We start from the raw sequence: 56602 nt of genomic DNA, 5'->3' as shown, positions 1-56602 counted from the left end.
CGGCCTCGTCGAGGTTGGAGGCGCGCATGTCGATCAGGTAGTCGAGGTTGCCCTTGTTGTCGGTCGGGTCGAAGCCCTCCATCACGAAACCCTCGACGTCGGACTCGATCTTCTCGTAGAACGGGCGCGCGTCGGCGTAGGCCTGCTGGGCCGCGGCGACGTCGCCGGAGTCGACGGCCTTGCGGAGGTTCTCGACACCGGTGACCATCGCGTCGAGCTGGGTGTTGACGTAGCCGGTGTAGTCCTTCGCGCCCGCGGCGAGCAGCTCGGCGGTGCCGCCGGTCGGGGCCGCGGCGGCCTCGCCCGTCACCGTGAAGGGGATCCGCTCCTCGGCGGCACCCGGGCAGTAGACCTCGTAGTCGCCGCCACCGAGAGTCAGGGTGAAGGTCACCTCGGGCAGACCCGGGGCGAGGTTCTCCTTCTCGCCGAGGATCTTCTGGCCGTCCATCAGCTCGACCTCGGTGACGCCGGCGGCCGACTCGTTGGCGACCGTGAAGGTCACCGGACCCGCGGCGGCGGTGTCGGTGTCGAGCTCGCAGACGTCGCCGTCGGAGCCGCTGACCAGCTTCACCGCGACCTGGCTGGCGCCCTTCTTCTTCGGGGCCGCCGAGTCGTCGCTCTCGCTGCCGCAGGCAGCCAGACCAGTGAGACACAGAGCGGTGAGTGCTGCAACGGAGATCGCCTTACGCGACATGGGTTGAACCTTTCACTGAAGACTCCGGGCGCCCTGCGCGGCCGGTGTCGTTGACGGCGCGCGGCGCGGTGTCGCGGCCGGGCCTGCGCCGGGACTGCCACAGCAGCACCCCGGCGAGGACGAGGAGGGCGACCGGCAGCCAGTGCTTCCACAGGAGCCGGTCGTGGGCGGCCCGGTCCGCCTCGGCGATCGTCGCGATCAGGTCCGTCGCGTAGGTCTCCTCGACCTGCAGCACGGCCCCGTCGACGGTGAAGGTGCGCGGTGAGGTCAGTCCGCCGGACTCGATGGTCAGCACGAGCTTGCCGGAGGTGCGTACGTCGACCAGACCGTCGTCGCGGGTGAGCACCGTGTGGCGGGTGGTGTCGGCCCAGCGGGCCTCATAGGGGCCCGGGGCGGTGTTGAGATTGAGCCCGACCGGGATCCGGTCGCCGGTGTAGGTCAGCAGATCCTGGGCGGTGAGCGTGGCCGGCAGCTCCCCGGAGCCCTCCGCGTGCCAGGCGGTGTCGGCGGCGCCGGTGTGGTCACCGGGATCGCCGAGCTCGATCTTCTCGCTGTCCGCGGTCAGGGTCGCCCGGTCGCCGTTGACGGCCAGCACGGCCGTACGTCCGTCCGCCAGCGGGGCCTCGCGAGGCACCTCGACACTCGGCAGCGGCACGAGGAGGAAGAGGGCGGCCGCAGCGACGATGGCGGCGACCGCACCGCCGATCCGCAGCCGTCGGGCGAGCGCCGTGCCTGGCCGCAGGTGTGCGGGCAGGAGAAGCATCGCGAGCATCGGCACCAGGTAGGCGAACCAGCCGAGCACCTCGATCACCCGCGGGTCGGCGGGGATGCCGAGGATTCCGGTGATCAGCGCCGAGCGCACCGAGCCGTTGGGGATCAGCCAGGACAGGTCGACGGTGGAGCCCTGGCCGACGGTGACCCAGCCGGCCTCGTGTCCGGTGCGCAGCGCGAACATCACCAGACCTGCCGCCACGAAGACCAGGAACACGCCGGTGACCTGGAAGAACACCTTCAGGTTGAGCCGCAGGCCGCCGGCGTAGATGCCCCAGCCGAGCCCGATGGCGATGGCCAGCCCGAGCAGGGCGCCGATGATGGCGGCCGGTGCGCTGGTCGCGTTCTGGATCGTCGCGAGCAAGAAGACCGAGGTCTCGAAGCCCTCGCGCAGCACGGCCAGGAAGCCCATCAGCGCCATCGCGGTCAGCGTGCCCGCGCCCAGCGCCGCCGCGGCCGCCTGCTCGAGGTCACCCTTCAGCGTGCGGGCGTGGGTGTGCATCCAGCGGATCATCCCGGTCACGAAGACGATGGCGATCACGCCGATCACGCACTCGAGCATCTCCTGCTGCCGCTGCGGCAACGCCTGCTCGAGGAGCCTCAGCGCGACGCCGACGGCGATGCTCAACCCGATGCCGGCGCCGACACCGATCCACAGACCACGCAGAGGGGCACCGTTACGGCGGAGGAAGGTGGCGATGATCGATACGATCAACGCCGCCTCGAGGCCCTCGCGCAGCCCGATGACGAACGTTGGCAGCATTCCCGCAGCGTAACCTTAGGCAAGCCTCACCTTGTAGACCGGGAGCGAGAACTTTGCCCTGGGTCAGATCGCGCAGCCGTCGGGGCCGCAGGCGTCGCCGTCACCGACGATCGTGAGGGCCGGCTTCGTCTCGGCGTGGACCTTCTCCAGGAGCTGGCCGAACAGGTCGGTCGGCTGAGCGCCGGAGACGCCGTACTTCCCCTCGACGACGTAGAACGGCACCCCGGTCGCGCCGTAGGCGCGGGCCTGGTCGATGTCGGCCTGTACGTCACCGGCGAACTTCTCGCCCGCGAGCACCTCGTCCACGCGGGCGGCGTCGAGACCGACGTTCACCGCGGCCGCCTTCAGGACGGCGTGGTCGCCCATCGACTCACCGCGGGTGAAGTACGCGGCGAGCAGCTCCTCCTTGAGCACCGCCTGCTTGCCCTCGGCCTTGGCGAGGTGGAGCAGCCGGTGGGCGTCGATGGTGCGCGCGTGCGGGGTGTCCTCGTGACGGAACTCGAGGCCGGCCGCGGCGGCCGGCACGTTGGCCTGCTTCATCAGCTCGCGGGCCTGGTCGACCGAGGCCCCGAACTTCTTCGCCAAAGCCTCGACCGTGGTCTCCACCGGCACCTGCGGTGCGCTGGGGTCGAGCTCGAAGGAGTGGTAGACGATCTCGACGTCGTCGCTGTGCTCGAAACCCTCCAAGGCTTCCTCGAGGTGGCGCTTGCCGATGTAGCACCACGGGCAGACAACGTCGGACCAGACATCAATACGCATACCTCGACAACGTTTAGTTCGGTAGGAAACATTCCGGAACGGACCGATCTACCCCGAGACGGTCTCAGGGGAGATCAGGGGAACCGCCAGGAACCCACCAGGGATCTGCCAGGGGTCTGCCGGACGCGCGCGGGGGCCGTGTCAGGCGAGGCTCGGAGCATGATCCAGATCGATGCCCTCTCCAAGAGGTACGGCAGGTTCACGGCCGTCGACAACGTGACCTTCACCGCCGAGCCCGGCCGGGTGACCGGCTTCCTCGGCCCCAACGGCGCCGGTAAGTCCACGACCATGCGCATCCTGGTCGGACTCACCGATCCGTCCTCCGGCAGTGCACACCTGCTCGGCCGGCACTTCTCCCAGCTGCCCAACCCCGGTCGCGAGGTCGGCGTCCTGCTGGACGCCTCGGCCCAGCACGGCGGGCGCACCGGCCGCGAGATCCTCACCCTGGCCGCCCGCACCATGGGGCTGGCGAAGTCCAGCGTCGCCGAGACCCTCGACCGGGTCAGCCTGACCGAGGAGGAGGCCGGGCGTCGCGTACGCAACTACTCCCTCGGGATGCGGCAGCGGCTCGGGATCGCGACGGCCCTGATCGGCGACCCCGAGGTGCTGATCCTCGACGAGCCGGCCAACGGCCTCGATCCGGCCGGCATCCGCTGGATGCGCGACCTGCTGCGTGGCTTCGCCGACGACGGCGGCACCGTGCTGCTCTCCTCGCACCTGCTGCACGAGATCGAGGTGATCGCCGACGACATCGTGGTCATCGGCAACGGCCGGATCGTGGCGCAGGGCACCAAGCAGGAGCTGCTCAGCAGCGGCGAGACGTACGCCCGTTCCAGTGATCCCACCTCACTCGGCCGGGCGCTCCAGCGGGCCGGCCACACCGCCGAGCTCACCACCGAGGGGGCCGTCCTCAGCGACGCCGACCTCACCACCGTCGGCCAGGTCGCCTTCGACACCGGCCTCGTGCTGAGCGAGCTCCGCGCCGCCGACGGCGCCGGCCTGGAGGAGATGTTCCTCCAGCTGACCGCCGAGACCCAGCGCGACCACCTCGAGACCCCGGAAAGGAACGCAGCATGAGCACCACGACCCTCGCCCCTGAGCCGGCCACCCCGGCCGGACGCAACCCCGAGGCGGTACGCCGCCGCGAGCGTGCCGTGCCCGCTCCGATCCCCTTCGGCCGGATCGCCGGCATCGAGCTGCGCAAGATGTTCGACACCCGTTCGGGGTTCTGGCTGATGGCCAGCCTGGTCGTGCTCTCGCTGGCCGCGACCGCGGTGACGATCATCTTCGTCGACGCCGACAACCTCGACTACGAGGGCTTCGCCAGCGCCTGGGGCATGCCGATGTCGGTGGTCCTGCCGATGATCGCGGTGCTGGCGGTCACCAGCGAATGGAGCGCACGCAGCGCCCTGACCACCTTCACCCTGGTGCCTGGCCGCGGACGTGTCATCGCCGCGAAGGCGCTCGTCACCGCCGTGGTCGGCGTCGTCGCCATCGCGGTCGCGGCGGCCGTCGGGGCGCTCGGCTACCTCGGCGTGGCAGCCATCATGGACCTCGACCCGGTGTGGAACATCTCCTTCACCGAGCTCGCCCAGGTGACCCTGGCCAGCGAGATCGGCATGTTCATGGGCTTCATGCTCGGCACGCTCTTCCGCAGCTCACCGGCCGCGATCGTGGCGTACTTCGTCTACGCCCTCGTCCTGCCCGGCGTCTCCTCGGCTCTGGCCTCGACCAACACCTGGTGGGCCGAGCACGCCACCTGGTTCGACCTCAACTGGGCGACGATGAACCTGTACTCCGAGATGACCGACAAGATGTGGGCCCAGCTCGGTGTCGCCAGCGTGATCTGGCTGGTGGTCCCGATGCTCGTCGGCCTCCGCCTCGTGCTCCGCTCCGAGGTCAAGTAACCCGCCGAGTCGGCGCAAACTGACCATAAATCATGCCGAGTCGGCGCGTTGGAACGCGCCGACTCGGCATGATTTCTCCGGGGGTCAGCGGGCGGCTGAACCCTCGGTGTAGTCGTCGTCGGACTGGCTCCACGAGAAGTGCGAGCGCAGGGTCTTGCCGGTGGCCTCGATCGGGTGACCGGCCTCCTCCTCGCGCAGCTTCTTGAACTCGGCGGCGCCGTTGTCCTGGTCGGCGATGAAGCGGGCGGCGAAGGAGCCGTCCTGGATCTCGGCGAGGATCTGCTGCATCGTCTCCTTGACGGCGGGGGCGATGACGCGCGGGCCGGAGACGTAGTCGCCGTACTCAGCGGTGTCGGAGATCGACCAGCGCTGCTTGGCGATGCCGCCCTCCCACATCAGGTCCACGATGAGCTTGAGCTCGTGAAGCACCTCGAAGTAGGCGATCTCGGGCTGGTAGCCGGCCTCGGTCAGCGTCTCGAACCCGGCCTGGACCAGGTGGGACACGCCGCCGCAGAGCACGGCCTGCTCGCCGAAGAGGTCGGTCTCGGTCTCCTCGGTGAAGGTCGTCTTGATGACACCGGCGCGGGTGCCACCGATGCCCTTGGCGTACGACTTCGCGAGGTCCCACGCGGAGCCGGAGGCGTCCTGCTCGACGGCGATGATGTCCGGGATGCCCCGGCCGGCGACGTACTCACGACGGACGGTGTGGCCCGGGGCCTTCGGGGCGACCAGGATCACGTCGACGCCCTCGGGCGCCTTGATGTAGCCGAAGCGCACGTTGAAGCCGTGGCCGAACACGAGGGTCTTGCCGGCGGTCACGTGAGGCGCGAGCTCGTCGTTGTAGAGACCACGCTGGTGCTGGTCGGGGGCGAGGATGACGATCACGTCGGCCTCGGCGGCGGCTTCGGCCGGGGTGAGGACCTTGAGGCCCTCCTCCTCCGCCTTGGCGGTCGACTTCGAGCCGGGCTGCAGGCCGATGCGCACGTCCACACCGGAGTCACGCAGGTTGAGCGCGTGGGCGTGGCCCTGGCTGCCGTAGCCGATGACGGCGACCTTCTTCGCCTGGATCAGCGCGAGGTCGGCGTCGTCGTCGTAGAAAATCTCAGCCACGAGGGCTTCTCCTTCAGTTGTTTGTTGATGGGGTTCAGACCGCGGAAGGCGGAGCGGGCACAGCCACGGATCGCAGGCTGCGCTCGGAGATCGACCGGGAGCCGCGGCCCATGCCGACCATGCCGGACTGGGAGAGCTCACGGATACCGAAGGGCTCGATGACCCGGAGGAAGTCGTTGAGCTTTCCGGTGTTGCCGGCCAGCTGGACGATGACGGTGTCGGTGGACACGTCGACGACCTTGGCCCGGAAGAGCTGGATGGTGTCGAGCACCTGGCTGCGGGTCTCCGTGGTGGCGGTGATCTTGACCAGCATGAGGGCGCGCTGGACGCGCGACTCAGGCTCGAGCTCGACGATCTTGATCACCTCGACCAGCTTGTTGAGCTGCTTGGTGACCTGCTCGAGGGGGGTGTTCTCGAGATTGACCACGACCGTCATGCGGGAGACCTCGTCGTGCTCGGTCGGTCCCACCGCGAGAGATTCGATGTTGAAGCCGCGGCGCGAGAAGAGCGCGGCCACGCGGGCCAGGACGCCGGGCTTGTTCTCGACCAGGACGCTCAGCGTGTGCTTGCCGCCGGTCTTCACGGGCTGGATGCTCATCACAGGTCGTCCTCGTCGAACTCGGGCGCGAGGTCGCGCGCGTACTGGATCTCGTCGTTGGAGGAGCCGGCGGCGACCATCGGCCACACCATGGCGTCCTTGTTGACCCGGAAGTCGACGACGACAGGCATGTCGTTGATCTCCATGGCCTTCTCGATGGTGGCGTCGACGTCCTCGGCGGAGTCGCAGGCCAGGCCGACGCAGCCCATGGCCTCGGCCAGCTTGGGGAAGTCGGGGATGCGCTTGGGCTGGCCGTGGGACTGCAGGTTGGTGTTGGAGTAGCGCTCGCCGTAGAAGAGCGTCTGCCACTGGCGCACCATGCCGAGGTTGTCGTTGTTGATGATCGCGACCTTGATCGGGATGCCCTCGATCGCGCAGGTGGCCAGCTCCTGGTTGGTCATCTGGAAGCAGCCGTCACCGTCGATCGACCACACCGTGGAGTCCGGGCAGCCGACCTTCGCGCCCATCGCGGCGGGGACGGAGTAGCCCATCGTGCCGAGGCCACCGGAGTTGATCCAGGTGTTGGGGTGCTCGTAGCCGATGAACTGCGCGGCCCACATCTGGTGCTGGCCGACGCCGGCGGTGAAGATCGTCTCCTCGCCGGAGATCTTGCCGAGCCGCTCGATGACGTACTGCGGCGAGAGACCGTCCGCGGGGAGGTCGTAGCCGAGCGGGTACGCCTTCTTGATCCCGGCCACGAACGCGATCCAACCCTCGTAGTCGCCCTCCTTGCCGGCTTCCTTCTCGGCGGTGAGCACCGCGATCAGGTCGGTGAGGACCTCACGCACGTCGCCCACGATCGGGACGTCGGCATAGCGGTTCTTGCCGATCTCGGCCGGGTCGATGTCGGCGTGGATGACCTTGGCGTTGGGGGCGAAGGAGTCCAGGTTGCCGGTGACGCGGTCGTCGAAGCGGGCGCCGAGGCTGATGATCAGGTCCGACTTCTGCAGGCCGGCGACGGCGGGGACGGTGCCGTGCATGCCCGGCATGCCGAGGTGCTGCGGGTGGGAGTCGGGGAAGGCGCCGCGCGCCATCAGCGTGGTCACCACCGGGATCCCGGTGAGCGTGGCCAGCGCCAAGAGCTCGCGGTGGGCGCCGGAGCGGATCGTGCCGCCACCGACGTACAGGACCGGTTTCTTGGCCTCCAGCATCAGGCGCGCCGCCTCGCGGATCTGCTTGGCGTGCGGCCTGGTCACCGGGCGGTAGCCCGGCAGGTGGAGCTCGGTCGGCCACCGGTAGGTGGTGGTGGCCTGCAACGCCGACTTGGTGACGTCGACGAGGACCGGACCCGGCCTCCCGGTGGAGGCGAGGTGGAAGGCCTCAGCGACCCGCAGCGGGATCTCCGCCGGGTCGGTGATGAGGAAGCTGTGCTTGGTGACCGGCATCGTGATGCCCTTGATGTCCGCCTCCTGGAAGGCGTCGGTGCCGATCATCGCCGCGCCGACCTGGCCGGTGATGGCCACCATCGGCACGGAGTCCATGTTGGCGTCGGCGAGCGGGGTGACCAGGTTGGTCGCGCCCGGGCCGCTGGTGGCCATGCAGACCCCGACCTTGCCGGTCGCGGCGGCGTAGCCCTGGGCCGCGTGGCCGGCGCCCTGCTCGTGACGTACGAGAATGTGGCGGATCTTCGAGTCCATCAGCGGGTCGTACGCCGGAAGGATCGCTCCTCCCGGAATGCCGAAGATGTTCTCGGCACCCGCTGCTTCCAGCGACTTGATCAGGCTCTGTGCGCCTGTCATCTGCTCGCTCATGTCCGCCGTCCTACTCATCGGAGCTTCTACTCATGGGCTGTATCGGTTGTCTGGCTTGGGCTGCTCGTGCAACAAAAAACCCTCCGGCCCGGCGGGCAACGGAGGGAGACGCGTCGTCTGGGGCCAGTGGCTCCTAGGCGACGCGCCTGATAAGTACGAGAATGCTGTTCAGCATGCCCACACGTTAACCCCATGTGTCGCGCCGTGTCACCTCACCCTATCGCGCGTCCCATGATCTGAGATCACCGTCCCAGTATCTGTCAGTCGCTCGGTTGGATCTCAGGGTTCTCACCGAGGCGGCCGGCCCGTGGGGATCGCTAGCCTGGACGTACCAAGTGGTTCTCGGGTCCGTCCTGTGGAGGCGACGATGTCGACCGACGAGAAGCACAGATCCGCGTGGCTGCCGCCCCGCTGGTTCATCCGCGCCGCGTGGTGGGTCCACCGCCGGCTGTACGCCGCGGGCGGAGCGCGATTCCTGCGCCGCCCACGCGCCGGCCGGGCCGGCATGCTCCGGCTGACCACCACCGGGCGCCGCACCGGGCAGGAGCGCTCGGTGATCGTGTCCTACATCCCCGACGGCTCGAGCTACGTCACGCTGGCGATGAACGGCTGGGCCGACCCGCCGCCCGCCTGGTGGCTCAACCTGCTGGCGAATCCCGACGCCGTAGCCGAGACGGTCGAGAAGGGCACGCAGCGGGTGCGCGCCCGCGAGGCGACCGGCCCTGACCGGGAGCGGCTGTGGGAGCTGCTCGCGGCCAGCGACGACGGGTGGGGCGAGCTGGACGACTACGCCGTCCGGCGCTCGCACCCCACTCCGGTCGTGGTCCTCGAGCTCTCAGACCAGGCCGAGCCGCTCGCGCAGGAAGGTCCAGGCGAAGGCGGAGAGATGGGCTGACTGGGCGTTGTTGGCGGCACCGCCGTGGCCGCCCTCGATGTTCTCGTAGTAGGTGACGTCCTTGCCGGTGGCCGCCAGGAGCGCGGCCATCTTGCGGGCGTGGCCTGGGTGGACGCGGTCGTCCTTGGTCGAGGTGGTGAGCAGGACGGGCGGGTAGGTCCGCGCAGCGTCGAGCAGGTGGTAGGGCGAGAACGTCCGGATGTACTCCCACTCCTCCGGCACGTCCGGGTCGCCGTACTCGGCCATCCAGCTCGCCCCGGCGAGGAGGTGCGAGTAGCGCTTCATGTCCAGCAGCGGCACCTGGATCACGACCGCGCCGAACAGCTCGGGGTAGAGGGTGAGCATGTTGCCGGTGAGCAGCCCGCCGTTGGAACCGCCCTGGATCCCGAGGTGCTGCGCGTCGGTCACGCCGGTCTCGACGAGGTCGCGGGCGACCGCGGCGAAGTCTTCGTAGGCCTTGTGCCGGTTCTCCTTCAGCGCCGCCTGGTGCCAGGCCGGGCCGTACTCCCCTCCCCCGCGGATGTTGGCCACCACATAGACGCCGCCCTCGCTGAGCCAGGACCGGCCCACACCGGCGGAGTAGCCCGGGGTCATCGGGATCTCGAAGCCGCCGTAGCCGTAGAGCAGCGTCGGGGCCGGGCCACCGCTCGCGTCGAGGGCGGCCTCGGCGCCGACGATGAAGTAGGGGATCCGGGTGCCGTCGGCCGAGGTGGCGAAGCGCTGCTCGGCGCGGAGCCCTTCGGTGTCGAACCAGGACGGCGCCGACTTCAGCGGCTCGATCGTCTCCGCGCCGATGGTCGTCAGACCGTACGTCGCCGGGGTCAGGTAGCCGCTGGTGACGACCCAGACCTCGTCGGACTCGACCGCGTCGACGGCACGGGTGCCGACCGCGGCCACGGGGTCGGTCGCGGGGAAGTCGGAGCGCGTCCACTCGCCGGACTCGGTCGGGGTCAGCACGCTCAGCTTGTTCTTGACGTCCTCGAACACGTTGAGGACGAGGTGGTTGCGGGTCCAGGTCGCGCCGGCGAGCGAGGTCTTCGCGGTGGGCTCGAAGAGCACGGTGAGGTCGCGCTCACCGGCCAGGAACCGCTCCGCGTCGCTCGCGAGCAGCGAGCCGGCGGCGTACGTCGTGCCCGCGACGGTCCACTCCTCGCGAAGCTCGATGACCAGCCACTCGCGGTGGAAGCCGGCCTCGGCGGAGTCGGGGATGTCGAGCTTGGTGAGGGTCTGCTCGGGGGTGCCGGGGTCCGTGGCGACATAGGTCTCGGACCTGTAGAACGCGATCGAGCGGCTGACCAGGTCGCGCTCGAAGCCGGGCGTGTGGATGCGGCGGGCGGAGATGTACATGTCCTCGTCGGTGCCCTCGTAGACCACCGCCGCGTCCTCGAACGGGGTGCCGCGGCGCCACAGCTTCACGATCCGCGGGTAGCCGCTCGGGGTCAGCGAGCCCTCGCCGAAGTCGGTGAAGACGTAGACCGCCTCGGGCCCGCACCAGGAGAGCGCGCCCTTGGCGCCGCCCTGCTCGACGGCACGGGTGAAGCCGCCCTCGGCCGGACTCACGAAGGCCTTCTCGACCAGGTCGAACTCCCGGGTCACGTCGGCGTCCGAGCCACCCTGGGAGAGGTCGACGAGCACCTTGCGCCACGGCTCGCCGGGCTCGGGCCGGAGCACCGAGGCGCCGTGCCAGACCCAGCTCTCGCCCTCCTCGGCGGCGAGCGCGTCGAGGTCGAGCAGGAGCTCCCACTCGGGGTCGTCGGTGCGGTAGGAGTCCGGCGTGGTGCGGCGCCAGATGCCGCGCTCGTGGTCGGCGTCGCGCCAGAAGTTGTAGAGATGCTCGCCGAGGCGCGAGACCTCGGGCACCCGGTCGTCGGAGTCGAGCACCTCGAGGATCTGCGCCTCGATCTTGGCGAAGACCGGATCGGCACCGACGCTCGCGTGAGCCTCCTCGTTGCGGGCCCGCACCCACGCCAGCGCCTCGACCCCCTCGACCTCCTCCAACCAACCGAACGGGTCCTCCCCGGCCGGGTCGAGCGGGGTCACGATCGTCAGCTCAGCGGTCATGCCACCGCCTCCGTAGGGCAGGACAAAGAGTACGGATGCGGTGGCCTGACGCTTGTCGTCGTTCGCTGGCGCTCACTCATGCCGGAAGGCTACTTCGCGGTGCGCAAGTTGCGGCCGACAGGCACAATTGCGACATGAGTGAGGCGGAGGGGTCGTCGAAGGGTCTGCCCCGGCGAGCGGCGACACGGACGGCGAAGCTGGCCGCGCTGCCGATGGGGTACGCCGGGCGCAAGGCGCTGGGGCTCGGGAAGCGGATCGGGGGCAAGCCCGCCGAGGCGGTGCTGGCCGATGTGCACCAGCGTACGGCCGACCAGCTCTTCCGCACCCTGGGTGAGCTCAAGGGCGGCGCGATGAAGTTCGGGCAGATGCTCTCGGTGATGGAGGCGGCGCTGCCGGAGTCGCAGGCGGCCCACTACCGCGCCCAGCTCACCCGGCTCCAGGACTCCGCTCCCCCGATGCCGACCGGGATCGTACGCGGCCTGCTGGCCCGGGACCTCGGACCGGACTGGGCATCGCAGCTGGTCGAGCTCTCCGAGAAGCCGGCCGCCTCCGCCTCGATCGGACAGGTCCACCGGGGCCGATGGGCCGACGGCCGCGAGGTCGCGGTGAAGGTGCAGTACCCGGGTGCCGACGAGGCGCTGCGCGCCGACCTGCGCCAGATCGGCCGGGTCGCGGCGATCGGCAACGCGGTGGTTCCCGGGATGGACGTCAAGGCACTGGTCGCCGAGCTGCAGGAGCGGGTGGTCGAGGAGCTCGACTACCCGAAGGAGGCCGAGGCCCAGCACGTCTTCGCATCGGCGTACGCCGACCATCCCCTCATCGACGTCCCCGATGTCGTCGCCGTAGGACCGTCGGTGCTCGTCACCGAGTGGGTGGAGTCGGAGGGCTCGATCGCGAAGGTGATCGCCGAGGGCACCCCCGAGGAGCGCGACCACTACGGCGAGCTGCTCGCCCGGTTCTGGTTCTCCGCACCCGGGCTGACCGGGATGCTCCACGCCGACCCGCACCCGGGCAACTTCCGGGTCCTTCCCGACGGCCGCATGGCGGTGCTCGACTTCGGGCTCGCCGCGCGGCTCCCGGAGCGGGGCTTCCCCGAGCCGATGGGGCGGCTGATCCGGATCGCCGCGACCGGCGACGCGGACGCACTGGTCGCGGGCCTGCGTGACGTGGGCTTCATCCGCGAGGGCATCAAGGTCGAGCCGCAGCACGTGCTCGACTATCTGGCCCCGTTCGTGACGCCGGCGCTGGAGGAGCGCTTCCGGTTCACCCGGGAGTGGATGCGGGAGGAGTTCAAGCGGATCAACGATCCCAAGGATCCCGCCTACACGGTCGGCCTCAAGCTCAACCTGCCGCCGTCCTACCTGCTCATCCACCGGGTCTGGCTCGGTGGTCTCGGGGTGCTGGCGCAGCTCAACGCGGAGGCGCCGTTCCGGGAGATCCTCGAGGAGTATCTGCCGGGGTTCGCCGACTAGGGAAGTACGACCTGCCCGACCGGACCGGGGTTGTAGGCGATCTCCCAGCGCACGCCGTCGGGGTCCGCGAAGTAGCCGGTGTAGCCGCCCCAGACCCGCTCCTCGGCGGCCGGGGCCGCACACCCGAGCGACCGGGCGAGCTCCAGGACGCCGTCGACCTCCTCGCGGGTGGCGACGTTGTGGGCCAGGGTGAACGGCGCCACGCCGTCGGCGACGGCGATCGTGCCGACCTCCTCCTCGAACTCGCGCCGGTCCCACAGCGAGAGGATGACGTGCTCACCGACGCGGATCATGAGCACGCCGTCGGCCTCCATCTCGGGGGTCCAGCCGAGGCCGTCGACATAGAACGACCGGCTCGCCGCCACGTCGGCGACGGCGAGGGTGACGAAGCTGATGCGCTGGTCCATGACCGTCACACTGCCACGGACCAGCGCGGGTGTCAGGCCTCCACTGTCAGGCTTCCTTGGGCCGGCCCGGCTTCTCCCGGAGGACGTCTCGGCGAGCGCGGTACTCGTTCTCGTCGATCTCGCCCGCGGCGTACCTCTCGGCCAACCTGGCCTCGCCCGCGCGCCGCGGCCCCTCGGCCGTACGTTTGCGGTTGTAGAGGACGACCGCGGTGATGATCGCGGCGATCACCAGGAACCACAGGATCGGGAAGATCGGCCAGAACGCCGGCGGCCCGCCCCCGTCCTGCCACGGTCCGTTCTCGCGCCACGGACCCCAGTGGTCGTCGGCCACCACGGTGGCCACCGTCTCGTTGATGCTCATTGCTCGTGTCCAATCTGTCGGGCTTGCCTATGCCCTCAGACTGCTGCCCACGAGCCGCCGGCACATCGGCTCAGGAGCGGGGGCGGCGTACGCAATCATGCGTACGCCGCCCCTAGGTGTACCTAGCCGATCCGGAGCCGGCTGAGCTGGCGCCCGTGCTCGTCGAAGTTCGCGGGGTCGAGCCAACGCTCGTGGCTATCGCGCACCTTCGGCCACTCCTCGGCGGTGATCGAGAACCAGTCGGTGTCCCGGTTGCGGCCCTTGACGACCATGTGGTTGCGGAAGCGGCCCTCATAGCTGAACCCGAGCCGCTCCGCGGCCCGCCGGGACGGTTCGTTGAGCGCGTCCAGCTTCCACTCGAAGCGCCGGTAGCCCAAGGTGTCGAACGCGTGCCGCAGGAGCAGGTGGATCGCCTCGGTCGCCGCCCTGGTGCGGGCCAGGGCGGACCCGAAGAGCACACCGCCGACCTCGATGCTCCCGTTGGCCGGGTTGATCGCGTGGTAGCCCGCGACCCCGCTCGCCCTGCCCTCCCGCTCGCCCTCCAACGGGGTGAACGTGAACGGCACGACGTCGGCCGCGTCGACGAGACCCGCCAGGTGCATCCACAGGTCCTGCAGCGAGGTCGGCATCGTGATCGGCCGGTAGGTCCACAGGTCGGCGTCCTCGGGGCCGCAGACAGCGGCGTAGAGGTCCGAGTACTGTGCCGACGAGAGCGGCGCGACCCGGACGTAGCTCCCCTCGAGGGTCACCGGCTCGGGCCACGGCCGCGCCTGCCAGTCTTCGACGACAGCACCCACGGGATAGGAGAAATCGGTCACGGCGGTCATTGTCTCCGACCGCCGTGACCGAGTCTCAGGAGGCTGTTCTCAGGAGGCTGCCGCGTCCACCGTGGCGAGCGAGCGCCGGGCACTGCCGAGGGCGAGCATCCCGACCAGGCAGCCCAGGAGCAGCACCCCGGCGAGGACCATCACCGACTCCACCGCGAACCGGTCCGCGAGCGGCCCGAAGACGATCATCGAGACGGGCATCGAGACCGACATCACGATCCCGTAGAACCCGAACACCCGCCCGCGCATCGCGTCCTCGACCTGCTCCTGCAGGACGGTCGCCGCGGGCACCAGCAGCGTCTGGAAGAGGATGCAGATCACCAGCCCGGCGACCGAGAACACCCAGAAGTCCGTCGAGACACCCAGCCCGACGACGAGCACCCCGACCCCGACCGAGGCGGCCACCATCAGCCGCACCCGACGCTTCACCCGGGGCCCGAAGACGGCCATCAGCGCGCCACCGAGGACCATCCCGACGCTCCAGAACAGCTCGTTGACGCTCAGCATCCAGACCTCGTCGCCGAAGCTGCGCGTGATCATCAGCGGCGTGAGGTGCGCCGGCGCGCCGGCCATGAACATCACGACTGCCACGAGCCCCATCACCCAGCGCACCGAGGGGTTCCCCTTGACGTACCGCAGCCCGGCGAGGAGGTCACCGAAGTAGCTCACCGGCCCTGACGAGCCCGCCGCGCGAACCGTCCGCGCCACCGGGACCAGAAGCAGCAGGAGTACGCCGGCCACGGCCGTCACCACGTCGATGAAGAAGACCGCGACGATGCCGGTGCTCGCATAGACCGCGGCCGCCACGGCGGGCGCGAACAGCATCATCCCCGACTGGATCGTCTGTTGAGCCCCGTTGACCCGCATCAGATGCTCGGCCGGGACGATCTGCGGGAGCATGGCGTTGACCGCGGGCCCCTGGATCCCGGCCAGCGCCGAGCGGACCGCCATCGCCACGAAGATCATCCACAGATCACCGACCCCGCTCAGCATCAGCAGCGCGAGAATCAAGGTCGCCACCGCGATGGCCGAGTCGGCGCCGATGATCAACAGCTTGCGCGAGTGCCGGTCGGCCCACACACCGCCGAAGACCGACACCACCGCCTGCGGCAGCATCCCGGCCGCCACGCTCAGGGTCAGCACCGCGGCCGACCCGGTCTCGACGGTGAGATGCCACATCACCGCGTACCCGACGACCATCGACCCCAACGACGACACCGTCTGGCCGCCGAGGAAGACCAGCAGATTCCGCTTCCATCGATCCGACATCGCAACCACTCCCGCACCCGGTGGGCCGCTCCGTCGGGCCCCTCACCCATGCCACGAACGGGGTCAAGCGAATCCGACAGGTTGTGAAGCTGAGAGTGACCCATAGGCCACTCTCAGCTTCACAACCCGCATCGGCTACTCCGGCGCCGGGTCGAAGTCGAACGCCGGGAGCCCGTCGAGACTGGTGAGGTTCTTGCGGCGCCGATACTCGGCCGAGCCGTCGACCCCCTTGCGCTCGAAGTACGCCGGAAGCAGGTCGCGCTCGCCGACGTACGACATCAGCGGGACGGCGAAGCCACAGGAGTCGGAGACGCGTTCGATGTCCACGACGACGACCGCGCGGGCACCGGGAAGGTCGGTGAAGCGGCCGGCCAGGTCGGCGTACTCCTCGTCGTAGCGAGTCACGACCCGACCGCGTCCGTGGAAGCGGACGATGTCCGGCGCCCCGTCGAAGGCACAGAACATCACCGTGATCCGGCCGTTCTCACGCAGGTGCGCGATCGTCTCGCTGCCGCTCCCGGTGCCGTCGAGCCACGCGAAGGTGAGCTCGTCGAGCATCCCGAAGGTGCCCGGGATGCCGCGCGGCGACAGGTTGACGTGACCCTCTCCGGAGAGCGGGGCGGTGGCGACGAAGAACACGACCTGGCGATCGACGAACTCCCTCAGCCGACCTTCGACGCGCGCATGAACCTTTCCCATGCGGCAGATCGTGCCAGCACGTACGTCACCATCGGCCGCAATATCCAGCGAACGGACCTGCTGCCTGCTCCGGGCTACTCCGACAGCAGGCGGGCCGAGTCACAACTAAGCGTATGCGGGAGATCGTGTCCCCTCCATGAGGAGCGGTCGCCGCTCGATCCAGTGCTCGTCGTCGCTCGGGGTATCGTCCCGACTCGACGACTGCCGAACTCACTCTCTATCGACAGTCGTGCCCATTCATCACTGGGGATGGATGGCCAGCGCGAACCGATTTGCGGGCGACGGCCCACGCACGGCGCCATTCGTCGGTGGACACCACCGTCCAGCGAACCCGCCACGTGTCAGCCCAGACTTCTCCAGCCGTGTTGGGAGCAAGCTCCGTCGGATGATCGTTGGCATCAGCGATATACACCTTGTCCCTTACGGGAACCACGGCTCCCGCCCATCCCTGGTCGGTGTCCTCCCAGGCTGCGCCGGTCGTCGGCAGCTGTGCGGAACTACCGTCATCACGGAGGATCTGGTCGGCGTGGTCGACCCAGGTGAAGGTTGCCAAGCACCACTCGTCCTCTGCATGGGCATGGACGTGCCATCCAAGAACGCCAGAGTCGATGAAGACAATCGTCACTCGCTCGGCTGGGCGCGCGTGGGCATACGGCAGAGAGACGACGGGCCATCCGAACTCGAAGGCATCGAGCACGTTACTCGGGCACGAGGCGGTAGGCGCCGTCGGAGGCCGAGGTGGCCATCGAGGCGTACGCCCGCAGCGCCGCGGAGACCTTACGGTCGCGGTTGGCCGGGGTGTAGGGCTTGTCCCGCTTCTCCTGGAGGGCTCGGCGCTCGTCGAGGACGAGGTCGTCGACGTCGAGCGAGATCGAGCGGCTCGGGATGTCGATCGAGATCTGGTCGCCGTCCTCGATCAGGGCGATCAGACCGCCGCCGGCCGCCTCCGGGGAGACGTGACCGATCGAGAGGCCCGAGGTGCCGCCGGAGAAGCGGCCGTCGGTGATCAGCGCGCACTTCTGGCCCAGACCACGGCCCTTGAGGAACGAGGTCGGGTAGAGCATCTCCTGCATGCCCGGCCCACCCTTCGGGCCCTCGTAGCGGATCACCACGACGTGGCCGGCCTCGACCTTCTTGGCGAGGATCCCGTCGACCGCGGCGTCCTGGGACTCGAAGACGATCGCGGTGCCGGTGAAGGTCAAGCAGTCGTCGGGAACTCCGGCGGTCTTGACCACACAGCCGTCGGGGGCGATGTTGCCCGACAGGATCGCCAGCCCGCCGTCGGCGGAGTAGGCGTGCTCGAAGTCGCGGATGCAGCCCTCGGCGGCGTCGGTGTCCAGGCTCGCCCAGAGGTTCTCGGTGGAGAACGCCTCGGTCGTACGCACCCCGCCCGGTGCGGCGAGGAAGAGGTCGAGCGCCTCCTGGCTGGGGTTCTCGGCGCGGATGTCCCAGGCGCCCAGCCACTCCTCGATGGTGTCGGAGTGGATGGTGTGGACGTCCTCGTTGAGCGCGCCACCACGGCGCAGCTCGCCGAGCAGGGCGGGGATGCCGCCGGCGCGGTGGACGTCCTCCATGTGGTACTTCGGGCTGTTGGGGGCGACCTTGCTCAGGCACGGCACCCGACGCGAGATCGCGTCGATGTCGTGCACGTTGAAGTCGAGCTCGGCCTCACGCGCGGCCGCGAGCAGGTGCAGCACGGTGTTGGTCGAGCCGCCCATGGCGACGTCGAGGGCGACCGCGTTCTCGAAGGCGCTGCGGCTGGCGATGTTCCGCGGCAGGACGGACTCGTCACCCTCCTCGTAGTAGCGGCGGCACAGCTCCACGATGGTGCGGCCGGCCTCCTCGAAGAGCGCGCGGCGCTTGGCGTGGGTGGCCAGGGTCGACCCGTTGCCCGGCAGGCTGAGGCCGATGGCCTCGGTGAGGCAGTTCATCGAGTTGGCGGTGAACATGCCGCTGCAGGAGCCACAGGTCGGACACGCGGAGCGCTCGACGGTGTCGAGCAGCTCGTCGCTGACCGCCTCGTTGACCGAGAGCACCATCGCGTCGACCAGGTCGAGCTTGTCGTGGACCAGACCCTCGACGGCGACGGTCTTGCCGGCCTCCATCGGGCCACCGGAGACGAAGACGACGGGGATGTTGAGCCGCAGGCTGGCCAGCAGCATGCCGGGGGTGATCTTGTCGCAGTTGGAGATGCACACGATCGCGTCGGCGCGGTGCGCCTCGACCATGTATTCGACCGCGTCCGCGATCAGCTCGCGGCTCGGCAGCGAGTAGAGCATCCCGGCGTGGCCCATCGCGATGCCGTCGTCGACGGCGATCGTGTTGAACTCCTTGGCTACTCCCCCGGCCTCCTGGATCTTCTCGGCGACGATCTTGCCGAGGTCACGGAGGTGGACATGGCCGGGCACGAACTCGGTGAACGAGTTGGCGATCGCGATGATCGGCTTGCCGAAGTCGTCATCGGTCATGCCGGTCGCGCGCCAGAGCGCGCGGGCACCCGCCATGTTGCGGCCCGAGGTCGAGGTTGCGGAGCGAAGAGTGGGCATGCCAGAAGGCTAGACCGGTTCGGGTGGATCGTTCGACCCAGCGCCGAACGGCGGACGTCAGGCGAGCCAGGCAAGCATGATCCGGCCGGTGCGCACGAGCTGGGCCGGGTCGACGACGTCGGGTGTGTCGGCGGGTGAGTGGTAGGCGGCGTATGGAGTCGAACCGAGGCGCACGCCGGGCAGGCCCGCCCGTACGAAGGACCAGTGGTCGCTGGAACGGTTGGGGGTCCGGGAGCAGCCGGTGGTCGGCACCTTCGCGCGCCTTGCCGCCGCTCGGAGGCTCGCCAGGGTGCGGTCGAGTCCTGGGCGTGCGCCGCACGCCGGGACGGCCTCCCCTACGCCGACCCGGTCCAGCGAGACCATGCCGGCCAGCGACCTGCGCTCGAGGGGCGTGAGGGACGCAACATACGCGCGAGAGCCGTAGTGGTGGTCGTCGTCGGTCTCACCTCGCGGCTCCTCGGAGCCGAAGACGACCAACCGCACCGGCACCCTCGTCGACCGTCCTGCGGCCGTCTCGGCGATCGCCAGCAGCACAGCCACGCCGGACGCGTTGTCCTCCGCACCCGGTGCCTGCGGGACGGTGTCGAGGTGGGCACCGACCAGGAGCCACGGCTGCCCGGGGCGTACGTCTCCTCTGTCGGCGACCAGGTTGACCGACTCCCCCGCGCTGACCGGGATGCCCCACGAGACTCCGGCAGGCGTCTGGAACCGCTGTCGGTGCACCTGCCAGCCGAACCCTGTCAACTGTCCCTCGACCCAGGCTGCGGCTCGACGGTAAGCGGGCGACGTCCCAGGTCTCGGGCCGATCTCACCCGCCAGATGGCGTACGGCGTCGGTCGCTGTCTCGACGCGGAACTGCTCGGGTGTCAATGGCGGGGCGGCCTGGGTCCCGCTCGGGGTGGGCGAGGGCCTGGACGCGGTGGCCGGCGCTGTCGCGGTGGTTGTCGGAGAGGTCTCGGGGGTCGGTGACGCCTCACCGCACCCGGTGAGGACGAGGAGGGACCCGGCCGCGAACGCGATACGACGGATCATGGCCTCGCCTGCCCAAGGATCCGGGCCGCCTCACGACCGCCCACCACGCGTGGAGCAAACGTCTCGGGATCCATCCGGTAGGGCACGAGGTTCAGATCCTCCAGCGTGGCGCCGCGGAAGGTCGCCTCGAGAACGACGCCCTCCATCGTCTGGGACATGAAGTCCATGTCGAAGACGAAGTTTCCGAGCGAGTGGATGACCGGTACGCCGCCGACCCGCTCGAGCGGCTGGACCCAGTGCGGGTGGCCGCCGGCGACAAGATCCGCCCCGGCAGCGACGAGACGACGGGCGACACGGCGCTGGATTGCCTCGGGGCGATGGGTGTACTGCGTACCCCAGTGCGGCAGCACCACCACGACGTCGGCAACCTTCTCGGCGGCTCGGATCTCCCGCTCGACCCGGCGCAGGTCGGCATCGACGAGAGGACCCGTACGTGGCGGCATCCGCACCGAGAAGGCGCCCGGGTCGCTCCTCGTCGCCCGAGGCGTCTCGCCGATCGCGTTGAACCCCAGGAACGCGAAGGTGATCCCGGCTCTCTCCACCACGGCCGGCCGGGCAGCCGCGTCGAGATCCCGCCCTGCCCCGAACGGCACGATCCCCGCCCCCGGTAACGCCTCGACCGTCTCCGTCAGCGCCCGGACGCCGAAGTCACCTGTGTGGTTGTTCGCCAACGAGATCGCATCGAACCCAGCGTCCCGCAGAGGCCGCAGCAGCTCCGGCCCGGCACCGAAGGAATCCCCACCCTGTGTCGGGCTCCCTGCTCTCGACAACGTCGACTCGAGATTGCCTACGGTGATGTCAGCGCCCGCCAAGCGCGCCTGCATCGGAGCCAGCGCCGCCGCCGCATCGGGCACCCCGCGGGTCAGCATCAGATCCCCGACGACGGTCAGCCGCACTCGCGGCTCCGCAGCAAGAGTGGGCCCCGGAACCGACGAGGACGAGGGAGGGGCCTGCGTCGTCGAGGACCCGACTGGTGTGCTGGCGCCACAGGCGGACAGCGCGCATACGAGCACGGCGGTGAGCCAGTGGCATCCCATACATCCAGCATGCCCCCGGACCAAGGGGCCTGTGCAGCCTCGACCGACCGCTCGAGGACGGCAACACGCTACGGATCCGTGCGCCTCAGATCTTCGCGGCCCTGACGACCATCACGTCGGGGATGTCGCGGAGGATCTCGCGCCAGGTCTCGCCGGCGTCGGCGGAGGCCCAGACGGAGCCGTTGCGGGCGCCGAAGTAGACACCGGCCACCTCGTGGTCGTCGGCGCACATCGCATCGCGCATGACCCCGACGTAGAAGTGGTCGGGCAGGCCCTTGTCGAGCGCCTCCCAGTGGTCACCGGCGTCACGCGAGCGCCACACGATCGGCTTGGCCTCGGGCGGGTAGCGGGACTCGCCGGCGCCGATCGGGAAGGTGAAGATCGTGTCGGGCTCCTTCGGGTGGACGACCATCGCGAAGCCGAAGTCGGTGGGCAGCCCGTCGGCGATGGACTTCCAGGACACACCCTCGTCGTCGGAGCGGTAGACGCCGCCGTGGTTCTGCAGGTAGAGCCGCTCTGGGCGGGAGGCGTGCCGGGCGACCTTGTGGACGCACTGGCCGAACTCGGGATACTGCTGCCCCTCGGGCAGGAAGACGGCGATGATGCCGTTGTTGCGCGCCTCCCAGGTCTCACCACCGTCGGCGGTCTGGTAGACGCCGCCGGTCGAGATCGCCGCGGTCACCGAGTCGGGGTCGGTCGGGTGCGGCAGGATCGTGTGGAACGCCTGCCCGCCGAAGCCCTCGTTCCACTCGGTGCGGTGCGGGTGGTCCCACAGCCCGCGCTCCAGCTCGAAGCTCGCCCCGCCGTCACGGGACCGGAAGATCGCGCCGGGCTCGACACCTGCCCAGATCGTGCCCTCCGGGAGGCCGGGCTGGAGCTGCCAGACCCGGGCCAGGCTCGCGTCGACGTCCTCGGGGAACGACATCGAGGTCTCGGTCCAGGTCTCGCCACCGTCGGCGGAGGCGCGCACCAGCGCACCCAGCCACAGCGAGGAGCATCCGGCAAGGACTCGCCCGGTCCCGGGCTCGATCATGGCGGAGTAGATCTCCTCCATGTCATGGTGCGGACCGGTGAAGTCCCAGTCCTGCCGGGCGTCGTCAGAGCGCCCTATCCACAGACCCTTCCGGGTCCCGACCAGCAGCTGCGTACCCATGCACTCCAGCATCCACCCGGTCGTGGTCTGTGGCCAGGAGATTTCGACGAAAGGACGTCGAGGGAAAACATCGTGCGTCGGCGACATCGGGCGGACCCGGGTTCTTCGGCCTGAGCGGCCCAGCCCCTAGCCTGAAGTCATGACCAGACCTGTTGCCTGGGAGACGTTCACCGCGATCCTCTTCGACCTGGACGGCGTGATCACGCCGACCGCGGTCGTGCACATGCGTGCCTGGGAGGAGATGTTCAACGCCTACCTGCAGGAGAAGACCCCGGGGGCGCCGGCCTACACCGACCAGGACTACTTCGCGTACGTCGACGGCAAGCCGCGCTACGACGGCGTCCGTGACTTCCTCGCCTCCCGCGACATCACCCTTCCCGAGGGCACCCCGGACGACGCGCCCGAGCTCGAGACCGTCTGTGGACTCGGCAACCGGAAGAACAACGCCTTCAACCTGGTGCTCGAGCGCGACGGCGTGGAGGCCTACCCCGGCTCGGTGCGGTTCCTGGACCATCTCGCCACCCTCGACGTCCGGCTCGGCGTGGTGTCCTCGTCGGTCAACGCGCCGACCGTGCTGAAGGCGGCGGGGCTGCTGGACCGGTTCGAGACGGTCGTGTCAGGAGCCGTCGCAGATGAGCTGGGACTGCCCGGCAAGCCTGCACCGGACACGTTTGTCTACGCCGGTAAGGTCCTCGGAGCCACCCCGAGCGAAGCCGTCGTCCTCGAGGACGCCGTCTCCGGGGTGCGCGCCGGCAAGGCAGGAGATTTCGCGCTCGTCGTCGGGGTGGACCGTGGCGCCGGCCACGACACCCTCACGGCCGCAGGCGCCGACCTTGTCGTATCCGACCTCGACGAACTCGTCCCTGATGAAACACAGTCCTGACCACCACAGCCCTGCTCAAGGAGCACAGCAGTGAGAACCAACGTCGGCCCGAACCCCCTGGACCGGGCCCGTTACCCCATCGACCCGTGGCGGCTGGTGGAGACCAGCTACTCCCCCGACGACCTCGGTCTGACCGAGACGATCTTCAGCGTCGCCAACGGCTATCTCGGCATGCGCGGCACCCCTGAGGAGGGTCGCCCGACCTACGCGCACGGCACCTTCATCAACGGGTTCCACGAGACCTGGCCGATCCGCCATGCCGAGAACGCCTACGGCTTCGCCAAGACCGGCCAGACCATCGTCAACGCCCCCGACGCCAAGATCATGAAGATCTACGTCGACGACGAGCCGCTCACCTTCGGCACCTCGGACCTGGAGGAGTACGAGCGGGTGCTCGACTTCCGCGAGGGTGTGCTGCGCCGGCATCTGGTGTGGCGTACGCCCTCGGGCAAGCGGGTCGCGATCAAATCGACCCGGATGGTGTCGATGACGCAGCGGCACCTCTCGATCCAGACCCTGGAGATCACGATGCTCAGCGGCGCCGCGCCGATCGTGATCTCCTCCCAGCTGCTCAACCGGCAAGACGGCAAGGACGAGTACCACGTGCCGTCGGCGGCGCTGGGCGAGGGCATGGACCCGCGCAAGGCCTCCGCCTTCGACACCCGCGTCCTGCTCCCGCAGATGTCGGTCGCCGACGAGGAGCAGATGACCCTCGGCTACCGGTGCGCGAACTCGGGGATGACGATCGCGGTCAGCGCCGCCCACCAGATCGACACGCCGGACCCGGTCGAGACCGTCGTCCGTGCCGAGGACGACCTGGCCAAGACCGTCTTCAGGGTCGACGCGACCGAGGGCAGCACGCTGCGGATGCAGAAGACGGTGACGTACCACACCTCCCGCGGGGTGCCGGTGCGCGAGCTGGCCGACCGCTGCGGACGTACGCTCGACCGGGCGATCCGGCTGGGCGTCGGCCACTTCGAGCGCGACCAGCGCAACTGGTACGACGAGTTCTGGTCGTCCGCCGACGTCGAGATCTCCGCCGCCGCGGACGACGACGCCGAGGACATCGCCGCAGCCCAGCAGGCGATCCGGTTCAACCTGTTCTCGCTGGCCCAGGCGACCGCGCGCACCGACGGGCTCGGCGTCCCCGCGAAGGGGGTCACGGGCTCCGGCTACGAGGGACACTACTTCTGGGACACGGAGTGCTACGTCATCCCGTTCCTCTGCTACACCCAGCCCGAGGTCGCCCGCAACGTGATGCACGCCCGCTCGGTGATGCTGCCCGCGGCCCGGCAGCGAGCCTCGGAGATGGCCGCGAAGGGTGCGCTGTTCGCCTGGCGCACCATCAACGGGCAGGAGGCCTCGGCCTACTACGCGGCCGGCACCGCGCAGGTGCACATCGATGCCGACATCGCCTTCGCGCTGATGAAGTACGTCTACGCGACCGGTGACGTCGGCTATCTCATCCGCGAGGGCGTCGACATCCTGGTCGAGACCTCGCGGATGTGGGCCGACCTCGGCTTCTGGCGCCACAACGGCGAGCCGTCCTTCCACATCCACGGGGTGACCGGGCCGGACGAGTACACCACGGTGGTCAACAACAACCTGTTCACCAACGTGATGGCCCGCTACAACCTCGAGAAGGCCGTCGAGACCATCGAGATGCTCCGGGCGGACCATCCGCGCGAGTACGCGCAGGTCATGGGCCGGCTCGACATCTCCCCCGACGAGGTCGAGGAGTGGGGTCGCTGCGCCGCCGCGATGCACATCCCCTACGAGGAGGGGCTCGGCATCCACCCGCAGGACGACAACTTCCTCGACCGCGAGGTGTGGGACCTGCCCAACACCCCCGACGACGTACGTCCCCTGCTGCTGCACTACCACCCGCTGGTGATCTACCGGTTCCAGGTGCTCAAGCAGACCGACGTGGTGCTCGCCCTCTTCCAGCAGGGCAACCGGTTCACCCCCGAGGAGAAACGGGCCGACTTCGAGTACTACGACCCGATCACCACCGGCGACTCGACGCTGTCGGCGGTCGTGCAGTCGATCGTGGCGGCCGAGGTGGGCTACCAGGACGACGCGCTGCGCTACTTCTACGACGCGCTCTACGTCGACCTCCACAACATGCACGGCAACACCGTCGACGGCATGCACATCGCCTCCACCGGCGGCGTGTGGGGCGGGCTCGCGTTCGGCTTCGGCGGGATGCGCGACTACGACGGCAAGCTCTCCTTCGACCCGCGCCTACCGGTGGAGTGGGGTTCGCTGGTCTTCCGGGTGCAGTGGCACTCGACCCGGATGCAGGTCGCCGTCACCCGGGACCAGATCGTGTTCACGGTCGTGGACACCCCGGGCGAGGAGTTCGACATCCCGATCAGCGTCCGCGGGGAGGAGTTCGTGGTCTCGAAGGGATCGCCGGTCATCGTGCCGCTCGCCGACCAGGGGCCGCGGATCGGCGCCCACGTGGACGAGGAACCGGACCGTGGCATCCGTCCCGACGGATCGCGGATCACCGCCACCGTGCCCCCGCCGATCCCGCCGGAGATCTACGAGCAGGACCACACCGAGCACGCCACGATCCCGAACGACTCCGTGCGCGGGTCCGAGCGGCTCGCGGAGGAGGCCAACATGGCCACCAACCTGTCCAACGTCTCGCAGACGGACTCGGCGCAGTAGCGGGTCTTTACGTGGACCTAGACTGACCGGGTGGTCGCCCGCTTCTCAACCGGTAGAGCCTCCTCTGTCCGGACGAGGCTGGCCCACCCGGTCGTTCTGGTTCTGATCGGGATCGCGTCGGTGCAGGTCGGCGCGACCTTCGCGAAGTCGCTCTTCGACGAGGTCACCCCGACGGCCATGGTGTGGCTGCGGCTGACGCTGTCCGCGCTGATCCTGCTGGCGATCACCCGGCCCAGGGTCCGCGGTCTCTCGCGCCGCGACTGGCTGGTCGTGGTCGCCTTCGGAGCCTCGCTCGGGCTGATGAACTGGGCCATCTACCAGTCCTTCGCCCGACTCCCGATCGGGATCGCGGTCACCATCGAGTTCATCGGTCCGCTCACGATCGCGCTGGTCACATCGCGTCGGGCCCGCGACCTGGTCTGGGTCGCGCTGGCGGCAGCGGGGGTCGTGCTGCTCGGTCTCGAGCCCGGCCGGATCTCGGTCGTGGGCGTGCTCTTCGCGCTGCTCGCGGGGGTCTGCTGGGCTGCCTACATCGTGCTGTCGAAGGCGACCGGCGCCCGCTGGGAGGGGCTCGACGGCCTCGCCCTGGCCTCCACCGTCGCGGCGGTGGCGCTGACACCTGCGGCGATGGCGTACGCGGACGGGCTCGGCTCGCCGCACGTGTGGCTGGTCGGGCTGATCGTGGGCCTGATGTCGTCGGTGATCCCCTACTCCCTCGATCTCGTCGCGCTGCGTTCGATCAAGTCCGGGCTCTACGCGATCCTGATGTCGCTGGAGCCGGCCGCCGGGGCTCTGGCCGCGATCCTGATCCTCCACGAGGGGCTCTCGGTCCTGCAGTGGCTGGCGATCGCCTGCGTCGTGGTCGCCTCCGCGGGGGCGACCCGCACCGGGAAGCCCGAGCATCACGTGCCGGCGGAGTCGACCCCGGTGTAGTGGGGCGTTTCACACAAGCGACATCGGAACGTCACTGACTCCGAACGTCAGGGTCACTACAGTTTGGTGACAACTCCCCCTCCGCCGCCCGGTCCCCCGCCTGTCCTTGGAGTTGCTCCGTTGTCGACCGTCACCGCCCCCGTACACACCGCTGCCGTCGCCCAGGTGGCCGCCCTCCTCGCCGCACGCACCGCGGGGCGAATGGTCGGCCCGTTCCTACGACCGATCCAGCTGCTGCTCGCCTGGCCGGTGACCTCCCAGCTCGTCGCCCGCCACAACGCCAAGGCCGCCGAGGAGGCCATCCTGCTGCGGCGTGCCGAGCGTGAGGACGTACAGAACTATCTCCAGCTGCTCGCTTCGGAGAGAATGTCTGCATGAGTGTGCCGCGGGCTGTTGCCGAGTCCACCGTCGCCTTCCGGGACGTGCTCTCCGACGACGGCACCCTGATCCGCGCCTGGACCAACGACCCCGAGGGTGTGATCGAGGGGCCGACGGTGCTGCTGTGCAACGGCCTCGGCACCAGCCCGTGGAACTGGCCGGCGCTGCTGCACACCTCGTGCGGCGTACGCGTCGTCTCCTGGCAACACCGTGGCACGTCCGGCTCGGCGCGGCCGAAGGACCCGGAGCAGACCACCTCGAGGCACTTCGCCGAGGACGCACTGTCGGTGATGGACGCCTTCGCGCTCTCCCGGCCGGTCGTGATGGGCTGGTCGATCGGGGTCAACACCGCCTTCGAGCTGGCCGCGGACCACCCCGAGCGGGTCTCCGGCGTCTTCGGTGTCGCCGGCGTGCCCGGTGACACGTTCAAGTCGATGCTGGGGCCGCTGCGGATGCCCGCCCCGGCGGCCGCGATCGTGACCCGCACGGCCTCGAGGGTGCTGCGTCGCACCGGCTCCCTGATCACTCCCGTGGCGACGCGCCTGGACCTCGGTCCGCGGGCGATCGAGGTGTTCTCCAGGGCCGGCCTGATCGGCAAGGTCCCGGATCCCGAGCTCGCCGCGGCCGCGCTGGCCGAGTTCCTGACCACTCCGGTCGAGTGGTACTTCCACCTCGCGCTGCGCACCTCGCAGCGTCGTTCGGTCTCGCTGCGCCGGATCAAGGTGCCGGTCGTGCTGGTCGCGGGCACCCGCGACCTCATCGCCGGTTCGCGCCACATGTCGCGGGTCGCCGCCGGGGTCAAGAACGGCACCTTCGTCGAGCTCGAGGGCACCCACTTCGTGCAGATGGAGCAGCCCGACCGGGTCCACCAGCTGCTGCTCGCCTTTCTCACCCGGGTCGCCGAGCACCAGCACGTCTGACCTGGTCGGTGGTGGAGCTCGTCGCAACCACCATTCCGGTGACCGTGGCCCGCCTGGCGACGCGGCGCAGGGTGGCGAGCACGGCGGGCCCGAGCAGGGCGATGGCGACGGCGGTGGTGATCGCGCGCACGGTGTCCCAGCTGCTGGTCGAGGTGATCAGGGTGTAGCGCAGGAACGTCGCCAGGTTCTCGCCGACCGGGGCACCGGGATCGTAGGAGAGGTTGCCGCTCGCGCCGGGCACCGTGACACCGGTGAGCAGCGGCCAGCCCTGCAGGTTGAGGAGGAGCCCGTAGGCGTAGGAGGCGAAGACCCCGTACGCCGCCAGCATCCCGATCTCCCGGCGGCCGCTCGCGCGCGGCAGGAACCCGGCCCCCATCGCCACCCAGGCGGCGCCGAGCATCTGGTAGGGCAGCCACGGTCCGACGCCGGCGGTCACGAGCGCGGCGACGAACAGGCCGGTGCAGCCGAGGACGAACCCGAAAGCCGGGCCGAAGACCCGGCCGCCGAGGATGAGCATGAAGAAGACCAGCTCCACCCCGCCGGTGCCGGCCGAGACGGCCCGCAGGACGGCCTCGATCGCGCTGAGCACGCCCAGGACCGCGATCATCCGGGTGTCGATGCCGCCCGTGGAGAGCTCACTCAACAGCACCACCAGCATCAGCGGCAGCAGAGCCAGGAAGATGAACGGCGGCTGCACCCGGTCGTAGCCGTGGAGCAGCAGCGGCCAGCAGAACATCATCAGCCCGGCCACGGAGATGATCGCGAGCAGGACCGCCGTGCGGGGCGAGAACCTGATCATCCCTCGCCCACCGCCTCGACGATCTCGCGTACGGTCAGCCGGCCCGGGCCGAAGACCTTGCTCACCTGGGGCGCGAACGCGGGCGACTCGGCCGTGACGGTGCGTACGTCACCGGCGGAGACCACCTCGCCGTCGGCGAGCACCACCACGTCGTCCGCCGCCTCGGCGACGAACTCGACGTCGTGGGTCGCCACCAGGACCGCCTTACCGGCTCCGGTGAGGTCGCGCAGGATCTCCGAGAGCGCGTGCTTGGCGGCGTAGTCGAGGCCGCGGGTCGGCTCGTCGAGGAGCACGACCGGCGGGTCGGCGCTCAGGATCAGCGACAGTGCCAGAGCCAGGCGCTGGCCTTCGGAGAGGTCGCGTGGGTGCTGGTCGTCGGGGATGCCCGGAACGAGGCTGTCCAGGATCTCCCTGGTCCGCGGCCCGCCGGCGTCGCACTCCTCGGCCACCGTCTCCAGGTAGAGCAGATCGGCCGCGGTCTGCGGCAGCAGTCCGACGAGCTCTCGGCGGGCGGCAGGGTCGAGGGCCGCCGGATCCCTGCCGTCCACGGCGACCGACCCGGCCAGCCGTTTCTGGGTCCCCTGCAGCGTCCACAGCAGCGTCGACTTGCCCGAGCCGTTGCGTCCCATCAGCGCCGTCACCCGCCCCGCGGGCAGCTTTATCGAGACGTCGTGCAGGACCGGCGTACGTCCTCGGGTGACCGTGACCGCGTCGGCGCTCAACGCGACTGTGTTGGTCTCGACACGCCTCCGCCTAGCGGCTCCGGCGGCTCGACCGGCAGCCCCGTCGGTCGAGCCGCGAGCGCTAGCGAGCGTGTCGAGACCAACACGGTCAGCAAGCAACACGCCGCGCGCCTTCCGTTTCGCATCCCGCACCGTCAGCGGCAGCGGGGACCAGCCGAGCTCGCGGCCGAGCTCGACGAGCGGCGGCGCGATGGGCGAGGTCTCCAGGACCTCGGCAGGGTCGCCGACGGCGACGGAGCCGTCGCCGACGAGGAGCGCGATGCGATCGGCGAACGGCACGACCCGCTCCAGGCGGTGCTCGGCGAGCACGACGGAGGTGCCGAGGTCGTGCACCAGCCGGGTGATGGTGGCGAGCACGTCCTCGGCGGCGGTGGGGTCGAGGGCGGAGGTCGGCTCGTCGAGCACGACGACGCGGGGGTGGGTGGTGAGCACCGAGCCGATCGCGACGCGCTGCTGCTGCCCTCCCGAGAGCGTACGCAGCGACCGCTGTCGGAGCTCGGCGATGCCGAGCAGGTCGAGGGTCTCCTCCACCCGGCGCCGCATGGTCGCCGGCGGGAGGCCGAGCTGCTCCATCCCGTAGGCGAGCTCCTCCTCGACCGTGTCGGTGACGAACCCGGCCACCGGGTCCTGCCCGACGTAGCCGATGATCCCGGCGCGCTCGCGCGGCGGGCTGTGGACGATCGAGGTCCCGTCCAGCAGCACGTCACCGTCGAGCACGCCGCCGGAGAAGCGCGGCACCAGGCCGGCGAGCACACCGAGCAGCGTCGACTTCCCCGAGCCGGTCGGGCCGGAGACGAGCAGCAGCTCGCCCTCCTCGATGGTGAGGTCGACGTCCTTGAGCACGTGTTCGGAGGAGTCCGGCGGGGTGAACGTGATGCCTCGCAGGTCGATCATGCGACTGCCTCCTCGTGGACGAGCGATGAAGCCGGTGGCGGGGCGGCGACGGCCGGGACCAGCCCGACGAGCACACCCAGCATGGCGCTCAGCGTGACGGGCGGGACGGTGCTCACTCCTGGAAAGGCGACCGGGACCTGGTCGCGGGCTACCCACCAGCCCACGGCGACGACCACGATCCCGCTCGTTGCCACCACGGCCTCGGGCCAGCGCCATCGGTCGGGCCGGTAGACGGTCCGCGTCACGCGGCGGCCGGCGAGCGCCAGCCCTCCGGCCGCGGTGCCGACGCCCAGGCTCAGCATGGTGACGGCCAGCCAGCCAGGCGTGGTGCCGTCCAGCACCGCGTAGACACCGGCGCAGAGCCCGACGAGCGAGACCAGCATGAGCACCGAGGTGATCCGCCGGGTGGCGACCGGGACGCCGGCCGTACGCCCGTAGCCGCGCGTGTCCATCCCCGCGGCCAGCGCCATCGACCGCTCCAGGGCGTCCTCGAGCACCGGCACCAGGAAGCGGCGCAGCCGCTTGACCTTCCCGGTCGCACCGGCGCGCAGCCGTTGCGCGGCACGTACCCGCTGCACCGACTCGGCCAGCTGCGGCAGCACCGTCACGGCGACCACGACAGCTGTGCCGATCTCGTAGAGCGCCGGCGGAAGCGAGCGCAGCAGCCGCTTCGGGTTCGCCAGTGCGTTGGCCGCGCCGACGCAGGTCACGATGACACCCAGCCGCAGCCCGTCGTAGAGGCCGGCCAGCAGCGCCTCCCGGGTGAGCGGCCCGAGCAGCCGGATCCCCAGCACCCACTCCGGGAGCGGGACCTCGGGCAGGTCGAGGAGCACGTGACCCGGCACGGCACCCAGGAGCACCCGGAAGAGCACCCGGGTCACGACGATGAACACCGCGAGGCCGACGTAGAGCCGGAACGCCTTCGCCCACGGCTGCTCACCGCGGCGCGCGGCGACCACGACCGACACCACCCCCACCACGAGCAGGAGCAGCAACGGGTTGGTGGTGAAGGAGGCGTACGCAGCCATGCCGATCGCCCACACCCACCAGGCGACGGGGTGCAGATCTCGGGGCAGGTACGCGACCGCGGCCGCACGAAATATGGCGCTCATCGCCGACGCCACCACACGGCGCCGGCGAGGGTGAAGAGTGCGAGGATCCCCGCGGGCGCGACCCAGGCGGGCAGATGCTCAGGCCCGGAGTCCGGATCCGTCGATTCCTCCGGAGATAACTCCGGCGACGGGCTTGAGGGCGCCCCCACAGCATCCCCAAGCTCCGTCGCCGGAGCGGTAACGACATCGTCGTCTATCCACGTGAACGCAACACCCTGCCCGGAGGTCACGCTGATTTCGGTAACATTTCTGGAGGCGTAGCTCCAGGCCCCCGAATCGTCGGTGATCCACAGCGACCAGTAAGCGTCGGCAGGCGGCATCTGGGCGCAACCGGCGGATTTCGGCCGCTCATCGACGCGACATACGACGCTGGGCATCGAGGTCACATAGGTGAGCGGATGTCCCGCCTTCTCGAAGAGATCGGCGCCGGTGTCGCCCTCCCCCGGCTGGACACAGGTGACCTCGGGGTTGCCGCCCAGGGCGTTGGGCTCGACGACGACGGTGACGCCGTCGCACCCCTCGGCCGCGGACGATGCGGAGGCGAGGGTGAGGACGGGTGCGGTGGCCCCGGCAAGGATCGCCAGGGCCACCAACGAGGACCGCAGGATCAGCACGAGCTCTTCGCGGTCGCGTCCTTGGGCAGGAAGACCAGCGACGGCAGCGCCTGAGCGGCCGCGAGGCGATACATCCCCTCGGACTCCTTGGTCAGCCCCTTGGTGTTGCCCTCGGTCAGCGCGGCGTCGTCGTAAGCGACCGCGCCGGCGTCGTCGCCGCAGGTCACGACGTGGTCGGCGACCCAGGTCGCCGCCTTCTCCGCGGCATCGGTCTCACCGGCACGCCCGAACGCCCACCCGGCCAGGCCGGTGGTGTTGGAGTTGGCGATGTTGCCGGTCGCCGCCTTGAACGAGCCGTCCTTCGCCTGGGTCTCCTTCAGCCACTCCACGCCTGTCTCGACGGCCTTCTCCGCCTCAGGCGAGGCCACACCGGAGAGGGCGATCAGCGCGAACGCGGTGGCGTCGGCGTCCGGGACGGCCTTCGGGTCGGCGTCGCAGGTCTGGTCAGCGGCGGCGGGGTCGGCGGCGAAGGTGACCCGGAACCACCCCTCCTCGCACTGCTGCCCGGCCAGGAACTCCGTCGCGGCCGCGGCCTTCTTGCTCTCGGCGTTGTTCAGCGCCCACACGGCGTACGACTGTCCGATGGTGTTGGAGTAGTCGGCCGCCTCCTTGTTCTTGGGGTCGAGCTTGTCGGCGATGCGGCCGTTGGCGGCGACGGTGCCCTCGAGCTGCTTCAGCAGACCGGGGTCGGAGGCATCCACGTTCTGCTGGAGGACCAGCGCCTTCGCGGTGGACCCGGCCGAGGTGACGGTGCCGAACCCGGGTGAGGTGTAGGCCTTCTTGTTCGCCATCACGGCCGAGGCGATCGTGGAGAGCTCCTCGTCGTAGCCGCCGACCTCTGCCAGCGCGATCCCGATGTCGGCGCTGAGCCCGAAGTCGTCGGTGCCGTACTGCGCGTTGTGGGCCACACCCTCCGGCGCCTGGGCCACGAGCCAGTCGGCCACCGAGGTCGACACCTTGGCGTCGTAGGTGGACTTCTCCCCCTCCTCGATGGCTTTCTCGCCACAGCCGGCGAGCGAGGTGAGGGCGAGAGCGGCGGCGATGCCACCGAGGACGGTCTTCTTCATGGTTCCTTCCGCGCTGTTCGTCGGGAAGGCCCAGGGCCGACCCGCTGCGTTCCACGACAGCGTCAGGTCAGTACGCGTCCGTCGGCAGGTGCTCCGGCTCGCCCAGGACACTCTCGGGTCCTGGGCCTACGGTTGCGGGTCAGCGCCGGGATTCGACCGGCTTCCCCCACCACGGCGTGTGTTGATTGAGACGCCCCATCCTATGCCGGGCGGTCGCCTCTTGCCGGATCGCCGACGAGCAGTCACTCTGTCCCCATGCGCCACAGGATTCTCGGCCTTGTCGCAGTATCGATCTCGGCCACCCTTCTCACTCTCTGCCCGACCACGACAGCGGTCGCGGAACCGGCTCGGACCTCGGTCACGTACGCAGATCTGGTCGCCATGTTCGGCGACAGGGTCGGCGACAGGAAGACCGTCGAGACCGGGCTGCCGACCCTCAACCGCGCCATGTCCGACGCCCGGATCACGACCCCCTACCGGCAGGCGGCCTACCTGACCACGCTTGCCCACGAGAGCTCCTTCCACCACGACGCCAAGGGCCGCGACAAGCGGAAGTACGCCGGCCGTGGCTACATCCAGCTGACCGGCGAGGCCAACTACACCGACGCCGGCACCTACCTCGGGATCGACCTGCGCCGCCGCCCCGAGCTGGCCAGGTCACTGGACCACAGCGCGCCGATCTCGCGGTGGTACTGGACCGTCGCCCGCGACATCAACCCGCTCGCCGACGCCCTCGACATGGGCGGGGTCAACGCGGCGATCGGGTATCCGTACAGCAAGGAGGAGGACACCGAGCGCTGCCGCGACTTCAAGGCCGCACTGAAGCACCTCAACGGGTCGGTGCCCAAGGGGATCGACTGCACCCGCCCGAAGAAGGCGAGCAGCCAGGACCGCACCGCGGACGCGTCCTAGCAGACGTACGTCACTTCTTGGTGCGCTTGTCGCTGACCGCGATCGCCGAGGTGCCCTCGTCCTTGAGCTCGAAGAGGTCGATCGCCTTGATCAGCTTGGTCCAGGTGGCGTACCCGTAGTTGCGAGGGTCCTCGGAGGACTGGTTGCGGATGCGCGAGACGACCGTGCCGACCAGGGCCCAGCCGTCGTCGTCGGCGGCCGCCGCGATGGAGTTGCGCAGCAGCTGGATCAGCCGGGCGTTGCGCTTCAAGAGTTGTCCCGAAGTCGCCGAGGAGGACGGCTTGCGGGCGGGCGTGGCGCCGGCCTCGGTGTCGGCCTCGGCCTCCTCCTCGGAGCCGCCGAGCTTCTCCACCACGGTGAACCGGGTACAGGCGCTCTTGAACGGCGCTGGCGTCTTCTCCCGGCCGTAGCCGTAGACCGCGCGGCCCTTCTCCCGCAGATAGTGCACGAGCGGCGTGAAATCGGAGTCGGAGGAGACCAGCGCGAACGCGTCCGGGACCGCCGCATGCAGCAGCTCGACCGCGTCGATCGCGAGCGCCATGTCGGAGGCGTTCTTGTGCGCGGTCAGGTCGAACTGCTGCATCGGCCTGATCGCGGCGTCGTGCAGCTCCTCGATCCAGCCCTTGAGCTCGGACTTGGTCCAGTTGCCGTAGGCCCGCCGGATCGTCACCTCGCCGTACTCGGCCAGGTCGTTCAAGATGTCGTCGATCTTCGAGGCAGGCGCGTTGTCAGCGTCGATCAGCAGGGCGATACGAAACGGCTCGGTCATGGTGCTCCTCAGCATCGACAGTCCGAGTGAGACTATCGGTTACGCCGCCGCGAGGGCTTGAGCCAGTCGATACGGCCGGTCCACGTCGCCCAGCTACCAACGACTGCCAGCAGCCCACCGATACCGAAGAGCCACGTCACCACATAATCAGGCTCGATGTCCGCGCCGACTGCGCTGTGTGGGCTCTTGGGGTCGAAAAGCACCTCGACACTGTCTCCGGGCGCTGGATCGTCCCACGTGTACGAAGAGATCCGGACCTCGGTCATCGTGCCTTGGCGGTCCTCAAAAGCCACGGTCACATAACTCGTCGAATAGCGCCCCGATGCCTCATGGACATCGACCACCTCGGCTGTTGTCCGCACACCGCGTTCCCGCAGCGCAGTGGTCTCGGAGTGAGTAATGAGCACGCCGCCGCAGCAAACAACCGCGGCGAGAAGCAGGATCGTGGTGACGACAGGTCTGCTGTTGACCCAGCGTACAAATGTGCCCTCCGCTGCACCGGGTCTCCTCGTCCTCGGGCCAGTACGCCTCGCCGTACCGCTCGTCTTAGTGCGGTCTGGGCGGTAGTCGATCCGCAAACCTGTGGGCGCGCCGCGGCGACGCCGAGACCTTCGACGCTTCGTCTTGCCCAACTGGTCTCCCGCCAAACTCGGCCGTCACAAGCAGCGCGGTCGTAGTAACTCGATTCTGGGGCACGACAACCCGCCGACGCAGGTTGTCGCAAACCGATACGCCCAGTCAATGCCCGCTGTCGGTCCTGGCCGTCACACCTTGCGTCGAGTCGGCTCATCCTGACCAAAACGACCGCCGAGTCGGCGCGTCATGACGCGCCGACTCGGCGGGCTTTGTTGTCAGGACGAGCCGACTCGGCGTGGGTTCAGGCGAGCTTCTCCAGGATCAGCTCGCGGACGCGCTTGGCGTCGGCCTTGCCGCCGGTCGACTTCATCACCGCGCCGATGAGCGCACCGGCCGCGGCCTGGTTGCCGCCGCGGATCTTGTCGGCTACGGCGGGCTGGGCGGCGATGGCCTCATCGACGGCGGCACCGAGGGCGCCGTCGTCGGAGACCACGGCGAGACCACGGGCGTCGATGATCTCGGCGACCGTGCCCTCACCCGCGAGCAGACCCTCGAAGACCTGGCGGGCGAGCTTGTCGGTCAGCGAACCGCCGTCGACCAGCTTCTGCACCTCGGCGACCTGCACCGGGGTGACACCGAGCTCGGCGAGCTCGACGCCACGGTCGTTGGCGCTGCGCGAGAGCTCGGCCATCCACCACTTACGAGCGGCCTGCGCGGAGGCTCCTTCGGCGACCGTCGCCTCGATCAGCGACAGGGCGCCGGCAGCCCAGACGTCCCGCATCTCCAGCTCGGAGTAGCCCCACTCGACCTGCAGGCGGGCCCGCTTGTCGGCGGTGCGCTCCGGCAGGCTCGCCCGCAGCTCCTCGACCCACTCCCGGGCCGGAGCAACGGGCACCAGGTCGGGCTCGGGGAAGTAGCGGTAGTCGTCGGCGTCCGACTTCGGCCGTCCGGCCGAGGTGGTGCCGGTGTCCTCGTGGAAGTGGCGGGTCTCCTGGAAGATCGCCTCCCCCGCGTCGAGGATCCCGGCGTGGCGCGACATCTCGAAACGTACGGCCCGCTCGACCGAGCGCAGCGAGTTGACGTTCTTCGTCTCGGTGCGGGTGCCGAGCTCGCCGGAGTCCTTCGGGGACAGCGAGAGGTTGACGTCGCAGCGCATCGAGCCCTGGTCCATGCGTACGTCGGAGACGCCGAGGCCCAGCAGGATCTCGCGCAGCGCGGCGACGTAGGCCTTCGCCACCAGCGGCGCCTTGGCGCCGGTGCCGATGATCGGACGGGTGACGATCTCGATCAGGGGGATGCCCGCACGGTTGTAGTCGACCAGCGAGTAGTCGGCGCCGTGGATGCGGCCGGTCGCGCCACCGATGTGGGTGGTCTTGCCGGTGTCCTCCTCCATGTGGGCGCGCTCGATCTCGACCCGGTAGGTCTCCCCCTCGACCTCGACGTCGAGGTAGCCGTCGTAGACGATCGGCTCGTCGTACTGCGAGGTCTGGAAGTTCTTCGGCATGTCCGGGTAGAAGTAGTTCTTCCGGGCGAACCGGCACCACTCCGCGATCGACCCGTTGAGCGCGAGGCCGATCCGGATCGCGCTCTCCACGGCCTTGGCGTTCACGACCGGCATCGAGCCGGGCAGGCCGAGGCAGGTCGGGCAGACCTGGGAGTTGGGCTCGCCGCCGAACGTCGCCGGACAGCCGCAGAACATCTTGGTGTTGGTGTTGAGCTCGACGTGTACCTCGAGCCCGAAGGCCGGGTCGTAGCGCTCCAGCACCTCGTCGAATGCCACAAGAGTCTCGCTCATCGGGCCACCTCCAGCTTGTCGATCGAGAGCACCGGACCGATGGCGGCCTCGAGGGCGGCACCGACGCGGTAGAGACGGGCGTCCTCCAGGACCGGAGCCAGGAGCTGTACGCCGACGGGCAGCCCATCCACGTCGGAGACCCCGGCCGGGATGGAGATTCCGGGCGTGCCGGCCAGGTTGGCCGGGATGGTGGCCAGGTCCTGCATGTACATGGCCAGCGGGTCGTCGAGCTTCGCCCCCAGCGGGAACGCGGTCGACGGGGACGTCGGCGAGACCAGCACGTCGACCTGCTCGAAGGCCTTCTTGAAGTCCTCGATGATCAGGGTGCGGATCTTCTGCGCCTGGCCGTAGTAGGCGTCGTAGTAGCCGCTGCTCAGGGCGTAGGTGCCGAGGATGATGCGGCGCTTGACCTCGTCACCGAAGCCGGCGTCACGCGACGCCTTCATGACGTCCTCGGCGCTCGGGTCGCCGTCGGGGGTGACCCGCAGGCCGTAACGCATCGCGTCGAACTTGGCCAGGTTGGAGGAGCACTCCGCCGGCAGGATCAGGTAGTAGGCCGCCATCGCGTGCTCGAAGCTCGGGGTGGAGACCTCGACGACGTCGGCACCCAGCTTGGTGAGCAGGTCGACCGACTCGTTGAACTTGGCCATCACGTCGGGCGCCCAGCCCTCACCGGCCAGCTCCTTGATGACGCCGACCTTGACGCCCTTCAGGTCGCCGGTCGCGCCGGCACGGGCCGCGTCGACCAGCCCGGTCACCGGGGTCGTCGTCGAGGTCGAGTCGAGCGGGTCGTGGCCGCCGATGAGCTCGTGCAGGAGCGCCGAGTCGAGGACGGTGCGGGTCACCGGACCGACCTGGTCCAGCGAGTTGGCCAGGGCGACCAAGCCGTAGCGGGAGACGGAACCGTAGGTCGGCTTCACGCCGACGGTGCCGGTGACCGCGCCCGGCTGGCGGATCGAGCCACCGGTGTCGGTGCCGAGGGCCAGCGGGGCCTCGAAGGCGGCGACGGCTGCGGCCGAGCCACCACCGGATCCGCCGGGGATCCGGTCGAGCTTCCACGGGTTCTTCGTCGGGCCGTAGGCGGAGTGCTCGGTGGAGGAGCCCATCGCGAACTCGTCCATGTTGGTCTTGCCCAGAATCGGCAGACCGGCGGCCTTGATCTTCTTGACCACGGTCGCGTCGTAGGGCGGGATCCAGCCCTCGAGGATCTTGGAGCCGCAGGTCGTCGGCAGGCCGGTGGTGGTCAGCACGTCCTTGACCGCGATCGGTACGCCATCGAGAGCATGCAGCGCGTTGCCGTCTGCCCGGCGCGCGTCGGAGGCGGCGGCCTGGCTCAGCGCACCCTCGGCGTCGATGTGCAAGAAGGCGTGCACGTCGCCGTCGACCGCGGCGATCCGGTCGAGGTGGGCCTGGGTCAGCTCGACCGAGGTGGTCTCGCCCGCGGCGAGCGCGTCGATCAGCTCGGCGGCGGTCTTCTCGATGATGCTCACTGCTCGTCCCCCAGGATCCGCGGCACCGAGAATCGCTGCTCCTCGACGGCGGGCGCACCGGAGAGCGCCTGCTCCGGCGTCAGGCCGGGCACGACGACGTCCTCACGGAAGACGTTGGTCATCGGAAGCGGGTGGGAGGTGGCAGGCACGTCGTCGCCGGCAAGCCCCTGGATCGAGGCGACGGACTCGAGGATCACCTGCAGCTGCGGGGCAAGGTGATCGAGCTCGGCGTCGCTGAGGTCGATGCGGGCGAGGTCGGCCAGGTGCGCGACCTCGTCGCGGGTGATTTCTGGCATGCCGCACATCCTAGGCGGCCGAACGCCCATCTCTCACCTCGGCCGGGCCCGTGCCCGACGGGAGATCTGCGCACATACAACCGATCAGTGGCCCCACCGCGTCCTCAACCCTGACAATCGGCTCGAGAGATCGGATGGATCGATGGCGAGACCCCCAACCAAGGAGCAGTTCGACGAGTTCGCCCAGGTTGCCTGGCCACGGCTCTATCGCTCTGCCTACCTGCTCGTCGGGGACCACGCCAGCGCGGAGGACCTGGTCCAGACGGCGCTGGCGAAGACCTTCGGCAACTGGGGCCGGGTGCGCACCCTCGAAGCCGCCCCCGCCTACGCCAGGCAGGTGCTGTTCAACACCGCGATGAGCTGGTTCCGGAAGGCTTCGTGGAACCGCGAGAAGCCCACCGAGGTCCTCCCCGACCTCGGCCACGAGACCGACCCGACCACCCGCTCGGTGCTGCTCGACGCGGTCGCCGCGCTGCCCCCGCGCCAGCGCGCCGTCGTGGTCCTCCGCTTCTACGAGGACCTCGACGTACGCCGCACCGCGGCCGTCCTCGGCTGCTCGGAGGGCACCGTGAAGAGCCAGACCTCCTTCGCCCTCGACAAGCTCCGCACCATCCTCGGCGACCCGACTCTCACCCTGGAGGTGACCCCATGACCGACAACGACCTGCGCACGCTGCTCCGCGACGCCGCCAACGAGGTGTCCGTCCCTCGTCTGGCCACCGACGAGCTCCACCACCGCACCCGCACCGTCCGCCGGCGCCGACGGGCCCGCTGGTTCGCCGGCACGGCAGCACTGGTGATGGCCGGCGCGGTCGGGACGTACGCCCTGAGCGGGACGCTCGGCGGCGACGAGCCCCACATCGCCGCGGCCCAGGGCGACCCCCGGGGCTGGGCCGTCGCCGAGGGCGACAGCGTCCACTTCGGCGACGGGAGCGTGGTGACGTACGGCGGCACGGTGAACGACCTGCGCTACACCTCCGTAGGCCTGCTGGCCCGGAGCACGCAGTCCAACGCACGCCTCTCGCTGATCACGACGGCCGGCGTACAGCCGCTCGACCTCGGCGACGTGAGCGACCGGCTGATCGGGACCGACCCCGACTCGCCCTACGTCTCCTGGACCGTCGAGGACGGCGACGGCTGGCTGGTGCGCGTCGTCGACCTCGGCACCGGCGAGAAGGTCGCCGACGTCCCGGTCTCCGGGACGTACACCTGGGCGGGCTGGACGACCCCGCCGGTGGCCGTCGACGGTGAGCACGCCTACGTCGCCCTCGACGACCGCACCCTCGACGTCGAATGGCGTGCCGGGCAGGTCTCCACCTCGAAGGGGCTTCCAGGCAGCTACACCACCGAGGTGATCAACGGCCGCGCCGTGACCCAGGATCCCACCGGCGAGACCAAGAAAGTCGTCGAGGTGGCCACCGGCGACGTGCTCCTGACCACTCGCTCCTCCGACTCCCCCGACGGTCTCTTCAGGCTCCAACTCTCGCCCGACGGCAACCACGCCTTGGCCGCTCCCTACGCGATGTGCGACGAGAACGACAACTGCCGCTACGAAACGGCCACCGCGCCGATCCACGACCTCGGACAGGGCACCGAGACCGCCGTCGCGCTCGGCGACCAGATCGGCTGGACCTCCGAGGGGCAGCTGATCCGGGCGACCGGGACGAAGGTGGAGACCTGCGACGAGGTCGGCCAGGGGTGCACCGACGCCCCGATCACCCTCGAGAAGCGCGTCTCGACCATCAGCGGGACGATGAACCAGTCCTGACCCGCCTGCGGGCCTACTGCGTCTTTTTCGGGCCTCCGCCGTTGGACGGCTTGTCGGTAGGCCTGCCGGCCGAGCCGGGCTGACCGGACGCGGCCTGGGTCGGGTCGGCCCCGCGGGTGGGGTCGGTCGACGGGGTCGGGTCGGCGGCCTCGGTCGGCTGAGTGCTGGCCGTGGCACCGGTTTGGCTCGGAGTGCTCTCCGGTGCCTGGGTCGGGTCCACGCTGGTCTCCGGAGCCGGGCTCCGCTCGGTCGACGCCTCCTCGTCCTCGGCCTGCCGCTTCTTCTCGAGCGCCCCGTGGACGTCGCCGACCTCGGGCACCTTCGGGCTGCCCACCGGCGCCGCGAGCGCGACCAGCCCGGCGAGCAGCACCGAGGTGAAGGCCAGTACCAGCCCACCGCGCCGGGCCGCGGGGGCGGCCGCGGCCGCGCTCCAGGCCCAGATCCGCTCGCGGCGGCGGCGCAGGTCGGCGGGCAGGTCACTGCGGATCGCCGCCCAGCTGTTGATCGGTGCCAGCGCGTAGCCGACTCCCTGGAAGGCGAGCAGCGCCGCGATGGCGACCCCAGTGGCCCCACCGGTCACGCCGACCAGGACCGCCATGAGAAGGCAGGCCGCGGCGGCGAAGGTCTCCACCAGGTTGCCCCGCACCACGTCGCGCACCCGTGGCTGCCCCTTGATCTTCGGCGTACGCAGGAACGTGCCCTCCCGCGAGACCAGTCCGAGCCAGGAGGCCCGCGTGACGGTCACCCCGAGGGCGAGCCAGAGCCCGAAGGCACCGAGCGCGTCAGCCCAGGAGGCACCACCACGGAGCCGGACCAGCGCGATCGAGCGGGCCGCACCGAAGAGCACCAGCGCGACGGTGGCGAACAGGAGGAGCCCGGAGAGGCGGCGTACGACCAGACCCCCGCCGAGCATCAGGTCGAGCGCACCCGAGATCAGGAAGAAGGTGAACAGAGCACCGGCGAGGTCACCGAACCACTGCAGCCCGCCGACGAGGTAGGCCCAGCGCTGCGCCATCGTCAGCTGGTTGTCCTCGGTGCGTTGCCCGGGCAGCAGCGAGCGCCAGTGCATCCGCAGGATCTGGATGCCGCCGAAGCACCACCGGAACCGCTGCTTCTTGAGCGTCTCGAAGGTCAGCGGCATCACACCGCGGCCGTAGGAGCGGTCGACGTGCATCCCGTTGTAGCCCATCTTCAGCAGCCGCAGCGACAGCTCGGCGTCCTCGGTGATGCACCACTCGTCCCAGCCGCCGGAGCGGACCAGCGCGGAGGCCCGGATGAGCCCCATGGTGCCGCCGAAGATGGCGCCGTTGCGCTCGTTGCGGGAGACCTGGCTGACGTCGAAGAAGTAGCCGTAGGAGTGGTAGAGGCGGCGGAAGTAGGGCGAGACGTCCCAGTCCCGGTAGTCCTGCGGCGTCTGCACGAAGGCCACCGACTCGTCGGTGAACAGCGGGGCGTTGTGGGCCAGGAAGTCCGGGGCGACGTGGTAGTCGGCGTCGACGATCCCGACGACCTCGGTGAGCGGGTTCATCCTGGTCAGCGCGTAGTTGAGAGCCCCGGACTTGAACCCCGGCCAGTTCGCCAGGTGGATGAAGGTGACGCCGTCGTACTGCTCGCAGAAGTCCTGCACCGGCCGCCACAACGCGGGGTCGTCGGTGTTGTTGTCGATGACCAGGATCTCGTACGCGTCGTAGTCCAGCTCGAGCATCCGCTGGAGCGTCTCGATGACCATCTCGGGCGGCTCGTTGTGGGTCGGGACGTGCAGGCTCACGAACGGCCGGCCCCAGCCCGGGTGGTGCTCACCCCGTGTCGGCCATCCGCGCCAGCGGCGCCGGGCGAGCACGTCGACCATCTCCCACAGGTAGCCGACGCCGATCAGGAAGACGAAGACCTCCAGCAGCCACAGCACGCTCGACAGCGTCGTCGTCCACACCCCGGGGTGGGTCGTGACCGTCCACAGCCCCACATAGGTCAGGTAGAGCAGGCCCACGTCGATGGTGAGCGCCCAGGCGACCAGGCCGCGTACGTCCCAGTCCCGCGCCGCGGGCAGCCAGGCCAGCAGCGAGGCACCGAGGACGAGGCCGCCGATCACGGCCCTGACGATGTCCTGGCCGAGCAGCAGACCGATCCCGAGGGCGACCACCGCGGTGAGGATCGCCACCTGGATCGCCGTGGCAGCCGCGAGCGAGCCGGTGCGCGGCGTACGGATCGTGAACAACAGCACGGTCGCCGGGACCAGCAGGACCGCGGCGACCGTGAGGAGTGGGGGAAGGGCATCGAGCACGACGCCACACTATGGGGGGTATTTTCTAGCTGAGTCCATTCGGGCCGGACTCCAGCAGGACCTTGAACGCCGCCTCGTCGAGGATCGGGAGGCCCAGCTCCTCGGCCTTGGCGGCCTTGGAGCCGGCACTCTCGCCGACCACGACGTAGTCGGTCTTCTTGGAGACCGAGCCCGCGGCCTTGCCGCCGCGGCTGATGATCGCCTCCTTGGCGCCGTCGCGGGAGAAGTCCACGAGCGAGCCGGTGACGACGATGGTCAGGCCCTCGAGGGTGCGCGCCACCGACTCGTCGCGCTCGTCGGCGAGAGAGACCCCGGCGTCGCGCCACTTGTCCACGATCTCCTGGTGCCAGTCGACCTGGCGCCACTCGACGATGGCCTCGGCGATGATCCCGCCGACGCCCTCGGTGCCGGCCAGCTCCTCCTGGGAGGCGGCCCAGATGGCGTCGAGCGAGCCGAACTCGGTGGCCAGCGCCCGGGCCGCGGACGGGCCGACATGGCGGATGGAGAGCGCGACCAGCACCCGCCACAGCGGGACCTGCTTGCGCTCCTCCAGGTTGGCCAGCAGCCCGGCGGCGTTGGCGTTGAGCACCCGGTCGCCGGCGCCGGCCTCCTTCTCGGCCTTCTTCGCGGCGCGCGTGAAGAACGCGGTCGTGGCCAGCTTGGCCTCGTCGAGCGAGAAGATGTCGCCCTCGTTGGTGATCACCTCGGCGGCCAGCAGCGCGTCCGCCGCCTCGTAGCCCATCCCCTCGATGTCGAAGGCACCCCGCCCGGAGGCGAAGAAGACCCGCTCCCGCACCTGCGCCGGGCAGCCCCGGTGGTTGGGGCAGCGCAGATCCTTGTCGCCCTCCTTCTGCTCGGCGAGCGTGGTGCCGCACGCGGGGCACTCGGTGGGCATCACCCACTCCGGCAGCCCCTCGGGCCGCAGCGGCAGCACCGGGCCGAGGATCTCCGGGATGACGTCGCCGGCCTTGCGAAGGATGATGGTGTCGCCGGGGCGTACGTCCTTCCGCTTGACCTCGTGGGCGTTGTGGAGCGTCGCGCGCTCGACGGTCGAGCCGGCGACCTTGGTCGGCTCCATGACGCCGAACGGCGTGACCCGGCCGGTGCGGCCCACGCCGACGTCGATGGCGAGCAGCTTGGCGTTGACCTCCTCCGGCGGGTACTTGTAGGCGATCGCCCACCGTGGCGCGCGGCTGGTCGAGCCGAGGCGGCGCTGCAGCGAGATGTCGTCGACCTTGATGACGACCCCGTCGATCTCGTGCTCGGTGACGTCGTGGCGGTGCTCGCCGAAGTAGCTGATGAACTCCTCGACCTCGGCGAGGCTCTTGAGCACCTTGACCCGCTTGGAGGTGGGCAGCCCCCAGGCCTTCAGGGCGTCGTACGCATGCGACTGGGCGACCGGTTGGAAGCCCTCCCGGGCGCCGATGCCGTGGCAGACCATCCCGAGCGCGCGGGTCGCGGTCACCCGCGGGTCCTTCTGGCGCAGCGACCCGGCGGCGGAGTTGCGCGGGTTGGCGAACATCGGCTTGCCCGCGTCGACCAGCGAGGCATTGAGCTTGTCGAAGGCCTCGATGGACAAGAAGACCTCGCCGCGCACCTCGACGAGGTCGGGCACCGGGAACTCGTCGGTGCCGGTGAGCCGGTGCGGGATGGACTTGATGGTGCGTACGTTCGGAGTGACGTCCTCACCGGTGCGGCCGTCGCCACGGGTCAGCGCCCGGACCAGGCGGCCCTTCTCGTAGAGCAGGTTGATGGCCAGTCCGTCGACCTTGAGCTCGCACAGCAGCTCGGCTTGCCCGGCGCCGTCCTTGGCGACCCGGGCGTGCCAGCCGGCGAGCTCGTCGAAGGAGAAGACGTTGTCGAGCGACTCCATCCGCTGCAGGTGGTCGACCGCGGTGAACTCCGTCGAGAACGTGCCACCGACCTTCTGGGTCGGCGAGTCGGGGGTGCGCAGCTCGGGGAACTGCTCCTCGAGCTCGTTGATCCGCCGCCACTTCTGGTCGTAGTCGGCGTCGGAGAGCGTCGGCTCGTCGAGCACGAAGTAGCGGTAGCGAGCGTCCTCGATCTGCTCGGCGAGCTCCTGGTGCTCGTTCTTCTGCTCGGGGCCCGCGTCGGTCACGTCATCGTTCACAGGCACCATCTTGCCTGGTCCCGCCGACATTTCTCGACGCCATACCCACCCGGGCGTTTTCGGCGTTTCCTCGACCCGAACGACACTCAACCCCCTCAATATCGATGCAACCGATCAACACCTGGGTGACGCGGGTCACGACGGGAGGTAAAGAGGGCTACCTTCCTCCCGAGTCGGGCAAGGCGGGCCGACACCAGTCCCCCATTGACCGCCTTGTGAGGTCTGCGTGTTCTCTCGGATCGTGGTGACGCTGTCGGTCGCGCTCGCAATCGTGATGGCTCCGGTCGGCGCTACGTACGCGCTCGGACTGGGGAGCGTCTTCTCCAACGCTGCCCTCGAGATCTCGCTCGTGTCGCAGTCGAAGGACGGCGTGGTGATCGATGTCCACGGCACCGACTACAACGGCAAGACACCCGGCATCGAGATCGCGCTCAACCCCTCCGGCTACCTCGGCTCCGGCACCAGGAACACATTCATCAAGTCGGTCGTCATCAACCCGGACGACCCCGAGGACTGGACCTACCGGTTCACCCTCGACGCCGCCCAGGTCGCCCAGCTCGACCCGGACACCAGCTACCAGATCATGACCATGCGTGGTGGCGGCCGCGACATCTACGACTCCTCCGAGTCGAGGCAGGCGAAGATCCCCTTCGACTTCGAGGCACTCGCCCAGCCCAGCAGCTCGCCGACCCCGGACGAGCCCTCGGACGACACCGGATCCTCCGACGGATCCGGCTCGGGCTCGGGTTCGGGCTCCGGCTCGGGAGCCGGCGGCGGTACGACCTCGGGCCGCCCCGCCGGTGGCGAGTCCGGCGATGGTGCCGGTGCCGGCTCCGGCGACAAGCCGAAGGCCAAGGCGTCCAAGAAGCCGTGGGTCGCGCCCGAGGAGCCGCCGACCGCCAAGGGCGTGACCCTCACCGGGGTCGACGACGGTTCCGTGGACGCCGAGGACGTCATCCACGCCGAGGCGTCCGGGTTCAAGCCCAACGAGACCGGCATCCGAGTCGTCGTCTACTCGACCCCGCTGGTCCTCTCGACCAGCGTCAAGGCCAACGGTCACGGCGTCGCGAAGTGGTCCGGCCGGCTTCCCAAGGACATCGGCCTCGGCAAGCACACCATCACCTTCCAGGGCTCGGTGAACCGCGGGATCTCGTTCGTCGTGACCGGCACCCCGAGCGACGGCGAGTGCGTCCAGAGCGGTTGCGCCCCGGCGGCGGGAGCCGTGAAGAAGGCGGCCTCCGCCGAGGAGGACGGCGTCGGCGCGCTGACCTGGATCATCGTCGCCTCGATGATCGTCCTCGCTCTCGTGGGCGCTGCGGTCGCCATGCTCTCCGGACGCCGCAGGCGCGACCCGGAGTGGGACGAGCCGAGCTACGCGCAGGCGCCTCCGCGCTATCCGTCCGACCCCCGGCAGGCGTCGGGGCCCTACCCGGCCCATCCGCGCCAGCCGCAGCGGCAGCCCCAGTATCCCGCGCAGCATCAGCCCCAGCCGCCTCGTCACGAGACCGAGCTTCCGCGCCGTCTGCCGGACGCGCAGCCGTCGATCCAGCGTCAGCCGAACCGCCGCCAGCCGGCTCCTCAGCACGCAGCAGCCTCCCAGCATGCGGCCCCGCAACACGCAGCACCGCAGCACGCAGCACCGCAGCACGCAGCACCGCAGCACGCGGCTCCCCAGCACGCGGCTCCCCAGCACGCGGCTCGTCAGCAGCAGCTGCCGCAGCAGCCGGTCCCCCAGCCGGTCCCCCAGCCGAGCCATCGTCAGCCGCGACCGCCGGAGTCGTTCGCCCCGCCGAGCCAGCGATCCCAGGCCTACGAGGGCCAGCGGGTCGCAGGACGCTGAGGGCGCTCAGCCGACCAGCGACTCACCCCGAGCGGCGGTCTCGGCCGCAACGGTCGGCCACAGCGTCTCCAGGGCCGTCTCGAGTCCGGCGAGGACCGGGTCGAGGTCGTCCCCGGGGAACGGAGCGGGCGCCTGCTGGCGTACGACCGCGCAGAAGGCACGGGCGTCCCCCTCCGCCGGATGGCAGCGGACGGTCTCGGCCAACCCGTCGGTCCAGCCGTCGTAGCCGTCGGTGTCACCCTTGGAGCAGGTGAGCGTCGAGGGACACTTCCGCTTCTCGGCGGGCAGGTTCGGGGCGTGGACCGCGGTGACGGTGCCGCCGCCGGGGGTGGTACCGACGACACCGAAGGCACCCTTGCCGTAGGCCGAGACGTCGGCCTTCTCGAAGGAGTCGATGTCGGCGTACGCCTTGGTCTCGAGCAGTCCCGCCGCGATCGCCCCGGCGGTCAGCGCGACCTCGTCGGTGCCGTTGGCGCCGGCCGTGGGAAAGCCGCTGACCTGTGCCTTCGTCAGCTTCGTGGTCGTCTTCGTGCCGAGACGCGGGTCGGTGACCAGTGCGACCAGATCGTCGACGCTGACCTCGAGGTCCAGCTTGCGGGGGTCGCCGGTGATCTTCTCGCCGACGTAGGCGGCCCGGCGCTCCTCCCCTCCGGAGGCGTAGGAGACCATCAGCTGACCGGGGGTGCCGTCGTCGGTGGCGAGGTCCCAGGCGACGGTGGCCGTGCCGGTCGCGGCCTTCACCTCGACACAGCCCGACATCCCGTCGCGGCACCAGGTCGAGAGGAGGTCGTCGTCGACCGGACCGGCCTTCACCTCCAGCGAGTGATCGGCTCCCCACAGGAGGACGGTGCCGACCTCGTCCCGCTCGAAGTAGAGGTCGCCACCCTCGAACGTCTCCGGTTCGACCGGCACACGCTGGAGCGTGATCGCAGCGATCGCCTCGGGGGTCGCGGGCTGGTTGCCGGGCTTCAGGTCGGCCGGGTCGATGCTCACCGACGGCGCGACCGTAGGTTCCTCGCTGGCGCTGTCGTCCGCCTCGGTCGAACTGCTGCCGCAGCCGGCGACCAGCCCGGCACACAGAGCGGTCGCAGCCAGCAGAGCCATCCCCCGTCGTCGCATGAGGGGAATCTACGCCAGGTGGCGCGCGCTTTCGGTGAGGATGCGCAGGACGGTGCGAGCCCATCGCCCATCGGCACCGGCGAGGCCGCACGCGGGCGTCAGCACGATGTCGTAGGCGGCATCCAGCCCGAGCATGTCGAGCCAGCGCTCCACGGTCTCGGTGACCGACTTGTCGGTGGGCGCGGTGCCTGCCGGCGCGACCGCGGGGACCACACCGAGAGCGACCGTGTCCCCGGCCTCCAGGGCGGTGGCCAGCTCGTCCTGGTCGGCCGCGGTGAGCTGGGTCAGGTCGACGCTGATCCCCGTCGCGCCGGACTTGCGGAGCAGGCCCAGCGGCGTCCCGGGCGCGCACGAGTGCACCCACGGGGTCGCGCCCTCCTCCGCGATCGCGCCGAGCACCCACTCCAGCGCCTGGGAGGCCTCGGGGAGATCGATGCTGCGGTGCTTGCCGAACCCCGAGGCGGTCGGTACCTGGGCGTTGAGCACGGCACTCAGCGCCGGCTCGTCGACCTGGACGACCAGGGTGTCCGCGCCCGGGAGGCGGCGGCGTACGTCACGGATGTGGGTGCGTACGCCGTCGGCCAGCGCCTGCGCCAGGTCACGCCGCGCGCCGTGGTCGGCGAGCAGCTTGTCACCGCGCGGCCGCTCGACGGTGGCGGCGAGGGTCCACGGTCCGGTGACCTGGATCTTGAACGCACCGCCGCCGGAGGCGAGCGGAGAGTCCTGGACCAGCTCCTCGACGGTGTCGAGGTCCTGGGCGAGCAGGCTGCGGGCGCGCCGGTGGTCGATTCCGGCGGAACCGGAGGTGCCGGTCAGGCGCCAGCCTGCGGGCTGCAGGTCGGCGTCGAGTCCCTCGAGCACCGCCAGCGCCCGGCCGGTCATGTTCGCGATCGCGCCACGCGCGGGCAGCTCGGGCAGGTGCGGCAGGTCGGTGAGCTCACCGAGCACGACGCGGCAGGCCTCTGCGTAGTCCTCACCAGGCAGCGACCCGACCCCGGTGGCCGCTGTCATCGAATTTCCTGGGCGAGAGCCACCCGGCGGGTCGTGGAGATGGTGACCGAGCCGACGACGCGGGTGCCCTCGTAGATGACCGCGGCCTGGCCCGGCGCGATGCCGTAGGCGGGGTCGAGCAGTTCGATCTCGGCTCCTTCGGGGACCACGGTCACCCGGGCCCGGTGCTCGTCGCCGTGTGCTCGCAGCTGGACGGTGCCCTCGAGGACGCCCTCGGGCGCGCGCCCTGCCCACCGCGGCCGGATCCCGGAGAGCCCGTCGACGGCCAGGTGCTCCCGGGGTCCGACGGTGACGGTGCCGGAGACCGGCTCGATGTCGAGCACGAACCTCGGCTTCCCGTCCGGCGCCGGCTTGCCGAGGCGGAGGCCCTTGCGCTGCCCAATGGTGTAGGCGTACGTCCCCTGGTGCTCGCCCAGGACCTCACCCGTCTCGTCGACGATGGGCCCGGACCCGTTCGGTGCCCGCTCGCCCAGCTTCTCGCGCAGCCAGCCGGCGTTGTCGCCGTCGGCGACGAAGCAGATGTCGTGGGAGTCGGGCTTGTCGGCGACGAGCAGGCCACGGCGAGCGGCCTCCTCACGCACCAGCGGCTTGGGGGTGTCGCCGAGCGGGAACAGCGAGTGCTCGAGCTGGGCCTGGTCGAGCACCCCGAGCACGTAGGACTGGTCCTTGCCGGCGTCGACGGCTCGGTGCAGCTCGACGAGCCCGTCGGCGCCGCTGCGAAGCGTCGCGTAGTGGCCGGTCGCGACGGCGTCGAAGCCGAGCGCGAGCGCCCGGTCCAGCACAGCGGCGAACTTGATCTTCTCGTTGCAGCGCAGGCACGGGTTGGGCGTGCGCCCCTCGGCGTACTCCGACATGAAGTCCTCGACCACGTCCTCGTGGAAGCGGTCGGAGAGGTCCCAGACGTAGAACGGGATCCCGATCACGTCGGCGGCCCGGCGGGCGTCGTTGGAGTCCTCGATCGTGCAGCACCCGCGTGCGCCCGAACGGTAGGACGCCGGGTTGCGCGAGAGCGCCAGGTGGACGCCGGTGACGTCGTGACCGGCTTCCTTCGCTCGTGCGGCGGCGACGGCGGAGTCCACCCCTCCCGACATGGCGGCGACGATCCTCATCGCTGCAACCCCGCCGCGCGGCCGCGCTCGACTGCCGGTCCGATCGCCGCGACCAGCCGGTCCACGTCCTCGGTGGTCGTGGTGTGGCCGAGCGAGAAGCGCAGCGAGGAGCGCGCCTGCTCGTCGCTCTGCCCCATGGCGAGGAGGACATGAGAGGCCTGAGGTACGCCGGCCGAGCAGGCCGCACCGGTCGAGCACTCGACCCCGGCGGCGTCGAGCAGCATCAGCAGCGAGTCGCCCTCGCACCCGGGGAAGGCGATCTGGGCGTTGTTGGGGAGCCGGTGGCGACCCAGCGGTTCCAGCGGTGGGCCGTTGAGGTGGGAGTCGGGCACGACCGCCAGCACCTGCGCGACCAGCTGGTCGCGCAGGGCACCGACCCTGGTCGCGTACGCCTCCTGCTCCTTGACCGCGAGCTCGACGGCTGCCGCGAAGCCGACGATGGCCGCGGTCGCATGGGTGCCGCTGCGTACGTCTCGCTCCTGGCCACCGCCGTGGACGAGCGCGGTCAGCTCGAGCTCGCGGCGCACGACGAGCGCCCCGGCGCCCACCGGGCCGCCGAGCTTGTGGCCGGTCAGGGAGAGCGCGTCGACGCCGCTGGTGGCGAAGTCGACCGGCACCGCGCCGACCGCCTGGACGGCGTCGGTGTGGACCGGGATGCCGTGCGCGGCGGCCAGCTCGGCGATGTCAGGGATCGGCTGCAGCGTGCCGACCTCGTTGTTGGCCCACATCACCGAGATGACCGCGACCGAGCCCGGGTCGCGCTCGATGGCGTCCTTCATCGCAGCGAGGTCGACGAGGCCGGTCTCGTCGCACGGGATCAGCTCGACGTGGGCGCCCTCGGTCGACTCCAGCCAGTGCAGCGGGTCGAGCACGGCGTGGTGCTCGACGGTGGAGGCCAGGATCCGGGTGCGCGCCGGGTCCTGCCCGCGGCGCGCCCAGTAGGCACCCTTGAGGGCGAGGTTGTCGGCCTCGGTGCCACCGGAGGTGAAGACGACCTCACCCGGCCGGGACCCGAGCGCCGCCGCGATCCGTTCTCGGGACTCCTCCAGCACCCGGCGGGCACGGCGACCCGATGCGTGCAGCGAGCTCGCGTTGCCGACCAGCGCCAGCTCCGCGGTCATCGCCTCGATCGCCGTCGAGGCCATGGGCGTCGTGGCGGCGTGGTCCAGGTAGACGGTCCGGGCATTCATCGTCTACCAAGGTTACGGCCCCATGGCGATGCTTGCTGAAACGTCGCCGCCAGTTCATCTCCTCTGCCTAAGGTCGTGAACATGTCCCAGGGATTCCGCGAATACATCGACAACCTGATCACCGAGGGTCACACCATCGGCGAGGATCACGATGACGACCCGGTGCTCCTGGATCCGGCCGGCAAGGCCGTCGACACCTGGCGCGAGAGCTATCCCTACACCGAGCGGATCGCCCGCGAGGTCTACGACGAGCAGAAGTACCTCCTCCAGGTCGAGCTGCTGAAGTTCCAGCGCTGGAACGACCGTGTCGGCGGCAAGCACGTGCTGATCTTCGAGGGCCGCGACGCGGCCGGGAAGGGCGGCACGATCAAGCGGTTCATGGAGCACCTCAACCCCCGCTACGCCCGCACGGTCGCGCTGTCCAAGCCGTCGGACCGTGAGGCGCAGCAGTGGTTCTTCCAGCGCTACGTCCAGCACCTGCCCACCGCCGGGGAGATGGTCCTCTTCGACCGGTCCTGGTACAACCGCGCCGGTGTCGAGCGGGTCATGGGCTTCGCCTCCGACGAGCAGTACGAGCAGTTCATGCACCAGGTGCCGCTCTTCGAGCGGATGCTCGTCGACTCCGGCATCACGCTCACCAAGTTCTGGTTCTCGGTGGGGCGCTCGGAGCAGCGGACCCGCTTCATCATCCGCCAGATCGACCCGGTGCGGCAGTGGAAGCTCTCCCCGATCGATGTGCAGTCGCTGGACAAGTGGGACTCCTACACCGCCGCCAAGGAGGAGATGTTCCGCCGCACCGACACCGACTGGGCACCCTGGACCACGATCCGCTCCAACGACAAGAAGCGCGCCCGCCTCAACGCGATGCGCTACTTCCTCGCCCACCACGACTACGACGAGAAGGACCCCGAGGTCGTCGGCACCCCCGACCCCCTCATCGTCCAGCGCGGCATCGACGCCGTCGGCGACTGACGGATCACCCCGGCCACAGGATGCTCCTGAGGTGGGTTTCGATGCTCTCCTCGAGCGCATCGGCCTCATCCGGCCCCAGCGGAACAACCGAGACGTACGCCTCGACGAACGCCTCACGCACATCCGCCGGTGTCGGGCGCCAGTCGTGATAGCGCGTCCCGAGCAGGACGGCGGCCTGAGCGACGTCGTCCACCCGGCGGCGGTACGTGGTCTCCTCCAGATCCAGGACCGCCGCGACCTTGCCCTGTGCCCAGAGGATGTTGGCCGACCTGAAGTCGTTGCCGACCAGCTGGGCGCCCGGTGCTGGTGGCTCGTCGGTGGGAATCTGCTCCGGATAGTCGGCCATCGCAACATGCATCCTCGCGAGCATCTCGCCCGCACGCCTGACCTGGACGGGATCGGCGATGTCCAACAGTTCGCCATCGACCACCCTCTGAAGCCCGAGCGAGAACCCGTCGACCTCCACCTGGCTCCTGCCGTCCCGAGCCGCCTGCGGCATCGACACAGGTATCCCACGCTCCCCCAGCCACACCGTCAGTCGTGCGATCGCCGCCAAGCGCGCGAACACGCGTTCCCGCATCGACCACTTGGCGACCATCCGACAGCCGTCGACAGTGATCCACGCAAGGCAGTTGGCATCGCTGATCACCAGCTGCTCGCAGGCTGTCACCTTCAGCCCCCACTGCGCGGCCAGTACGCCGCTCAACCAGTCCGTCGCGTCGGCCTCGGAGGCGAAACCGAACCGCTCCGTCAGCGCAGTATCTGGATCGGTCGATTCCCAGAGCATGCTGGTCGGCGTCGTCAGGCCCTCCGTTTCGTTCACGGTCGCAGTCAAGCAGGCAGGGTGTGATCTCAAGCTGGTGTCGCGTGGCGCGCGATCTCGTCAACTGGTGGCCGCCGACCCGTTTTCGGAGGGTGTTCTCGCCGAATCCCGGAGTCAAGGACGGCCTTCGGCCGCCGGCTTCGCCGGTCGCCTGCGGCGATCCTGGACACTGGGCTCCGTCGAGAATCTTGGCTGTATATCGGGGTCGGCGGCAGGGGTTTGGTGCAGAGACTTGGGTTGGGAGGGGGCTTGGGAACGTGGGCGGCCGGGCCGACCGATGGAAGGAATTTTCTTTTCGCCCAGGAACCGGGCCGGCAGACGAGGTCGGTAGGGGAACGAATTTTCGTTCGTCGCAGAAGACGCCTCGGGCCAGAGTGGTTGGCGGGTGGAAGGAATTTTCCTTCCCCGCAGCGACACCTTGTCTGGCCTAGGCGCGGAGCGGTCACCTGTCGTGGGTGAGTGTTCCGCGGCCACACTCGGGCCGCCGCCCCGATAGCCAGCCAAATCTATCTCGACATGGTCCGGTGTCAAGGACCGCGAAGCGGCCGGCGAAGCCGGCGGCCGAAGGCCGTCCTTTACTCCGGAGCAGGTCGATAAGACCCTCGAAGAACGGGTCGGCGGCCCAGCCCAACCCCGAAGAAGCCGCATCCGACGAACCAGAGCCGCGACCCACGTACGCCCAAAAGCCCCTGGCCAACCCCGATTCCCAGCTACGGTCCAACGACATGAAACCCCTCGGCGACGTGCCTTGGCCCCCAGACCCGATCAAGACAGACCGCCTGATCCTGAGACAGACCAAGCCCGAGGACCGACCAGGACTGGCAGAGCTGCTCTCCTCGGAGACCGTGCAGGCCTACCTCGGCGGCCCGCAGCACACCCGAGAAGAGTTGGAACAGCTGATCCCGGAGGATCCGAACACCAGGCCCGGAATCTTCGCCGTCGAGCACGCGGGCGAGTTCATCGGCAGGATCACGGTCCAGCGGCGGGATCGGGCATGGGCGCACCACGTACGCGAGGAGGGTGACGAGGTCGAGCTCGGCTACGAGCTTCTTCCGGCATCGTGGGGCGCGGGCATCGCGACCGAAGCGACCCGGGCGGCACTCGGTTGGATCGAGAGGACGCTCCCGGGTGAGCCGGTCGTGCTCACCACCCAGGTGGCCAACGAACGCTCCCTGCGGCTGGCCCGGAAGCTCGGGTTCGTCGAGGTGGAGCGGTTCCTGGGCTTCGGCGCGGAGCAGTGGTTCGGAGTGCTCAAGACCGGCTAGCCCGGCGGAGCCTCATTCCTCCGGAGTGCCGAGGTAGGCGACCAGCGCCAGGTGGTCGGACCGCGGCACCTCGACCGTCTCGGTCGCCAGCGCGACCAGGTCATCCCCGATCAGGACGTGGTCGATCGCGGTCGACGGCGGCAGGGGTACGCCGGCGAACCCCTCGGTCGGCCAGGTGGGCTGCCACCCGGCGTTGCTGGCCCGGGCCGCGTCCTGCATGTCGGCATCGTCGAGCAGCCGGCGGACCGTGTGGTGGTCGAGCGAGGCGTTCAGGTCGCCCAGGAGGAGGTCGGGTTTCTCGGCGGCCGCCTCCTCGATCATCAGCTCCTGCTCGGCCGGCCACGACGCGAGCGTGGGCGGCGCCGGATGCGCGACGACGACCCGCCGCTCCCCCACGTCGGCAACCCAGGACCCCATCGACGTCTCGATCCGGCGCGACTTCGTGATCGGCTGGTCGGCGAAGAGCATCGTGCCGGTGGTGCCGGGGGCGGCCTCGCCGATCCGGTAGGGCAGCTGGTCGCGCAGTGTCCTCGACAGCTCCGCGAACGCCTCCGGGGTGATCTCCTGGATGGCGAGCACGTTGACCTTGTGTGCACGCACCGCCTCGACCACCGCGTCGGTCTCGCCCTTGCCCTCGAACAGATTGGTGGTCATCACCGTCAGCGGCTCACCGGCGCTGGTCGCGCGCGATCCCGCATAGAGCGGCGCCTGCCAGGCCACGTGCACCGCCAGCAGCAGCGCGACGACGCCGGCGAGGACCGCGAACCGCATCCGCCCGGGACCGGTGGCCAGCCAGACCAGCACCAGGACCGCGACCAGGCACAGGACGTACAACCCGACGCCGAAGGGCGCGAACGCGGCCAGGCGCACCGCCCGCAGGTCCGTGCTCGCCAGCGCCCGGGAGAACGTGATCGCCAACGCGGGCAGGCCACAGAGGACGAGTACTCCCCACGCCAGCGCCAGCGGCACCCACCGGGCTCGGCTCATAGCACGACCAGGTCGTCGCGGTGGATGACCTCCCGGGCGTACGCAGCCCCCAGGTTGGCCTCGAGATAGCCGGAGGAACGCCCGGCCAGCCGCGGGATCTCGTCGGCGTCGTAGTTCACCAGGCCGCGCGCGACGGCCACGCCCGACGGGTCGACGACGTCGACCGGGTCACCGGCATGGAACGCCCCGGAATACCCGGTGACGCCCGCCGCCAGCAGCGAGGCGCCCCGCTTGCTGATCGCGGCGACCGCGCCGACGTCGACGGTGATCGAGCCGACCGGCTCGGTGGCGTGCTGGAGCCACAGCAGGCGCGCCGGGCGCCGCTTGCCGACGGCATGGAACAGGGTGCCGACCGTTTCGCCCGCGAGCGCGGCCTCGGCCTGAGCGGCCGAGGTCAGCACGACCGGAACACCGTCGTCGACGGCGATCCGGGCGGCTTCCAGCTTGGTCACCATTCCTCCGGTGCCGACTCCGGCGGCACCGGCCTTGCCGATGGTCACCCCGGCGAGGTCGGCCAGCGAGGCGACCTCGTCGATCCGCTGCGAGCCCGGCTGGGACGGAGGTGCGTCGTAGAGCGCGTCGACGTCGCTGAGCAGCACCAGCAGGTCGGCCTTGACCAGGTGGGCCACCAGCGCCGCGAGCCGGTCGTTGTCACCGAACCGGATCTCGGAGGTCGCCACCGTGTCGTTCTCGTTGACGATCGGGAGCACACCCAGGTCGAGCAGCTTCGACAGCGTCGCGTCGGCATTGCGATAGTGCGCCCGCCGGTTCAGGTCATCGACCGTGAGCAGCACCTGACCTGCGATGATGCCGTGCCGGGCAAGCTCGTCGGTGTAGCGGTGGACCAGCAGCCCCTGACCCACGCTCGCCGCCGCCTGCTGCTTGGCCAGCGCCCGCGGACGCTTCGCCAGCCCCAACGGCGACAGCCCGGCCGCGATCGCCCCGGAGGAGACCAGCACGACCTCCTGTCCGGCGGCCCGGGTCTTGGCGAGGACGTCCACGAGCCCTCTGAGACGGCCCGGGTCGATGCCGCCGGCCGCGGTCGTCAGTGACGAGGAACCGACCTTGACGACGATCCGCCGCGCGCCGGTGACCTGGACACGACTCACTCGGCCTCCTTGACCGTGGGATCGTCCTC

General features: G+C 69.9%; 51 protein-coding genes and 1 riboswitch (2 of these 52 running past the window's edge). Of the genes, 15 read left to right on the top strand and 36 right to left on the bottom strand.

The window, feature by feature from the left end:
* From efeO to BLT25_RS19655, 3 genes are all read right to left on the bottom strand, one after another.
* Window positions 1-694, bottom strand: the 5' portion of a protein-coding gene (gene efeO / locus BLT25_RS19665; protein ID WP_091049455.1) for an iron uptake system protein EfeO. It extends 512 nt beyond the left edge of the window; the window shows 694 of its 1206 coding nt (coding positions 1-694); the start codon lies at window positions 692-694; its stop codon lies off the left edge, out of view.
* A complete protein-coding gene (gene efeU / locus BLT25_RS19660) occupies window positions 684-2228 on the bottom strand; it encodes an iron uptake transporter permease EfeU (RefSeq protein ID WP_091049452.1) in 1545 nt (514 codons plus the stop codon). Before efeU ends, efeO begins: the two co-directional genes overlap by 11 nt.
* A 63-nt stretch (window positions 2229-2291) precedes the next feature.
* Window positions 2292-2987 (bottom strand): DsbA family oxidoreductase, encoded by a 696-nt coding sequence (locus BLT25_RS19655; protein ID WP_091049450.1) that lies wholly within the window; start codon window positions 2985-2987, stop codon window positions 2292-2294.
* Between the two features lie 159 nt (window positions 2988-3146).
* On the opposite strand from BLT25_RS19655, the gene BLT25_RS19650 reads away from it, so the two are divergent.
* On the top strand, window positions 3147-4064 hold the full coding sequence (locus BLT25_RS19650; RefSeq protein WP_091049447.1) for an ABC transporter ATP-binding protein: 918 nt from the start codon (window positions 3147-3149) through the stop codon (window positions 4062-4064).
* Window positions 4061-4894 (top strand): ABC transporter permease subunit, encoded by an 834-nt coding sequence (locus tag BLT25_RS19645; protein ID WP_091049444.1) that lies wholly within the window; start codon window positions 4061-4063, stop codon window positions 4892-4894. The genes BLT25_RS19650 and BLT25_RS19645 overlap by 4 nt, the downstream gene beginning before the upstream one ends.
* A gap of 84 nt (window positions 4895-4978) precedes the next feature.
* Here the strand turns inward: BLT25_RS19645 and ilvC are convergent, their stop codons facing one another.
* Genes ilvC through BLT25_RS19630 form a run of 3 tightly spaced genes read right to left on the bottom strand, consistent with a single transcriptional unit; the run spans window position 4979 to window position 8353 of the window.
* Window positions 4979-6004 (bottom strand): ketol-acid reductoisomerase, encoded by a 1026-nt coding sequence (gene ilvC, locus BLT25_RS19640; RefSeq protein WP_091049443.1) that lies wholly within the window; start codon window positions 6002-6004, stop codon window positions 4979-4981.
* 34 nt (window positions 6005-6038) lie between these two features.
* A complete protein-coding gene (gene ilvN / locus BLT25_RS19635; RefSeq protein WP_091049441.1) occupies window positions 6039-6602 on the bottom strand; it encodes an acetolactate synthase small subunit in 564 nt (187 codons plus the stop codon).
* Window positions 6602-8353 carry an acetolactate synthase large subunit gene (locus BLT25_RS19630; RefSeq protein ID WP_091049439.1) on the bottom strand — a complete coding sequence of 584 codons (1752 nt, stop codon included), beginning with the start codon at window positions 8351-8353 and terminating at the stop codon, window positions 6602-6604. The genes ilvN and BLT25_RS19630 overlap by 1 nt, the downstream gene beginning before the upstream one ends.
* Before the next feature lie 367 nt (window positions 8354-8720).
* Between BLT25_RS19630 and BLT25_RS19625 the strand changes: the two genes are divergently transcribed.
* Window positions 8721-9248: a nitroreductase/quinone reductase family protein gene (locus BLT25_RS19625; protein WP_091049436.1), complete on the top strand. Its 528-nt coding sequence runs from the start codon at window positions 8721-8723 to the stop codon at window positions 9246-9248.
* On the opposite strand, the gene BLT25_RS19620 is transcribed toward BLT25_RS19625, so the two are convergent.
* Window positions 9189-11309 carry a prolyl oligopeptidase family serine peptidase gene (locus BLT25_RS19620; RefSeq protein WP_091049433.1) on the bottom strand — a complete coding sequence of 707 codons (2121 nt, stop codon included), beginning with the start codon at window positions 11307-11309 and terminating at the stop codon, window positions 9189-9191. The two genes, BLT25_RS19625 and BLT25_RS19620, sit on opposite strands and share 60 nt — an antisense overlap.
* 134 nt (window positions 11310-11443) lie before the next feature.
* Between BLT25_RS19620 and BLT25_RS19615 the strand changes: the two genes are divergently transcribed.
* Window positions 11444-12781, top strand: a complete 1338-nt coding sequence (locus BLT25_RS19615; protein ID WP_091049431.1) for an ABC1 kinase family protein — start codon at window positions 11444-11446, stop codon at window positions 12779-12781.
* Here BLT25_RS19615 and BLT25_RS19610 read toward each other — a convergent pair.
* From BLT25_RS19610 to BLT25_RS19570, 9 genes are all read right to left on the bottom strand, one after another.
* On the bottom strand, window positions 12778-13188 hold the full coding sequence (locus tag BLT25_RS19610) for a VOC family protein (protein WP_091050080.1): 411 nt from the start codon (window positions 13186-13188) through the stop codon (window positions 12778-12780). The genes BLT25_RS19615 and BLT25_RS19610 overlap by 4 nt on opposite strands.
* A gap of 46 nt (window positions 13189-13234) precedes the next feature.
* Window positions 13235-13549: an SHOCT domain-containing protein gene (locus tag BLT25_RS19605; RefSeq protein ID WP_143033798.1), complete on the bottom strand. Its 315-nt coding sequence runs from the start codon at window positions 13547-13549 to the stop codon at window positions 13235-13237.
* Window positions 13550-13671: 122 nt separating this feature from the next.
* Complete coding sequence (locus BLT25_RS19600; RefSeq protein WP_256328691.1) at window positions 13672-14367, bottom strand: GNAT family N-acetyltransferase; 696 nt, start codon at window positions 14365-14367, stop codon at window positions 13672-13674.
* Window positions 14368-14415: 48 nt separating this feature from the next.
* A complete protein-coding gene (locus BLT25_RS19595; protein ID WP_091049427.1) occupies window positions 14416-15645 on the bottom strand; it encodes an MFS transporter in 1230 nt (409 codons plus the stop codon).
* A gap of 135 nt (window positions 15646-15780) precedes the next feature.
* Window positions 15781-16344 (bottom strand): pyridoxamine 5'-phosphate oxidase family protein, encoded by a 564-nt coding sequence (locus tag BLT25_RS19590; protein WP_091049425.1) that lies wholly within the window; start codon window positions 16342-16344, stop codon window positions 15781-15783.
* 698 nt (window positions 16345-17042) lie between these two features.
* Complete coding sequence (gene ilvD / locus BLT25_RS19585; RefSeq protein WP_091049422.1) at window positions 17043-18890, bottom strand: dihydroxy-acid dehydratase; 1848 nt, start codon at window positions 18888-18890, stop codon at window positions 17043-17045.
* 57 nt (window positions 18891-18947) lie between these two features.
* Window positions 18948-19922: a M28 family metallopeptidase gene (locus tag BLT25_RS19580; protein ID WP_091049420.1), complete on the bottom strand. Its 975-nt coding sequence runs from the start codon at window positions 19920-19922 to the stop codon at window positions 18948-18950.
* Window positions 19919-20818: a CapA family protein gene (locus BLT25_RS19575; protein ID WP_176884070.1), complete on the bottom strand. Its 900-nt coding sequence runs from the start codon at window positions 20816-20818 to the stop codon at window positions 19919-19921. The genes BLT25_RS19580 and BLT25_RS19575 overlap by 4 nt, the downstream gene beginning before the upstream one ends.
* 226 nt (window positions 20819-21044) lie before the next feature.
* On the bottom strand, window positions 21045-22112 hold the full coding sequence (locus BLT25_RS19570) for a WD40/YVTN/BNR-like repeat-containing protein (protein ID WP_091050075.1): 1068 nt from the start codon (window positions 22110-22112) through the stop codon (window positions 21045-21047).
* Window positions 22113-22251: 139 nt separating this feature from the next.
* Between BLT25_RS19570 and BLT25_RS19565 the strand changes: the two genes are divergently transcribed.
* The 5 genes from BLT25_RS19565 (at window position 22252) to BLT25_RS19545 (ending at window position 27902) form a co-directional block, all read left to right on the top strand.
* On the top strand, window positions 22252-22995 hold the full coding sequence (locus tag BLT25_RS19565) for an HAD family hydrolase (RefSeq protein WP_091049415.1): 744 nt from the start codon (window positions 22252-22254) through the stop codon (window positions 22993-22995).
* Between the two features lie 30 nt (window positions 22996-23025).
* Entirely contained in the window at window positions 23026-25671 is a 2646-nt protein-coding gene (locus BLT25_RS19560; protein WP_091049413.1) for a glycoside hydrolase family 65 protein, read from the top strand.
* 30 nt (window positions 25672-25701) lie between these two features.
* Window positions 25702-26604, top strand: coding sequence for an EamA family transporter (locus BLT25_RS19555; protein ID WP_091049411.1), 903 nt, complete (start codon window positions 25702-25704; stop codon window positions 26602-26604).
* A 120-nt stretch (window positions 26605-26724) separates the two neighbouring features.
* Window positions 26725-26982: a hypothetical protein gene (locus tag BLT25_RS19550; RefSeq protein ID WP_091049408.1), complete on the top strand. Its 258-nt coding sequence runs from the start codon at window positions 26725-26727 to the stop codon at window positions 26980-26982.
* Window positions 26979-27902, top strand: coding sequence for an alpha/beta fold hydrolase (locus tag BLT25_RS19545; RefSeq protein ID WP_091049407.1), 924 nt, complete (start codon window positions 26979-26981; stop codon window positions 27900-27902). Before BLT25_RS19550 ends, BLT25_RS19545 begins: the two co-directional genes overlap by 4 nt.
* Here the strand turns inward: BLT25_RS19545 and BLT25_RS19540 are convergent.
* The 5 genes from BLT25_RS19540 to BLT25_RS19520 are packed head-to-tail and all read right to left on the bottom strand — an operon-like array spanning window position 27871 to window position 33131.
* Window positions 27871-28701: an ECF transporter S component gene (locus BLT25_RS19540; RefSeq protein ID WP_091049404.1), complete on the bottom strand. Its 831-nt coding sequence runs from the start codon at window positions 28699-28701 to the stop codon at window positions 27871-27873. The two genes, BLT25_RS19545 and BLT25_RS19540, sit on opposite strands and share 32 nt — an antisense overlap.
* Window positions 28698-30338 carry an ABC transporter ATP-binding protein gene (locus BLT25_RS19535; RefSeq protein WP_091049402.1) on the bottom strand — a complete coding sequence of 547 codons (1641 nt, stop codon included), beginning with the start codon at window positions 30336-30338 and terminating at the stop codon, window positions 28698-28700. The genes BLT25_RS19540 and BLT25_RS19535 overlap by 4 nt, the downstream gene beginning before the upstream one ends.
* Window positions 30335-31450, bottom strand: coding sequence for a CbiQ family ECF transporter T component (locus tag BLT25_RS19530; protein WP_176884068.1), 1116 nt, complete (start codon window positions 31448-31450; stop codon window positions 30335-30337). The genes BLT25_RS19535 and BLT25_RS19530 overlap by 4 nt, the downstream gene beginning before the upstream one ends.
* Window positions 31447-32064, bottom strand: a complete 618-nt coding sequence (locus BLT25_RS19525; RefSeq protein ID WP_091049400.1) for a hypothetical protein — start codon at window positions 32062-32064, stop codon at window positions 31447-31449. Before BLT25_RS19525 ends, BLT25_RS19530 begins: the two co-directional genes overlap by 4 nt.
* Entirely contained in the window at window positions 32058-33131 is a 1074-nt protein-coding gene (locus tag BLT25_RS19520; protein WP_091049398.1) for a prenyltransferase/squalene oxidase repeat-containing protein, read from the bottom strand. The genes BLT25_RS19525 and BLT25_RS19520 overlap by 7 nt, the downstream gene beginning before the upstream one ends.
* 65 nt (window positions 33132-33196) lie before the next feature.
* A riboswitch (cobalamin riboswitch) is annotated at window positions 33197-33341 on the bottom strand.
* A 45-nt stretch (window positions 33342-33386) separates the two neighbouring features.
* On the opposite strand from BLT25_RS19520, the gene BLT25_RS19515 reads away from it, so the two are divergent.
* Window positions 33387-34043 carry a glycoside hydrolase family 19 protein gene (locus BLT25_RS19515; RefSeq protein ID WP_091049395.1) on the top strand — a complete coding sequence of 219 codons (657 nt, stop codon included), beginning with the start codon at window positions 33387-33389 and terminating at the stop codon, window positions 34041-34043.
* Between the two features lie 10 nt (window positions 34044-34053).
* Here the strand turns inward: BLT25_RS19515 and BLT25_RS19510 are convergent, their stop codons facing one another.
* From BLT25_RS19510 to gatC, 5 genes are all read right to left on the bottom strand, one after another.
* A complete protein-coding gene (locus tag BLT25_RS19510; protein WP_091049392.1) occupies window positions 34054-34812 on the bottom strand; it encodes an NYN domain-containing protein in 759 nt (252 codons plus the stop codon).
* 32 nt (window positions 34813-34844) lie between these two features.
* Window positions 34845-35390 carry a DUF3592 domain-containing protein gene (locus BLT25_RS29980; protein ID WP_256328689.1) on the bottom strand — a complete coding sequence of 182 codons (546 nt, stop codon included), beginning with the start codon at window positions 35388-35390 and terminating at the stop codon, window positions 34845-34847.
* A gap of 299 nt (window positions 35391-35689) precedes the next feature.
* On the bottom strand, window positions 35690-37183 hold the full coding sequence (gatB, locus tag BLT25_RS19500) for an Asp-tRNA(Asn)/Glu-tRNA(Gln) amidotransferase subunit GatB (RefSeq protein ID WP_091049386.1): 1494 nt from the start codon (window positions 37181-37183) through the stop codon (window positions 35690-35692).
* Entirely contained in the window at window positions 37180-38673 is a 1494-nt protein-coding gene (gatA, locus tag BLT25_RS19495) for an Asp-tRNA(Asn)/Glu-tRNA(Gln) amidotransferase subunit GatA (RefSeq protein WP_091049383.1), read from the bottom strand. The genes gatB and gatA overlap by 4 nt, the downstream gene beginning before the upstream one ends.
* Complete coding sequence (gene gatC / locus BLT25_RS19490) at window positions 38670-38969, bottom strand: Asp-tRNA(Asn)/Glu-tRNA(Gln) amidotransferase subunit GatC (RefSeq protein ID WP_091049380.1); 300 nt, start codon at window positions 38967-38969, stop codon at window positions 38670-38672. Before gatC ends, gatA begins: the two co-directional genes overlap by 4 nt.
* Window positions 38970-39111: 142 nt before the next feature.
* Between gatC and BLT25_RS19485 the strand changes: the two genes are divergently transcribed.
* Window positions 39112-39621, top strand: a complete 510-nt coding sequence (locus BLT25_RS19485) for a SigE family RNA polymerase sigma factor (protein WP_091049377.1) — start codon at window positions 39112-39114, stop codon at window positions 39619-39621.
* On the top strand, window positions 39618-40736 hold the full coding sequence (locus BLT25_RS19480) for a hypothetical protein (RefSeq protein WP_091049374.1): 1119 nt from the start codon (window positions 39618-39620) through the stop codon (window positions 40734-40736). The genes BLT25_RS19485 and BLT25_RS19480 overlap by 4 nt, the downstream gene beginning before the upstream one ends.
* 13 nt (window positions 40737-40749) lie before the next feature.
* Here the strand turns inward: BLT25_RS19480 and BLT25_RS19475 are convergent, their stop codons facing one another.
* Both BLT25_RS19475 and ligA read right to left on the bottom strand, forming a co-directional pair.
* A complete protein-coding gene (locus BLT25_RS19475; RefSeq protein ID WP_091049371.1) occupies window positions 40750-43017 on the bottom strand; it encodes a glycosyltransferase family 2 protein in 2268 nt (755 codons plus the stop codon).
* A gap of 25 nt (window positions 43018-43042) precedes the next feature.
* Window positions 43043-45157 (bottom strand): NAD-dependent DNA ligase LigA, encoded by a 2115-nt coding sequence (ligA, locus tag BLT25_RS19470; RefSeq protein WP_371113350.1) that lies wholly within the window; start codon window positions 45155-45157, stop codon window positions 43043-43045.
* 232 nt (window positions 45158-45389) lie between these two features.
* Here ligA and BLT25_RS19465 point away from each other — a divergent pair, with 232 nt between their 5' ends.
* Complete coding sequence (locus tag BLT25_RS19465) at window positions 45390-46988, top strand: single stranded DNA-binding domain-containing protein (protein WP_176884062.1); 1599 nt, start codon at window positions 45390-45392, stop codon at window positions 46986-46988.
* Between the two features lie 6 nt (window positions 46989-46994).
* On the opposite strand, the gene BLT25_RS19460 is transcribed toward BLT25_RS19465, so the two are convergent.
* From BLT25_RS19460 to BLT25_RS19445, 4 genes are read right to left on the bottom strand one after another with little or no spacing between them, the layout of a single operon-like run.
* The gene (locus BLT25_RS19460; protein WP_143033797.1) at window positions 46995-48107 is read right to left on the bottom strand and encodes a hypothetical protein; all 1113 of its coding nucleotides are present in this window, start codon (window positions 48105-48107) and stop codon (window positions 46995-46997) included.
* A 9-nt stretch (window positions 48108-48116) separates the two neighbouring features.
* Window positions 48117-49118: a uroporphyrinogen decarboxylase/cobalamine-independent methonine synthase family protein gene (locus BLT25_RS19455; RefSeq protein ID WP_091049362.1), complete on the bottom strand. Its 1002-nt coding sequence runs from the start codon at window positions 49116-49118 to the stop codon at window positions 48117-48119.
* Window positions 49115-50227 carry a tRNA 2-thiouridine(34) synthase MnmA gene (gene mnmA / locus BLT25_RS19450; protein WP_091049359.1) on the bottom strand — a complete coding sequence of 371 codons (1113 nt, stop codon included), beginning with the start codon at window positions 50225-50227 and terminating at the stop codon, window positions 49115-49117. The genes BLT25_RS19455 and mnmA overlap by 4 nt, the downstream gene beginning before the upstream one ends.
* Entirely contained in the window at window positions 50224-51417 is a 1194-nt protein-coding gene (locus tag BLT25_RS19445) for a cysteine desulfurase family protein (protein WP_091049357.1), read from the bottom strand. The genes mnmA and BLT25_RS19445 overlap by 4 nt, the downstream gene beginning before the upstream one ends.
* A gap of 81 nt (window positions 51418-51498) precedes the next feature.
* Between BLT25_RS19445 and ppk2 the strand changes: the two genes are divergently transcribed.
* Window positions 51499-52389 carry a polyphosphate kinase 2 gene (gene ppk2, locus BLT25_RS19440; RefSeq protein WP_091049355.1) on the top strand — a complete coding sequence of 297 codons (891 nt, stop codon included), beginning with the start codon at window positions 51499-51501 and terminating at the stop codon, window positions 52387-52389.
* A 4-nt stretch (window positions 52390-52393) separates the two neighbouring features.
* On the opposite strand, the gene BLT25_RS19435 is transcribed toward ppk2, so the two are convergent.
* Window positions 52394-53212 carry a phosphotransferase enzyme family protein gene (locus BLT25_RS19435; protein WP_091049351.1) on the bottom strand — a complete coding sequence of 273 codons (819 nt, stop codon included), beginning with the start codon at window positions 53210-53212 and terminating at the stop codon, window positions 52394-52396.
* A gap of 725 nt (window positions 53213-53937) precedes the next feature.
* Between BLT25_RS19435 and BLT25_RS19430 the strand changes: the two genes are divergently transcribed.
* Window positions 53938-54477, top strand: coding sequence for a GNAT family N-acetyltransferase (locus BLT25_RS19430; protein WP_091049348.1), 540 nt, complete (start codon window positions 53938-53940; stop codon window positions 54475-54477).
* Between the two features lie 12 nt (window positions 54478-54489).
* Here the strand turns inward: BLT25_RS19430 and BLT25_RS19425 are convergent, their stop codons facing one another.
* The 3 genes in view from BLT25_RS19425 to obgE are tightly spaced (each overlapping or abutting the next) and all read right to left on the bottom strand, a layout consistent with a single transcriptional unit that may run on beyond the window.
* On the bottom strand, window positions 54490-55464 hold the full coding sequence (locus tag BLT25_RS19425) for an endonuclease/exonuclease/phosphatase family protein (RefSeq protein WP_091049347.1): 975 nt from the start codon (window positions 55462-55464) through the stop codon (window positions 54490-54492).
* Window positions 55461-56573 (bottom strand): glutamate 5-kinase, encoded by a 1113-nt coding sequence (proB, locus tag BLT25_RS19420; RefSeq protein ID WP_091049344.1) that lies wholly within the window; start codon window positions 56571-56573, stop codon window positions 55461-55463. The genes BLT25_RS19425 and proB overlap by 4 nt, the downstream gene beginning before the upstream one ends.
* Window positions 56570-56602, bottom strand: the 3' portion of a protein-coding gene (obgE, locus tag BLT25_RS19415; protein ID WP_091049342.1) for a GTPase ObgE. The gene runs 1518 nt beyond the window's last position; only the last 33 of its 1551 coding nucleotides appear in the window; its start codon lies off the right edge, out of view — the gene reads right to left on this strand; the stop codon is at window positions 56570-56572. The genes proB and obgE overlap by 4 nt, the downstream gene beginning before the upstream one ends.

This window comes from Nocardioides sp. YR527 (assembly GCF_900101045.1).
GTDB lineage: Bacteria > Actinomycetota > Actinomycetes > Propionibacteriales > Nocardioidaceae > Nocardioides.
This window is presented reverse-complemented; position numbering and strand designations above follow the sequence as displayed.

Excerpts from the sequence above, each read along its gene's own strand:
- efeU (WP_091049452.1), bottom strand. The coding sequence starts at position 2,228 with ATGCTGCCAACGTTCGTCATCGGGCTGCGCGAGGGCCTCGAGGCGGCG.
- BLT25_RS19655 (WP_091049450.1), bottom strand. The coding sequence starts at position 2,987 with ATGCGTATTGATGTCTGGTCCGACGTTGTCTGCCCGTGGTGCTACATC.
- BLT25_RS19650 (WP_091049447.1), top strand. The coding sequence starts at position 3,147 with ATGATCCAGATCGATGCCCTCTCCAAGAGGTACGGCAGGTTCACGGCC.
- BLT25_RS19645 (WP_091049444.1), top strand. The coding sequence starts at position 4,061 with ATGAGCACCACGACCCTCGCCCCTGAGCCGGCCACCCCGGCCGGACGC.
- ilvN (WP_091049441.1), bottom strand. The coding sequence starts at position 6,602 with ATGAGCATCCAGCCCGTGAAGACCGGCGGCAAGCACACGCTGAGCGTC.
- BLT25_RS19630 (WP_091049439.1), bottom strand. The coding sequence starts at position 8,353 with ATGAGCGAGCAGATGACAGGCGCACAGAGCCTGATCAAGTCGCTGGAA.
- BLT25_RS19625 (WP_091049436.1), top strand. The coding sequence starts at position 8,721 with ATGTCGACCGACGAGAAGCACAGATCCGCGTGGCTGCCGCCCCGCTGG.
- BLT25_RS19620 (WP_091049433.1), bottom strand. The coding sequence starts at position 11,309 with ATGACCGCTGAGCTGACGATCGTGACCCCGCTCGACCCGGCCGGGGAG.
- BLT25_RS19615 (WP_091049431.1), top strand. The coding sequence starts at position 11,444 with ATGAGTGAGGCGGAGGGGTCGTCGAAGGGTCTGCCCCGGCGAGCGGCG.
- BLT25_RS19610 (WP_091050080.1), bottom strand. The coding sequence starts at position 13,188 with ATGGACCAGCGCATCAGCTTCGTCACCCTCGCCGTCGCCGACGTGGCG.
- BLT25_RS19605 (WP_143033798.1), bottom strand. The coding sequence starts at position 13,549 with ATGAGCATCAACGAGACGGTGGCCACCGTGGTGGCCGACGACCACTGG.
- BLT25_RS19595 (WP_091049427.1), bottom strand. The coding sequence starts at position 15,645 with ATGTCGGATCGATGGAAGCGGAATCTGCTGGTCTTCCTCGGCGGCCAG.
- BLT25_RS19590 (WP_091049425.1), bottom strand. The coding sequence starts at position 16,344 with ATGGGAAAGGTTCATGCGCGCGTCGAAGGTCGGCTGAGGGAGTTCGTC.
- ilvD (WP_091049422.1), bottom strand. The coding sequence starts at position 18,890 with ATGCCCACTCTTCGCTCCGCAACCTCGACCTCGGGCCGCAACATGGCG.
- BLT25_RS19580 (WP_091049420.1), bottom strand. The coding sequence starts at position 19,922 with ATGATCCGTCGTATCGCGTTCGCGGCCGGGTCCCTCCTCGTCCTCACC.
- BLT25_RS19570 (WP_091050075.1), bottom strand. The coding sequence starts at position 22,112 with ATGGGTACGCAGCTGCTGGTCGGGACCCGGAAGGGTCTGTGGATAGGG.
- BLT25_RS19565 (WP_091049415.1), top strand. The coding sequence starts at position 22,252 with ATGACCAGACCTGTTGCCTGGGAGACGTTCACCGCGATCCTCTTCGAC.
- BLT25_RS19545 (WP_091049407.1), top strand. The coding sequence starts at position 26,979 with ATGAGTGTGCCGCGGGCTGTTGCCGAGTCCACCGTCGCCTTCCGGGAC.
- BLT25_RS19540 (WP_091049404.1), bottom strand. The coding sequence starts at position 28,701 with ATGATCAGGTTCTCGCCCCGCACGGCGGTCCTGCTCGCGATCATCTCC.
- BLT25_RS19535 (WP_091049402.1), bottom strand. The coding sequence starts at position 30,338 with ATGATCGACCTGCGAGGCATCACGTTCACCCCGCCGGACTCCTCCGAA.
- BLT25_RS19530 (WP_176884068.1), bottom strand. The coding sequence starts at position 31,450 with ATGAGCGCCATATTTCGTGCGGCCGCGGTCGCGTACCTGCCCCGAGAT.
- BLT25_RS19520 (WP_091049398.1), bottom strand. The coding sequence starts at position 33,131 with ATGAAGAAGACCGTCCTCGGTGGCATCGCCGCCGCTCTCGCCCTCACC.
- BLT25_RS19515 (WP_091049395.1), top strand. The coding sequence starts at position 33,387 with ATGCGCCACAGGATTCTCGGCCTTGTCGCAGTATCGATCTCGGCCACC.
- BLT25_RS19510 (WP_091049392.1), bottom strand. The coding sequence starts at position 34,812 with ATGACCGAGCCGTTTCGTATCGCCCTGCTGATCGACGCTGACAACGCG.
- gatB (WP_091049386.1), bottom strand. The coding sequence starts at position 37,183 with ATGAGCGAGACTCTTGTGGCATTCGACGAGGTGCTGGAGCGCTACGAC.
- gatC (WP_091049380.1), bottom strand. The coding sequence starts at position 38,969 with ATGCCAGAAATCACCCGCGACGAGGTCGCGCACCTGGCCGACCTCGCC.
- BLT25_RS19485 (WP_091049377.1), top strand. The coding sequence starts at position 39,112 with ATGGCGAGACCCCCAACCAAGGAGCAGTTCGACGAGTTCGCCCAGGTT.
- BLT25_RS19480 (WP_091049374.1), top strand. The coding sequence starts at position 39,618 with ATGACCGACAACGACCTGCGCACGCTGCTCCGCGACGCCGCCAACGAG.
- ligA (WP_371113350.1), bottom strand. The coding sequence starts at position 45,157 with ATGGTGCCTGTGAACGATGACGTGACCGACGCGGGCCCCGAGCAGAAG.
- BLT25_RS19460 (WP_143033797.1), bottom strand. The coding sequence starts at position 48,107 with ATGCGACGACGGGGGATGGCTCTGCTGGCTGCGACCGCTCTGTGTGCC.
- BLT25_RS19455 (WP_091049362.1), bottom strand. The coding sequence starts at position 49,118 with ATGACAGCGGCCACCGGGGTCGGGTCGCTGCCTGGTGAGGACTACGCA.
- mnmA (WP_091049359.1), bottom strand. The coding sequence starts at position 50,227 with ATGAGGATCGTCGCCGCCATGTCGGGAGGGGTGGACTCCGCCGTCGCC.
- BLT25_RS19445 (WP_091049357.1), bottom strand. The coding sequence starts at position 51,417 with ATGAATGCCCGGACCGTCTACCTGGACCACGCCGCCACGACGCCCATG.
- ppk2 (WP_091049355.1), top strand. The coding sequence starts at position 51,499 with ATGTCCCAGGGATTCCGCGAATACATCGACAACCTGATCACCGAGGGT.
- BLT25_RS19430 (WP_091049348.1), top strand. The coding sequence starts at position 53,938 with ATGAAACCCCTCGGCGACGTGCCTTGGCCCCCAGACCCGATCAAGACA.
- BLT25_RS19425 (WP_091049347.1), bottom strand. The coding sequence starts at position 55,464 with ATGAGCCGAGCCCGGTGGGTGCCGCTGGCGCTGGCGTGGGGAGTACTC.